General features: G+C 66.0%; 62 protein-coding genes and 2 tRNA genes (1 of these 64 running past the window's edge). 46 read left to right on the forward strand and 18 right to left on the reverse strand.

Translation table 11 applies throughout. The features are described 5' to 3' along the window. Window positions 1-218: 218 nt before the first annotated feature. Window positions 219-842 (reverse strand): helix-turn-helix domain-containing protein, encoded by a 624-nt coding sequence (locus tag EFAMC2_RS07335; RefSeq protein ID WP_154028179.1) that lies wholly within the window; start codon window positions 840-842, stop codon window positions 219-221. 130 nt (window positions 843-972) lie between these two features. Here EFAMC2_RS07335 and EFAMC2_RS07340 point away from each other — a divergent pair, with 130 nt between their 5' ends. Beyond that, a complete protein-coding gene (locus EFAMC2_RS07340; protein WP_154028180.1) occupies window positions 973-1,170 on the forward strand; it encodes a helix-turn-helix domain-containing protein in 198 nt (65 codons plus the stop codon). A gap of 276 nt (window positions 1,171-1,446) precedes the next feature. On the opposite strand, the gene EFAMC2_RS07345 is transcribed toward EFAMC2_RS07340, so the two are convergent. Next, window positions 1,447-1,686 (reverse strand): hypothetical protein, encoded by a 240-nt coding sequence (locus tag EFAMC2_RS07345; protein WP_154028181.1) that lies wholly within the window; start codon window positions 1,684-1,686, stop codon window positions 1,447-1,449. A gap of 68 nt (window positions 1,687-1,754) precedes the next feature. Between EFAMC2_RS07345 and EFAMC2_RS07350 the strand changes: the two genes are divergently transcribed. From EFAMC2_RS07350 to EFAMC2_RS07520, 35 genes are all read left to right on the forward strand, one after another. Further along, window positions 1,755-1,982, forward strand: a complete 228-nt coding sequence (locus tag EFAMC2_RS07350) for a hypothetical protein (protein ID WP_154028182.1) — start codon at window positions 1,755-1,757, stop codon at window positions 1,980-1,982. An 88-nt stretch (window positions 1,983-2,070) separates the two neighbouring features. Then, window positions 2,071-2,211 carry a hypothetical protein gene (locus EFAMC2_RS10375; protein WP_261980190.1) on the forward strand — a complete coding sequence of 47 codons (141 nt, stop codon included), beginning with the start codon at window positions 2,071-2,073 and terminating at the stop codon, window positions 2,209-2,211. Window positions 2,212-2,310: 99 nt separating this feature from the next. Continuing rightward, window positions 2,311-2,745, forward strand: coding sequence for a RusA family crossover junction endodeoxyribonuclease (locus tag EFAMC2_RS07360; protein WP_154028184.1), 435 nt, complete (start codon window positions 2,311-2,313; stop codon window positions 2,743-2,745). Next, complete coding sequence (locus tag EFAMC2_RS07365) at window positions 2,738-3,682, forward strand: hypothetical protein (RefSeq protein ID WP_154028185.1); 945 nt, start codon at window positions 2,738-2,740, stop codon at window positions 3,680-3,682. The genes EFAMC2_RS07360 and EFAMC2_RS07365 overlap by 8 nt, the downstream gene beginning before the upstream one ends. After that, window positions 3,679-4,437, forward strand: coding sequence for a phage recombination protein Bet (bet, locus tag EFAMC2_RS07370; protein ID WP_154028186.1), 759 nt, complete (start codon window positions 3,679-3,681; stop codon window positions 4,435-4,437). Before EFAMC2_RS07365 ends, bet begins: the two co-directional genes overlap by 4 nt. An 11-nt stretch (window positions 4,438-4,448) precedes the next feature. After that, window positions 4,449-4,793 (forward strand): integration host factor, actinobacterial type, encoded by a 345-nt coding sequence (mihF, locus tag EFAMC2_RS07375; protein ID WP_154028187.1) that lies wholly within the window; start codon window positions 4,449-4,451, stop codon window positions 4,791-4,793. After that, window positions 4,780-5,019 (forward strand): hypothetical protein, encoded by a 240-nt coding sequence (locus EFAMC2_RS07380; RefSeq protein WP_154028188.1) that lies wholly within the window; start codon window positions 4,780-4,782, stop codon window positions 5,017-5,019. The genes mihF and EFAMC2_RS07380 overlap by 14 nt, the downstream gene beginning before the upstream one ends. Then, entirely contained in the window at window positions 5,019-5,726 is a 708-nt protein-coding gene (locus EFAMC2_RS07385) for a hypothetical protein (RefSeq protein ID WP_154028189.1), read from the forward strand. Before EFAMC2_RS07380 ends, EFAMC2_RS07385 begins: the two co-directional genes overlap by 1 nt. After that, window positions 5,707-6,354, forward strand: a complete 648-nt coding sequence (locus tag EFAMC2_RS07390; RefSeq protein ID WP_154028190.1) for an ATP-binding protein — start codon at window positions 5,707-5,709, stop codon at window positions 6,352-6,354. Before EFAMC2_RS07385 ends, EFAMC2_RS07390 begins: the two co-directional genes overlap by 20 nt. Before the next feature lie 117 nt (window positions 6,355-6,471). Further along, window positions 6,472-6,912, forward strand: coding sequence for a single-stranded DNA-binding protein (locus EFAMC2_RS07395; protein ID WP_154028191.1), 441 nt, complete (start codon window positions 6,472-6,474; stop codon window positions 6,910-6,912). Window positions 6,913-6,925: 13 nt separating this feature from the next. Next, entirely contained in the window at window positions 6,926-7,144 is a 219-nt protein-coding gene (locus EFAMC2_RS07400) for a hypothetical protein (RefSeq protein WP_154028192.1), read from the forward strand. Beyond that, a complete protein-coding gene (locus EFAMC2_RS07405) occupies window positions 7,144-7,467 on the forward strand; it encodes a DUF4406 domain-containing protein (RefSeq protein ID WP_154028376.1) in 324 nt (107 codons plus the stop codon). The genes EFAMC2_RS07400 and EFAMC2_RS07405 overlap by 1 nt, the downstream gene beginning before the upstream one ends. Beyond that, the gene (locus tag EFAMC2_RS07410; protein ID WP_154028193.1) at window positions 7,457-7,816 is read left to right on the forward strand and encodes a hypothetical protein; all 360 of its coding nucleotides are present in this window, start codon (window positions 7,457-7,459) and stop codon (window positions 7,814-7,816) included. The genes EFAMC2_RS07405 and EFAMC2_RS07410 overlap by 11 nt, the downstream gene beginning before the upstream one ends. Next, window positions 7,809-7,955 carry a hypothetical protein gene (locus EFAMC2_RS07415; RefSeq protein ID WP_187325221.1) on the forward strand — a complete coding sequence of 49 codons (147 nt, stop codon included), beginning with the start codon at window positions 7,809-7,811 and terminating at the stop codon, window positions 7,953-7,955. The genes EFAMC2_RS07410 and EFAMC2_RS07415 overlap by 8 nt, the downstream gene beginning before the upstream one ends. 74 nt (window positions 7,956-8,029) lie before the next feature. Beyond that, window positions 8,030-8,254: a hypothetical protein gene (locus EFAMC2_RS07420; RefSeq protein ID WP_187325222.1), complete on the forward strand. Its 225-nt coding sequence runs from the start codon at window positions 8,030-8,032 to the stop codon at window positions 8,252-8,254. Continuing rightward, window positions 8,251-8,424, forward strand: coding sequence for a hypothetical protein (locus EFAMC2_RS07425; RefSeq protein WP_187325223.1), 174 nt, complete (start codon window positions 8,251-8,253; stop codon window positions 8,422-8,424). The genes EFAMC2_RS07420 and EFAMC2_RS07425 overlap by 4 nt, the downstream gene beginning before the upstream one ends. A gap of 177 nt (window positions 8,425-8,601) precedes the next feature. Then, complete coding sequence (locus EFAMC2_RS07430) at window positions 8,602-8,934, forward strand: hypothetical protein (protein ID WP_154028195.1); 333 nt, start codon at window positions 8,602-8,604, stop codon at window positions 8,932-8,934. 38 nt (window positions 8,935-8,972) lie between these two features. Further along, window positions 8,973-10,712 (forward strand): PBSX family phage terminase large subunit, encoded by a 1,740-nt coding sequence (locus EFAMC2_RS07435; protein ID WP_154028196.1) that lies wholly within the window; start codon window positions 8,973-8,975, stop codon window positions 10,710-10,712. A gap of 16 nt (window positions 10,713-10,728) precedes the next feature. Beyond that, entirely contained in the window at window positions 10,729-12,162 is a 1,434-nt protein-coding gene (locus tag EFAMC2_RS07440) for a hypothetical protein (protein WP_154028197.1), read from the forward strand. A 3-nt stretch (window positions 12,163-12,165) separates the two neighbouring features. Continuing rightward, complete coding sequence (locus tag EFAMC2_RS07445; RefSeq protein ID WP_154028198.1) at window positions 12,166-13,890, forward strand: phage minor capsid protein; 1,725 nt, start codon at window positions 12,166-12,168, stop codon at window positions 13,888-13,890. Then, on the forward strand, window positions 13,866-14,087 hold the full coding sequence (locus tag EFAMC2_RS07450) for a hypothetical protein (protein WP_154028199.1): 222 nt from the start codon (window positions 13,866-13,868) through the stop codon (window positions 14,085-14,087). Before EFAMC2_RS07445 ends, EFAMC2_RS07450 begins: the two co-directional genes overlap by 25 nt. 138 nt (window positions 14,088-14,225) lie before the next feature. Then, window positions 14,226-14,744 carry a hypothetical protein gene (locus EFAMC2_RS07455; RefSeq protein WP_154028200.1) on the forward strand — a complete coding sequence of 173 codons (519 nt, stop codon included), beginning with the start codon at window positions 14,226-14,228 and terminating at the stop codon, window positions 14,742-14,744. A gap of 18 nt (window positions 14,745-14,762) precedes the next feature. Next, entirely contained in the window at window positions 14,763-15,662 is a 900-nt protein-coding gene (locus EFAMC2_RS07460) for a major capsid protein (RefSeq protein WP_154028201.1), read from the forward strand. Between the two features lies 1 nt (window position 15,663). Next, window positions 15,664-15,996 (forward strand): hypothetical protein, encoded by a 333-nt coding sequence (locus EFAMC2_RS07465; RefSeq protein WP_154028202.1) that lies wholly within the window; start codon window positions 15,664-15,666, stop codon window positions 15,994-15,996. Next, a complete protein-coding gene (locus EFAMC2_RS07470; protein WP_154028203.1) occupies window positions 15,993-16,292 on the forward strand; it encodes a hypothetical protein in 300 nt (99 codons plus the stop codon). Before EFAMC2_RS07465 ends, EFAMC2_RS07470 begins: the two co-directional genes overlap by 4 nt. Next, the gene (locus EFAMC2_RS07475; RefSeq protein ID WP_154028205.1) at window positions 16,289-16,669 is read left to right on the forward strand and encodes a minor capsid protein; all 381 of its coding nucleotides are present in this window, start codon (window positions 16,289-16,291) and stop codon (window positions 16,667-16,669) included. Before EFAMC2_RS07470 ends, EFAMC2_RS07475 begins: the two co-directional genes overlap by 4 nt. Further along, window positions 16,666-17,067 carry a hypothetical protein gene (locus tag EFAMC2_RS07480; protein ID WP_154028207.1) on the forward strand — a complete coding sequence of 134 codons (402 nt, stop codon included), beginning with the start codon at window positions 16,666-16,668 and terminating at the stop codon, window positions 17,065-17,067. The genes EFAMC2_RS07475 and EFAMC2_RS07480 overlap by 4 nt, the downstream gene beginning before the upstream one ends. Window positions 17,068-17,085: 18 nt before the next feature. After that, complete coding sequence (locus EFAMC2_RS07485) at window positions 17,086-17,601, forward strand: hypothetical protein (RefSeq protein WP_154028209.1); 516 nt, start codon at window positions 17,086-17,088, stop codon at window positions 17,599-17,601. Between the two features lie 118 nt (window positions 17,602-17,719). Next, a complete protein-coding gene (locus tag EFAMC2_RS07490; protein ID WP_154028211.1) occupies window positions 17,720-18,100 on the forward strand; it encodes a hypothetical protein in 381 nt (126 codons plus the stop codon). Window positions 18,101-18,111: 11 nt separating this feature from the next. Further along, window positions 18,112-18,696 (forward strand): Gp15 family bacteriophage protein, encoded by a 585-nt coding sequence (locus EFAMC2_RS07495; protein WP_187325224.1) that lies wholly within the window; start codon window positions 18,112-18,114, stop codon window positions 18,694-18,696. A 10-nt stretch (window positions 18,697-18,706) separates the two neighbouring features. Then, window positions 18,707-21,505, forward strand: a complete 2,799-nt coding sequence (locus EFAMC2_RS07500) for a tape measure protein (RefSeq protein WP_154028215.1) — start codon at window positions 18,707-18,709, stop codon at window positions 21,503-21,505. Further along, on the forward strand, window positions 21,505-22,368 hold the full coding sequence (locus EFAMC2_RS07505) for a hypothetical protein (protein WP_154028217.1): 864 nt from the start codon (window positions 21,505-21,507) through the stop codon (window positions 22,366-22,368). The genes EFAMC2_RS07500 and EFAMC2_RS07505 overlap by 1 nt, the downstream gene beginning before the upstream one ends. 2 nt (window positions 22,369-22,370) lie before the next feature. Then, on the forward strand, window positions 22,371-24,323 hold the full coding sequence (locus EFAMC2_RS07510; RefSeq protein ID WP_154028218.1) for a hypothetical protein: 1,953 nt from the start codon (window positions 22,371-22,373) through the stop codon (window positions 24,321-24,323). Between the two features lies 1 nt (window position 24,324). Beyond that, on the forward strand, window positions 24,325-24,555 hold the full coding sequence (locus EFAMC2_RS07515) for a hypothetical protein (protein WP_154028220.1): 231 nt from the start codon (window positions 24,325-24,327) through the stop codon (window positions 24,553-24,555). 1 nt (window position 24,556) lies between these two features. After that, entirely contained in the window at window positions 24,557-25,375 is an 819-nt protein-coding gene (locus EFAMC2_RS07520) for a hypothetical protein (RefSeq protein WP_154028222.1), read from the forward strand. A gap of 185 nt (window positions 25,376-25,560) precedes the next feature. Here EFAMC2_RS07520 and EFAMC2_RS07525 read toward each other — a convergent pair whose 3' ends face one another. Together EFAMC2_RS07525 and EFAMC2_RS07530 are read right to left on the reverse strand one after the other, a co-directional pair. Continuing rightward, window positions 25,561-25,797, reverse strand: coding sequence for a hypothetical protein (locus tag EFAMC2_RS07525; RefSeq protein WP_154028224.1), 237 nt, complete (start codon window positions 25,795-25,797; stop codon window positions 25,561-25,563). Between the two features lie 74 nt (window positions 25,798-25,871). Beyond that, complete coding sequence (locus tag EFAMC2_RS07530) at window positions 25,872-26,741, reverse strand: tyrosine-type recombinase/integrase (protein WP_154028226.1); 870 nt, start codon at window positions 26,739-26,741, stop codon at window positions 25,872-25,874. A gap of 148 nt (window positions 26,742-26,889) precedes the next feature. Here EFAMC2_RS07530 and EFAMC2_RS07535 point away from each other — a divergent pair, with 148 nt between their 5' ends. The 4 genes from EFAMC2_RS07535 to EFAMC2_RS07550 are packed head-to-tail and all read left to right on the forward strand — an operon-like array spanning window position 26,890 to window position 28,388. Continuing rightward, window positions 26,890-27,198 (forward strand): hypothetical protein, encoded by a 309-nt coding sequence (locus EFAMC2_RS07535; RefSeq protein WP_154028228.1) that lies wholly within the window; start codon window positions 26,890-26,892, stop codon window positions 27,196-27,198. 1 nt (window position 27,199) lies between these two features. Beyond that, window positions 27,200-27,439: a holin gene (locus tag EFAMC2_RS07540; RefSeq protein WP_154028230.1), complete on the forward strand. Its 240-nt coding sequence runs from the start codon at window positions 27,200-27,202 to the stop codon at window positions 27,437-27,439. Beyond that, window positions 27,439-28,212 (forward strand): N-acetylmuramoyl-L-alanine amidase, encoded by a 774-nt coding sequence (locus EFAMC2_RS07545; protein ID WP_154028232.1) that lies wholly within the window; start codon window positions 27,439-27,441, stop codon window positions 28,210-28,212. Before EFAMC2_RS07540 ends, EFAMC2_RS07545 begins: the two co-directional genes overlap by 1 nt. Next, window positions 28,212-28,388 carry a hypothetical protein gene (locus tag EFAMC2_RS07550; protein ID WP_187325225.1) on the forward strand — a complete coding sequence of 59 codons (177 nt, stop codon included), beginning with the start codon at window positions 28,212-28,214 and terminating at the stop codon, window positions 28,386-28,388. Before EFAMC2_RS07545 ends, EFAMC2_RS07550 begins: the two co-directional genes overlap by 1 nt. 172 nt (window positions 28,389-28,560) lie before the next feature. On the opposite strand, the gene EFAMC2_RS07555 is transcribed toward EFAMC2_RS07550, so the two are convergent. The 3 genes from EFAMC2_RS07555 to EFAMC2_RS07565 all read right to left on the reverse strand — a co-directional run bounded on the left by EFAMC2_RS07555 (window position 28,561) and on the right by EFAMC2_RS07565 (window position 30,384). Next, window positions 28,561-28,636 (reverse strand) — tRNA-Lys (locus EFAMC2_RS07555). A gap of 105 nt (window positions 28,637-28,741) precedes the next feature. After that, window positions 28,742-30,022, reverse strand: coding sequence for an aminopeptidase (locus tag EFAMC2_RS07560; protein WP_154028234.1), 1,281 nt, complete (start codon window positions 30,020-30,022; stop codon window positions 28,742-28,744). Between the two features lie 287 nt (window positions 30,023-30,309). Next, a tRNA-Gly gene (locus tag EFAMC2_RS07565) sits at window positions 30,310-30,384 on the reverse strand. Window positions 30,385-30,938: 554 nt separating this feature from the next. On the opposite strand from EFAMC2_RS07565, the gene EFAMC2_RS07570 reads away from it, so the two are divergent. After that, entirely contained in the window at window positions 30,939-33,254 is a 2,316-nt protein-coding gene (locus tag EFAMC2_RS07570) for a VaFE repeat-containing surface-anchored protein (protein ID WP_154028236.1), read from the forward strand. Between the two features lie 151 nt (window positions 33,255-33,405). Here EFAMC2_RS07570 and EFAMC2_RS07575 read toward each other — a convergent pair whose 3' ends face one another. Next, window positions 33,406-37,326: a hypothetical protein gene (locus EFAMC2_RS07575; RefSeq protein WP_154028238.1), complete on the reverse strand. Its 3,921-nt coding sequence runs from the start codon at window positions 37,324-37,326 to the stop codon at window positions 33,406-33,408. A gap of 318 nt (window positions 37,327-37,644) precedes the next feature. Here EFAMC2_RS07575 and EFAMC2_RS07580 point away from each other — a divergent pair, with 318 nt between their 5' ends. Continuing rightward, entirely contained in the window at window positions 37,645-38,610 is a 966-nt protein-coding gene (locus EFAMC2_RS07580; RefSeq protein WP_187325226.1) for a helix-turn-helix transcriptional regulator, read from the forward strand. Further along, window positions 38,610-39,647, forward strand: coding sequence for a helix-turn-helix transcriptional regulator (locus EFAMC2_RS07585; RefSeq protein WP_154028242.1), 1,038 nt, complete (start codon window positions 38,610-38,612; stop codon window positions 39,645-39,647). Before EFAMC2_RS07580 ends, EFAMC2_RS07585 begins: the two co-directional genes overlap by 1 nt. A gap of 2 nt (window positions 39,648-39,649) precedes the next feature. Here the strand turns inward: EFAMC2_RS07585 and EFAMC2_RS07590 are convergent, their stop codons facing one another. After that, window positions 39,650-42,562, reverse strand: coding sequence for a helicase C-terminal domain-containing protein (locus tag EFAMC2_RS07590; RefSeq protein WP_154028244.1), 2,913 nt, complete (start codon window positions 42,560-42,562; stop codon window positions 39,650-39,652). Continuing rightward, window positions 42,556-43,590, reverse strand: a complete 1,035-nt coding sequence (locus tag EFAMC2_RS07595; protein ID WP_154028246.1) for a D-alanine--D-alanine ligase — start codon at window positions 43,588-43,590, stop codon at window positions 42,556-42,558. Before EFAMC2_RS07595 ends, EFAMC2_RS07590 begins: the two co-directional genes overlap by 7 nt. A 155-nt stretch (window positions 43,591-43,745) precedes the next feature. Between EFAMC2_RS07595 and rlmN the strand changes: the two genes are divergently transcribed. After that, complete coding sequence (rlmN, locus tag EFAMC2_RS07600) at window positions 43,746-44,771, forward strand: 23S rRNA (adenine(2503)-C(2))-methyltransferase RlmN (RefSeq protein WP_154028378.1); 1,026 nt, start codon at window positions 43,746-43,748, stop codon at window positions 44,769-44,771. Between the two features lie 429 nt (window positions 44,772-45,200). On the opposite strand, the gene EFAMC2_RS07605 is transcribed toward rlmN, so the two are convergent. From EFAMC2_RS07605 to rpmH, 8 genes are all read right to left on the reverse strand, one after another. Continuing rightward, on the reverse strand, window positions 45,201-46,073 hold the full coding sequence (locus tag EFAMC2_RS07605) for a ParB/RepB/Spo0J family partition protein (RefSeq protein ID WP_187325228.1): 873 nt from the start codon (window positions 46,071-46,073) through the stop codon (window positions 45,201-45,203). Next, window positions 46,066-46,866 carry a ParA family protein gene (locus EFAMC2_RS07610; protein WP_154028248.1) on the reverse strand — a complete coding sequence of 267 codons (801 nt, stop codon included), beginning with the start codon at window positions 46,864-46,866 and terminating at the stop codon, window positions 46,066-46,068. The genes EFAMC2_RS07605 and EFAMC2_RS07610 overlap by 8 nt, the downstream gene beginning before the upstream one ends. A 1,281-nt stretch (window positions 46,867-48,147) precedes the next feature. After that, window positions 48,148-48,975: a 16S rRNA (guanine(527)-N(7))-methyltransferase RsmG gene (rsmG, locus tag EFAMC2_RS07615; RefSeq protein ID WP_154028250.1), complete on the reverse strand. Its 828-nt coding sequence runs from the start codon at window positions 48,973-48,975 to the stop codon at window positions 48,148-48,150. 346 nt (window positions 48,976-49,321) lie between these two features. Further along, window positions 49,322-49,888 (reverse strand): protein jag, encoded by a 567-nt coding sequence (locus EFAMC2_RS07620; protein ID WP_154028252.1) that lies wholly within the window; start codon window positions 49,886-49,888, stop codon window positions 49,322-49,324. A 69-nt stretch (window positions 49,889-49,957) separates the two neighbouring features. Then, the gene (locus EFAMC2_RS07625) at window positions 49,958-50,719 is read right to left on the reverse strand and encodes a YidC/Oxa1 family membrane protein insertase (protein ID WP_154028254.1); all 762 of its coding nucleotides are present in this window, start codon (window positions 50,717-50,719) and stop codon (window positions 49,958-49,960) included. 23 nt (window positions 50,720-50,742) lie between these two features. Beyond that, on the reverse strand, window positions 50,743-50,955 hold the full coding sequence (gene yidD, locus EFAMC2_RS07630) for a membrane protein insertion efficiency factor YidD (RefSeq protein ID WP_154028383.1): 213 nt from the start codon (window positions 50,953-50,955) through the stop codon (window positions 50,743-50,745). Between the two features lie 26 nt (window positions 50,956-50,981). Beyond that, entirely contained in the window at window positions 50,982-51,305 is a 324-nt protein-coding gene (rnpA, locus tag EFAMC2_RS07635; protein ID WP_154028256.1) for a ribonuclease P protein component, read from the reverse strand. 8 nt (window positions 51,306-51,313) lie between these two features. Then, window positions 51,314-51,448 carry a 50S ribosomal protein L34 gene (gene rpmH, locus EFAMC2_RS07640; protein WP_154028258.1) on the reverse strand — a complete coding sequence of 45 codons (135 nt, stop codon included), beginning with the start codon at window positions 51,446-51,448 and terminating at the stop codon, window positions 51,314-51,316. A gap of 679 nt (window positions 51,449-52,127) precedes the next feature. On the opposite strand from rpmH, the gene EFAMC2_RS10380 reads away from it, so the two are divergent. Together EFAMC2_RS10380 and EFAMC2_RS07650 are read left to right on the forward strand one after the other, a co-directional pair. Then, on the forward strand, window positions 52,128-53,414 hold the full coding sequence (locus EFAMC2_RS10380) for an ATP-binding protein (RefSeq protein ID WP_261980194.1): 1,287 nt from the start codon (window positions 52,128-52,130) through the stop codon (window positions 53,412-53,414). A gap of 505 nt (window positions 53,415-53,919) precedes the next feature. After that, window positions 53,920-54,350, forward strand: the 5' portion of a protein-coding gene (locus EFAMC2_RS07650; RefSeq protein WP_154028260.1) for a DnaA ATPase domain-containing protein. Its footprint extends 1,135 nt past the window's final position; the window shows 431 of its 1,566 coding nt (coding positions 1-431); the start codon lies at window positions 53,920-53,922; its stop codon lies beyond the right edge, outside the window.

The raw sequence follows: 54,350 nt of genomic DNA on the forward strand, positions 1-54,350 counted from the left end.
ATGTGTTCGGTTGGGATCGGAAATCAACCAAGAACGCAAACGCGCCCACTGTTCCCTCCTTAAAGCAAAGGGCGGCCACCTCGATTGAGGCAGCCGCCCTGGCGGACGCGGGTCCCTTGGGATCACCGCGCCAATACCGCTGCCACTACTATAACCAAAATGCGCCCAGACCAGCTGAAAACGCGTAGAAATCTCAATCCGTCGCCATGGCGGCTCGCCTAGCCGCGCTCGTCGCGCTCGCCCATGTACCAGACGACGCGGCCCCGGCACGTGACCGGCGGGTCGTCCGGCCCGGCCACGATGTCGTCGTACTCGCCGGAATGGCTGTCGGCCGTGAGCATCACGGTCGAGGTGCCGCGCGTGTAGTTGCGCACGACGGCCCCGAAGTCCTCCGTCTCGGCGAGCACGGGCTGGCCGTTGGCCGGCTCCATGTCGGGGTCGACCAGCAGCAGCGCGTCGTGCGGGAACCGGTTGTCCATGCACCCTCCCTGCGCGTGGACCATGAAGCCGCGCGGGTGCGCGTCGGCGATTGAGGCGGGGACCTCGACCTCGTCGGCGAGGGTGCCCTCGTCGCACGGCTCGCCCATGTGCGCGTGGCCCAGGAGCGGGACCATCCTGGATGTGCCGCGCAGGGCCGCCGTGGCCCCGTCCTCGCCCATGAGGTCCGCGACCGTGGTGCCGAAGAGGTCGGCGAGTTGCTCAAGGTTCGCTTTTCTCGGCATCGACTTCTCGGATTCCCACTGGCCGATGGCAACTCGCGACACATCGAGTTTGTCGGCTATTTCCTGCTGGGTCAGTCCAGCTCTGCTTCTGAGCCGGCGAAGGTTTTTACCGATTTCCATGGGCCTCTCCTTGCCTATGTATAACTTTACTTATCATTCTAGAAAAGAAGACTTTGCATTCTAGAAAAGTTTTTGTTTACACGATGCAAAGAAAGGCTTACTATTAGTTCAGCAAGAGAGAGGAGGCCACTTGAATACCCTGCGAGATGTTCGCGAGAGCAAAGGGGTTAAGAAAGTCGCAGTTCAGCGGATGTTGGGAGTTAGCCGACCGACCTACGACCGCTACGAGCTTTATCCCGGAGAGATGCGAGCCAAGGACCTCGAAAGGGTCCTGACGTTCCTCGGCATCACTCGCGACGATATTTTTTTGGCAACAGAGGAAAGTTAAAGTTTGCATCTAACGAAACGGAGGAACCGATGAAGACCTGGAGGGTGCACTGGTGGGGCGAGCGCGGGGGCTCGTGCCTCAAGGGCGGCGAGGCGTGATGGGCGGCTGGACGGACTGGGCGGTGAACTTCACCGCGTGCCTGTGCCTCGGGATCCTATTCGAGGTGGTTCGAATTCGCGTAATGGTCGACGACATAGAACACGGTCGCCGCGACGGCACCCCAGGGCTGCGGGATGAGGAGGGCGAGCGTCGATGAGCGGCGAGTGGCAGTACTGGCTAGCGCTGTCGGTCGCGTTCGGGCTCTTCCTCAAGCTTGAGCTTGTCCAGCAGCGGGTCAAGAAGCTCGACGAGCGCGTAGCCCGCGAGGTTGAGCGGCGGGGCGAGCGCCGAGCAAAGCACGTCAAGCGCGGCCTTGATGGACGACCTGAGCAGGAGCAGGGCAAGGCCGAGTAGCAGGCGCCCAAGCGGGCGCTTGCGAAGGTGCTTGGGTCGATGTGTCGGTTTCCCCTTCTGCATGGGTCGCAGGTTAGGCCCGACGTAACGCGCCGCCGGAACGGCCGGCGGCAAGGGATTGGAGAGCTGTGATGGAGAGGTTCGTTGATGGCGCGCGCGAGGCGGCCAAGGCCGCGGCTATCGGCCTGACGCTGAGCGGGGCCGCCCCGTGCCTGGCGGTGTGGGCGCTGTGGTCGCTGTTCGGCGAGGCGCTGCTCGACGCCGTGCTCGTCGCCTTCGTCGCCGCCTGCGCGGCGGTGGCCGTGGCGTTGGCGAGGTCCCTGGCGCGGGAGGGAGGTGAGCGCGATGGCGAGTGGTGAGGCCGCGATGTCGGTCCCGGCGCGACGCGGCAAGGGCTGGCTGACCATCCGCGACGCGGCGTTCTACGCGAGCTGCGGGGTCGGGACCATGCGGAAGCTGGTCGCCGAGGGGTGCGTCGAGAGCGTGCCGAGCGTGGCGGCCCGCATGAGCGGCAGGCCGGACCGGATGCGCAGCGAGCGGGTCGTGAACGCCGACAGCATCGACCTGTACATGTTCACGGAGTACTAGAGACGGCCCCGCCAGCTGGGGCTGGCAGGGCCGCGACGGAGGGCGCGCGACGACTGGGAAGGTTGGGCGCGCGCCACTGACCAACGAGAGGATAACGCAATGGAGACGGGGAGTCTGGGCTTCTGGGTCTACGGGCCCGTGGTCGGGAAGGCGAGGCCGCGCGTCACGCGCAACGGCAGCTTCACGCCGAGGAGCACGAGGGAGGCGGAGGCGCGCGTGGCCGCCGCCGCGAGGGCCGCGCTGCCGGATGGCGCCGGGCAGCCGCTGTTCGGCAGGCGCCAGCCGGTCGCCGTGGGCGTCACGGTGTGGAGGCCGCTGCCCGGCAGCAGGCCCAAGCGCGTCGAGGCGGAGCCGGACACGTACACGCCGGACGTCGACAACGTCGCGAAGCTCGTCATGGACGCGATGCAGGGCGTCGTGCTCGAGGACGACGCGCAGGTGACGACGCTCTACGTGGCGAAGATGGACCGGGCGCGCGGCGTGGACGAGTGCATGTACGTGAGCGTCAGGCCGAACGGAGGTTCGAATGAGTGACGAGAAGAGGGGCGAGGCCGTCGAGGTCGAGGCCGAGGTCTTCGACGTTCCCGCCGAGCTGACTGCCGCGGACGAGTGGCTTGCGGAGGCGCGGGAAGAGGTGGGCGCGCTTCTCGGCAAGTACGGCACCCGCCCCATCGAGACGCGGGCGGACTACAGGGACATCAAGCAGTCGCGCACGCTCCTGCGGAAGGACATCGCGAGCATCGACCAGCGCCGCATGGACATGACGCGCGCCGTCGAGGACGCGGTGGCGAGGTTCCGCACGGGGGCCGACGAAGCGCTGGAGCCACTGCGCGAAGTCGAGCGCGGCTACAAGGCCCAGCTCGACGAGTGGGACGCGGGCGTCATCGACCGCAGGCGCGCCGCGATGCGCGAGGCCTACGCGGACATGGCCCCGGCGCTGGCGGACGGCCTGTGCCCGTTCGACCTGGTGTGGGACCTGCGCGGCCCCGGCCTCAAGTGGCAGAACCGCTCGACCGGCGAGGTCCGGTGCATGGACGACCTGGCGAAGGTCGTCGAGGGCATCGCCAGGGACGAGGGCACCATCCAGGCGCTCGACATGTCGCCGGAGGAGCGCGACGCGTGCCGCGCGGAGTACTTCCGCACGCTCGACCTGGGCGCGGCGGTGGGCCGCGTGAGGGACGAGCGCGAGAGGCTGGCGCGCATCGCAGAGCTGGACGCGCAGAGGGCCGCGCAGGCCGCGTCGCTCGAGGGGGCGCAGACGTCGATGGACGTCTCCCCCGCCCCGGAGCGGGCGCGGACGCCGCGGAGGCCCGAGAGGCCCGCGCCGAGGCCGGCGGCACCGGACGCCACGGCGGGGCCCGCGCCGCGCAGGCGCTACGTGTTCGAGTTCGAGTGCGACGACGCGCAGCTGGCCGCGCTCATGGCCTTCCTGCGCGCTAACGACATCCACGGGACCAGGAGGAACGCATGACGGACGAGAGGGGCCTGGTCAGGTACCAGGCGAGCGACGGCAGCGAGGTCAAGCTCACGCCGGGGATCGTGCAGCGCTACATCGTCACGGGCGGGCAGCGCGTCGACGACCGCGAGGTCTTCGCGTTCATGGCCAAGTGCCAGGCGCGCGGGCTGAACCCGCTGGCCGGCGACGCCTACATGACGGCGTTCATGAACAAGGCCACGGGCCGCGTCGAGGCGAGCGTGATCGTGAGCAAGGACTACTTCGTGCGGACGGCGACGCAGCAGCCCGGCTTCGACGGCCTGCGCGCGGGCGTCGTGGTGGTCGACCGCACGGGCGCGATCCAGTACCGCGAGGGCTGCATCGTGGGGCGCAGCACCGAGAAGCTGGTCGGCGGCTGGGCCGAGGTCTACGACAAGCGCCGCGGCCACCCGAGCCGCGCCGAGGTGAGCCTCGAGGAGTACGACCAGCACAGAAGCCTGTGGAGGACCAAGCCCGCGACGATGATTCGCAAGGTCGCGCTGGTGCAGGCGCTCCGCGAGGCGTACCCGGGGGCCTACGGCGGCGTCTACGACTCGGACGAGATGCCCGCGGCGAGGATGGCCGAGGTTCCGCCCGCACCGGCCGGGGACGTCCTCGAGGCGCCCGTGCCGGAGCCCGAGCCGGTGGAGGCGCCGGAGGCGGGGCCCGCGCCGGTCGAGGACGACGGGCCCGACGAGTACGTGGCCACGGACGGCAACTGCGACGAGGCCGCCGAGGCGGTCGACTTCTAGGAGGCACAGAGATGGACGAGAACGAGAACACGAACCGACACAAGCTCCCCGAGCTCGGCGAGGAGGAGCGCACGGCGGCCCTCGCGAGGGCCCTGGAGGCGAGGGCCGAGCGCAGGGCCGCGCTCGACGAGGTGCGCGCGGGGACGCTCGACGCCGAGGCGAGCCTCGACGACCCGCGTCTCAGGAGCTGCAAGGTCTTCGCCTGGCTGCGGGCGTTCCCCGGCATCGGCACGGCCAGGGCCGACGCGATCATGCGCGAGGCCCGGATCAATCCCTCGCGCCGCGTGAGGGGCCTGGGGGCCAGGCAGCGCGTCGCGGTGCTCGGGGCGCTCGAGGAGCGTCGTGCCGGGCGCTAGCGACATGCGCCGCACGGACGGCGACCGCGCCCGCGAGGTCGTGGTCGCCGCCATGAGGCGGGGCATGTCGGCGGAGGACGTGAGCAGGGCCTGCGGGGTCTCGCTCGCGACGGTGGTGCACCTGGTCCGCGGGGGCTACCCGTGGACCGAGAACTCGAGGCGGATTACGGCCTCGGCCGCGCTCCTGGGGGACGCGGCGAGGGCGAGGAAGGGAGGGCGAGGCTGATGTCGGTGAACGTGCAGGACGACTTCTGGGACGCGGCGCAGTGGATGCCGGAGGACCAGGCGCGGGAGTTCGTCTACGCCCTCGTGCGCTTCGGCATGACCGGCGAGGAGCCGGAGCCGGGCGAGCCGTGGTACCCGACCTTCGTCGCGTGCAAGGGCCGCGTCGAGCTGTCCGTGGCCAAGCAGCGCAAGGCTCGCGGCATGGCGGAGGCGCGCTGGCAGGGCCGCGACGGCAAGGACGAGGATGCCGCGCCCGACCAGGCATCATGCGCGGGCGACGGCAAGCATGATGCACGCGACGACGCAAGCACTGTGCACGGCGGCGACGCAAGCACGATGCACGACTGCGGCCAGGCATCATGCGCGGACGACGCCAAGCATCGTCCTGAGAGTGAGAGTGAGAGTGAGAGTGAGAAGGAGAGTGAGAAAGAGAAAGAGATGAAGGGCGCAAGGCGCGCCAGGGCGCGCTTCTCGCCACCGTCGGTCGACGACGTCTCCGCCTACGCCGCGGGACGCGGGCTCGACATCGACGCCGCGGCCTTCGTCGACTTCTACTCCGCCAAGGGCTGGAAGGTCGGCACGTCGCCGATGCGCGACTGGAGGGCCGCGGTGCGGAACTGGTGCCGCAGGGACGGCGGGCGGGGCCGCCCCGGCCCGTCCGGCCAGGCGCCGAGGGGGGCGGTGCGCGATGAGTACGCCGAGCTCTGAGGCCGAGCTCGTCGCCGCCGTCCGCAGGTCGAGGCTGCGCAAGGCGGGCCTCGGCGGGGCGTACCTCGACGCCGACAGCGAGCTGGGGCGCCGGGTCGACGAGCTGGTCCGGCGCGGTCGCGGGGCGTACCTGTGGGGCCGCCCTGGCCGCGGCAAGACCTACGCCGCCGCCTGCGCCGCGAGGCTCGCGATGGAGCGCGCCGGGTACGGCCTCGGGACCGTCGTGGGCGGCACCGGGCTTCCGAGGTTCCCCGCCCGGATCGTGACGACCGCCGAGCTGCTGGCCGCCGAGCGCGCCGCGTTCGACGGCGGCGAGCCGGGCGCGATGGCGCGGGCCGCGTCGGCCGGGCTGCTCGTGCTCGACGACATCGGGGCCGAGAGGGCCACCGACTGGGCCGTCGAGCAGCTGACGCGCCTCGTCGACCGCAGGGTCGCCGACGGCCTCCCGATCGTGTGCACGTCGAACCTGCCGCTGGGCCGGCTCGGCGAGGCGTGGGGCGGGATGCCGGGCGAGCGCCTGGTCTCGCGCCTGGCGGGGGCCTGCGAGCGCATCGAGGTGACGGGCGACGACTGGCGGCTCCGCGCGTGGCGCGGGGACGTGCCGGAGGTGGCCTGTGGGCGCGGCTGACGGGCGCTCCCGGTCCGGTTGGAGTGAGTGCCCGCGCATGGCGGCACCGGGCCTGAGACGGCCCCTGGGACGCCCGCGGGAATCGATGCCGCCGAGGGGCGGCGAACGGAGGAAGAGATGGCAGTGAACAGCGTGAGCATCACGGGCAACCTGACCAGGGACCCAGAGCTCAAGGCGACGGCGGGAGGCACGGGCGTCCTTTCGATGGGCGTCGCCGTGGACGAGCGCCGCAAGGACCCGGCGACCGGCGAGTGGGGCGACTACCCCAACTACGTCGACTGCGTCGTGTTCGGCAACCGCGCCGAGGCCCTGGCGCGAATCCTCGCCAAGGGCGCGAAGGTCGCCGTGCACGGCAGGCTGAGGCAGGACCGGTGGCAGGACCAGGACGGGCGCAACCGCTCCCGCATCGAGGTCGTCGCCGACGAGGTCGACCTGATGCAGAGGTCCGGCGAGGCGCGCGCCGCGTCGCCCTCCCCCGCCGCGGAGCGGGCGACGCCCGCCGAGGCGACCCCGGCGGCCCCGGCGGACGACCTGTACGCCAGCGACATCCCGTTCTAGGGGGGTGGCGGAGATGTGCGACAGGATCTGCGGCAACTGCGTGAACTTCACGGTGCTGGACGACCGTCCGCGCGACCCGTGCAGGTGGTTCGGCGTCTGCTGGCTAGAGCTCGAGCGAGACCTCGACTACGGGTGCGAGACCGGCGAGACGCTCGATTGGGTCTACGACCACGGCCGACACGGCGACGACGACTGCGAGAGCCCTGACGAGTGGTTCAAGGAGGACGAATGATGACGAAGGCGATGATAAGCCAGCCGATGGCCGGCAAGACAGGCGAGCAGATCGCGGCGACTCGCGAGAAGGCGACGGCAAGCCTCGAAGCTATGGGATACGAGGTCGTGAACACGCTGTTCACCGACGAGTGGTACAGCGACGAGGCCATGGAGGAGCGCGGTGTGGTGCAGGTCCCGCTGTGCTACCTCGCGAAGTCGCTCGAAAACATGAGCCTGTGCAACGTGGCCTATTTCTGCAATGGCTGGGAGATGGCGCGCGGGTGCAAGATCGAGCACGATGCGGCGCTGGCTTACGGGCTGGAGGTCATCTATGGCGATTAGCGATGACGAGCGCCGCGAGGTAGCCGAGCGCTTGCGCGTCGAGGCTGACCATTGGCGCGATTATCGCAAAGACGACGACGTTTTCTGCATGTCAGACCATGACTTCGCCGAGAGCATTCTCACGGCTCTCGGCTTCGACGATATGGAGGTATGCGTCCACGAGGTGCTCTACAAGACGGCAGTCCTTATCGACTGCCCGACGTGCCGGAACCTCGCGGCGAAGCCCGCAGACGAGTTCTGGTGCAGCAAGTGCGGCGAGCACGTCGACATAGCGTACGTGGACAGCTGCGACGATTACCACGCGAGGTACTGCCCCAACTGCGGAGCTAAGGTGACGCGCAATGGGTAGGCCGACGAGAGAAGATGCCGAGTGGGCGGTCGCGATAGTCCTCATCCTGCCGCTCATCGTCGTGTGCCTGCCGCTGCTGCTGTGGGACATGGCCGCCGAGCGGCTTACTGGGAGGTGGCGCGATGACGGGCGCGGTTAACCGTGAGCCGACCAGCGGGTGGAACCTCCCGCCCGGGTGCTTCGACGGCGACCCGGCGGCGCCTCGAGCCCTACGTGCGCGGGAGAGGCATCACGCCGCACGAGCCGCGCGGCGAGGTCGACCTCACGTGCCCGTGGCTCACGGACTCCGGCGAGTGCGCCGTGTACCCGGCGAGGCCCGAGGTGTGCCGCGAGTACCGGTGCGACCGGCACGTGCGCGGGGAGCTGCGGGGCTTCTTCGGCTCGTCTTCCGCCGAGGTCGTCGACATGAGGGAGCTCGCCGAGGGGTGGTGCGAATGACGGCGCACGAGGGGCTGGACCGGCTGCGCGCCGAGGCCCTGGGCTACGAGCTGATGGGTGAGGAGTTCGCCAGCATCTCGTGCTCGCAGCTCCTCGCGTGGGTGTTCGACGCGCTCGCCGAGCGCGAGGAGCTTCGGGACGAGCTCGCGTACCTGAGGCGCGGGGAATGAACGGCGTTCGAGCAAGAGGGAAAGTAATAGAGGCCGCGTCTCGTGCTCCACGCGAGACGCGAGGCGTGGCCGAACGGGAGACTCACGAGTGAGGTTGGTGCCTTGACGTTGCCGAGAACCGACGACTGCGGGCGGCATGGGGAAAACTCCCCAAACGCCCCAAGAATTCGCAGGAACGTGCCGTGGGAGTACTCCGAGCTCTCCGTGGTCTGGGCAAACCCGTCCATGACCGCCGAGGAGCTCTCCCGCCTGCTCCCGGGCCGCACGCCCAAGGCGGTGAGCCGCGCGCGCGAGCGCTACGGGCGGTGGCGCACCGAGGGCTTCATGCCCCCGTGCCAGAGGTGCGGCGAGCACCCGGTCTGGGAGGCGGCCGCCGACGGCAGGCGCTGGGGCCTGTGCAAGGCCTGCACCATCGAAGAGCGCGAGTACCGCGAGAGGAGCGGGCCCGCCCTCACCGCCCGCGACAACGCGTACCGCCAGCGCAAGTTCAAGCGCAGGCACGGGCGCTGACCTCGCCGGCGGCGTGACCGCGGGCTGAGGATGCGGGCATGGCGAGGAAGAGGAACAAGGGCGGAAACCACGGCGGCCAGCCTTCGGGCGGGGCCGCCAAGCCCGTTCGCGGGGGGATCGCGAACCTCGTGCCCAACTCCGAGAGAACGCCGGAGGAGAGGCGCGAGAACGCCCGCAAGGCCGGCAAGGCGTCCGGGGTGGCCAGGCGCCGCAAGAGGGACATGGCCGCCATAGCGACGGCGCTGCTGTCGAGCAAGGCCACCGGCGAGACCCGCGAGGCCCTGCGCGAGGTCGCGCCCGGCTTGGATGACGAGGACGCGACGCTCGCGGCCACGGTCGTCGCCGGCCAGATCTCCTCCGCCCAGGGCGGCAACGCGAACGCCGCGCGGTTCCTCGTCGAGCTGGACGAGCGCGGGAGGCTCGCCGAGCAGGTCGAGGACGCCCCGTTCGAGCGCGACTTCGGCCTGCTGCTCGCGCCGCCGTACCTCGCGCTGCACCGCGACGTGGAGCGCGACGAGGGAATCGAGCGGTGGCTTCGCGGCGGGCGCTTCTCCGGCAAGTCCTCCGTCATCTCGCTGGAGGTCGCCTACGGGCTCATGCGCCACCCCGGCCGCTCCGCCTTCGTGATGCCCAAGATCGGGCAGGACATCGAGGGCGGCGTCTTCGAGCAGATGCTGTGGGCGTTCCGCCGCCTGGGCTGCGAGGACGAGTGGGTCGCGACGAAGCGACCGTGCAAGCTCGCGCGCCCGTCGACCGGGCAGGTCGTGACGTTCAAGGGCGGCGACCGCTCCGACAAGACCAAGGCCATCAAGGCCCCGTCCGGGACGTACTACGCGTACCAGTGGATATCCGAGGTCGACCAGTTCGGCGGGATGCCCGACGTGCGCACCGTCCTTCAGTCCGTGACGCGAGACGCGCCGGAGGGCGCCGTCTACTTCCGCTTCTTCGACTACAACCCGCCGCGCTCCCGCGACGCATGGGTCAACGAGCACGTCGCGGGCGTGGCCGCGAGCTCCCCCGGCTCGGTCATCTCCACGACCTACCTCGACATGCCGCGCGAGTGGGTGCCCGAACAGGTCTACCGAGACGCCGAGGCCCTGCGCGAGCTCGACGAGGACGCGTGGCGCCACGAGTGGGGCGGGGAGTCCACGGGCTACGGCGCCGAGGTCTTCCCCCGCGCCGAGGTGCGCGAGGTCTCCGCCGACGAGCGCCGGCGCCTGCAGTACCGCCTCTACGGCGTCGACTGGGGCTTCTCCGTCGACCCGTGGGTCTGGCTGGAGGTCGCCTACGACGCCCGCGCGCGCACGCTCTACGTCCTGGGCGAGATGAGCGGCGTCGGGCTGTCGAACGCCGAGACCGCCGCCATGGCCGTCGAGCGCATGTCGCGCCCCACCTACGAGGCGGGCTACGAGCCGACCGGCGACGCCGCCGCGGACGCCGCCCGCGTGGTGGCCGACGCCGAGCCCTACGCCGAGGTCATGTGCGACTCCGCCGAGCCGAAGAGCGTGGCCGACTGGAGGGCCGAGGGCGTCAACGCCGTCCCCGTGCCGAAGCAGGGGGCGCACAACGTGCGCAACTCCGTCCGCTGGCTGCAGGACCGCGCGTCAATCGTGGTCGACCCCTCCTGCGAGGTGGCCGCCCGCGAGCTGACCTGCTACCAGTACGTGCTCACGCGCGACGGCAAGCCCACCGGCATGCTGCCTGACGCCGACAACCACGCCATAGACGCCCTGCGTTACGCCGTCGCGAGACTCATAGACGATCCTTCGATGGTCTAACGTGCGGGAGGCATGCGTGAAGAGAGTCGACGGCGCGCCCGAGTGGGCCGTGCGCTTCTTGAAGAGGCAGGGCTACCAGCCCAGGAACGTCATGGACCGGCACATCCGCGCGTGGTGGAGTTGGTACCAGGTGACGAACGGCTTCTACGCCGGCGACCGCGCCGACACCGGGCGAGGCCCCGACCCGTCCGGAAGGCTCTCAATCCGCCCGGCCCGCGCGGTGTGCGACGAGTGGGCCAGCCTCGTCATGGACGAGAAGACCTCCATTGGCTCGCAGGACCGGGCATTGTCCGAGTGGCTCTCCGACCGCGCGGCCGCCTTCGTCTCCGAGCAGGCCGACAACCTCGCGCTCGCCTTCGCCCTCGGCTCCGGCTGCTGGGCCGTCGGCGTCGACGGCGTCGGCGATGACGGCCGCGGGGCCGACGCCGTCGTGTCCGTCGACTTCTACGACGCCGGCAAGGTCGTGCCGCTCACGAGCGACGGCTGCGACTCCGTCTCGGTGGCGCTCGTCTCACGCTGCCTCGTCGGCGGCCGGGCGCTCGACCGCGTGCAGGTGCACGAGCCGGTCGAGGAGACCGGCGGCACCTACCACATCCGCACGTGGCTGTTCGACCCGGCGCTGCAGGGCAAGCCCGTCGGCAGCGGCCTCGTCGTGGCCGACCTCGACACGCGCTCGACGCTGCCCACCTACGCCATCGTGCGACCCGCCCTCTCCAACACCTACGAGGAGTTCACGCCGCTGGGGGTCTCCGTGTTCGACGACGCCGTCGACACCATCAAGCTCGTCGACGCCACGTTCGATGCGATGTACTGGCGCACGAGGCTCGGGCTGCCGCGCGTGATCTGCGAGGAGTCCGGCATCAAGGTCGACCCGAAGACCGGCGCCGCCGACCTCGGCTCCACCATCGACCAGAAGCTGTTCAAGGCGCTGCCCGGCAAGGTCGGCCAGTCCAGCCCGCTCACCGTCTACGACCCCGGCACCCGCGCCGACGAGTCGGAGACGGCCATGAACGCCGCGCTGTCGATGCTGTCGGTCAAGTGCGGCTTCGGCCCGAACTACTTCAGCTTCACCCGGCAGGGCGGCCTGAAGACCTCGCGCGAGGTGGTCTCCGACAACTCCGTGCTCTACCGCAACCTGCGCAAGCACGAGGGCAAGGTAGGCGAGGCCCTGCGCCGCCTGTTCGCCGGGGCCTACGCCGCCGAGTGCGGCGTGCGCACCGGCTCCGCGCCCACGGGCGTCTCCGTCGACGTGACGTGGGACGACTCGGTGGTCGAGGACGCCGACGCGGAGCGCGAGACCATGAAGGACGACGTCGCGCGCGGACTGTGCCCGAGGTGGCGCTACGTGGCCAAGTACTACGGCATGAGCGAGGACGAGGCCCGCGAGTTCACCGGCGAGGCCAAGGGCGAGCCGTCCGCCGCCGCGCCTTACGGCGACCTCGGGCTGTAGGCCATGGCAGACCTGTACGACCGGCTCGCCGCCGACGTCGTCAACGGCGCGCAGGAGTCGTGGGTGTCCGCGCTGACCCGGCTCGCCGCCGAGTCCCTGGCCAGGGCCTGCGAGAACCCGGACGAGTTCCGCCTGCTCAGCCGGGTGTCCCCGCTTGGGGCCATGAGGCTGTGGGCCGAGTGGGAGGGCCGCGTGACCTCCGGCGTCGAGTCCGCGTGGCGCGAGGCCATGGCCGAGGAGGACGACGAGGTCGTCTCGACCCTCACGCGCCGGCTCGGCGGAAGGAGCTACGAGACCGGCTACGCGGCGAACGTCGCGGCCAGCGCGGCCCGCGGCATGGCCGAGGTCATGCGCCGGGAGAACGTCGCCCTCGCGGCGTCCGCGGAGCGCGAGTGGTACGCGGCGACGGCCGAGGCGGTCCTGCGCGTCGAGGGCGGCGACTCGCCCAGGCGCGCCATAGGGGACGCGGTGTCCAGGCTCTCCAGGCTCGGGATGACGACAATCGACTACAAGAGCGGCGTGTCGACCCCCGTCGACGCCGCGCTGCGCCGCCACCTCGTGACGCAGGCCAACCAGGCGCGCAACGACGTGCTCTGGCGCCGCATGGACGAGTGGGGGTGCGACCTCGTCTACACGACGGCGCACTACGGCGCCCGCCCGACGCACGCCGTCTGGCAGGGCAGGGTGTTCTCACGCTCCGGCAGGTCGGCCAAGTACCCGGCGCTGGTCGAGGCTACGGGCTACGGCACCGCCGCCGGCCTGTGCGGCGTGAACTGCCGCCACCGCATGGTCCCCTACGTCGAGGGCGCCTCGAAGCTGCCGGACACCGACTACTCCGAGCAGGAGCGGCTCACCGGCATGACGAGCGACGAGTACTACGCCGCCACCCAGGTCCAGCGCCGCATGGAGGCCCGCGTCCGTGAGGCCAAGCGCGAGGTCGCCATCGGGCAGGCTGCGGGCGCCGACGTGACGGCCGCCCGGGTGCGCCTTGGCGAGCTGCAGGGCAGGCTGCGCGACCACTGCCGGGCGAACCACCTCCGGCGCGACTACGAGCGCGAGCGCGCCTACGGGCTGCCGGGCGGCATGTCCCAGCCGAGGGCTCTCCGGTCGCTGCCGCTCGAGCAGCGGGAGCGCCTCATCCCGCGCGAGCAGGAGGCCAGGGGCACGGCGTACGACGTGTCGAGGAGGGCCGTCAACGGCAGGGCCTACCGCGGGAAGTTCGACGCGGCCGGGCTGCCCAAGAGGGCCGCGGCGTCCTGCTACGTCGAGGCGCGCCGCATCCTGCGCGACCGCGACGGCACCGACGGCGAGCGCATGAGCGTCGTCTCGTGGAGGACGGGCGAGAGGGCGTGCGACACGTTCGGGCTGGGCACGCAGGCGGAACGTGTCGGCCTGACGCTCGGGCAGTACCGCCGGGCCGCCTCGACCGATGGCGGCGTGGTCGTCCTGCACAACCACCCGGCCAGCACGAGGCCGTCGTGGGCAGACCTCAAGAGCGTGGCGGCCCACGACTTCGTGAGGGCGTCGCTCGTCCTGTGCCACGACGGCACCGTCTACGTCATCTCCGGCACATCTTCCCAGCTCATCAAGGCGTATCACGGTATACTGAGCGAATGCAGGGCCAAATACGCGGGCTCGTTCCCCGAGGAATCAATCGAAATGAAGGCCCTCGATGAGCTATACGGGAGAAATGAGGTGGAGAGATGGCTGAGGATAAGAAGACTCTGACGCTCTGGGACTTTTACGATACAGACAGGCAGTTCGAGGGAGGCCTCGTCATCGACGACCGTCCCGGTGCGGGAATCTACGACCACCTCAAATATCTCGACGAGGAGGGTCGCGAGAGGTTCGTCAGGACTCTGCCCGAGGACTTCGTCGCCGGGTTCGACCTCTCGCTCCTCCCACCCGCCGGAACAGCCGCGTAAGCTCGGCACGACACACGCCCAAGACTCTACGGCCCCGCCCTGAGCGGGGCTTTTTCATGCCCGTGCCCCCGTTAGCGCGGCGCGACCATCTTCCCCGAAGAGGGGAGACGCCCCTCGCGTCCCAGGGAGGGAGCCTACATGGGCAACGAAGCAGACGCCGCCGCGGTCGAGGGCACAGAGCCCCAAGACACCGAGGTAGACGACCAGCCCCAGAACACCGGAGAGGGAGAGGGCGCAGAGCCCCAAGACCCCGAGCCGGCCGAGGGCAAGAACACCCCCAACGTCCACAAGCTGGAGCGCGACGTCGCGAACCGCGACAAGCGCATCGCCGAGCTGGAGGCGCAGCTGAAGGCCAGGGCCGACGAGGGCGCCGGCTACGAGTCGCGACTCGCCGAGCTGGAGAAGTCCTTCGCCGCGTCCAAGGAGGAGGCGGCCAAGGCCAAGGCCGACGCCGCGCTCACCAAGGCAGGCTGCGTCGACTGCGAGCTCGGCAGGACCGCGCTCGCCGCCTTCGACGGCGACGTGGAGAAGCTCGCGGAGGCGAAGCCCTTCCTCTTCAAGGCGCAGGGCCAGATGGGCACGGGCGGCAGGCAGGCGGGCGCCGCCGACGCCGAAGCGAAGTCCATCAAGGAGGCCCTGCGGCAGACGAACCGCTAACCCCAGAAAGGAGCCAACATGGCTATCACCCTCGCCGACCTCGCGGCCAACTCCACCGACAAGATGGTGCAGGGCTTCGTCAACGAGACGATCACGGACAGCTACCTGCTCTCCGCGCTGACCTTCGACGACTGCATGACCGCGAACGGCACCTCCGACCTCGTCTACAACTACAAGCGCGTGAAGACCCCGGCCGCAGCCGCGTTCCGCGCCCTCGGCGCCGAGCCCGCCGAGACCGCGCCCGTGGTCGAGAAGAAGTCCACCGCGGTCGGCATCCTGTCCGACAAGTGGACCATGGACCGCGTTGCCAAGGACGCCGCCGGCGACCTCTACGAGCTGTACCTGGAGGAGTCCAAGAACGCGATCATCCGCAAGTTCAACTCCACCTTCATCTCCGGCGACACCGTCAAGGAGACCAACGGCTTCGACGGCCTCGCCAAGGCGCTGAAGGGCTCCTCCACCGAGTCCACCTCCAAGACCGACCTGACCACCGTCACCCAGGCGGCCGCGCTCGCCTACATGGAGGAGCTGGACACCATGCTCTCCGGTCTCATGCGCACCCCCGACGTGCTGCTCATGAGCCCCGCGCAGCGCGTCAAGCTCAACGCCTGCCTGCGCGTGGTCGGCCTCGGCACCCAGACCATGGAGACCGCCGGCCGCGTGGTCCCCTCCTACGGCGGCATCGCCATCCAGGAGATGCGCGACGGCGCCCTCTCCACCGGCGACGTCTACGCCTGCTGCCTCGGCATGGACGGCGTCCACGGCGTCACCCTCGCCGGCGGCAACGCCGTGTCCGTGACCCTGCCGGACTGGTCCGCCCCCGGCGCGGTCAAGACCGGCGACTGCGAGCTCGTCTGCGGCCTCGCCGTGAAGGCGACCAGGGCCGCCGGCGTCCTGCACCCGAAGGCCGCCGCGTAGCATGGCGCCCGAGCTGACCTTCGCCGACTACGCCGGCGACCTCTACCGCGGCTCGCTGGGCGAGGACGCCTTCATGGCGGCCCTGCCCAGGGCGCGCGCCCGCCTTACGGAGCTCACGGGGGCCGACGTCCCCGCCGGGCACGCGCGGGCGTGGATGGGCGCCCTGTGCGCCATGGTCGACCGCGTCGGCGGCGTCGACGGCCAGGGCGTCAAGTCCGAGACCGTCGGCTCGACCAGCGTCACCTACGACGAGTCGCGCTCGGGGTCCACCGACCTCGACGCCGTCTCGCCGTGGCTGGCCGGGACCGGCCTGCTCTACAGGGGGCTGGCATGATGGGCTGGGAGAACGTCACCGTGTGGCGGCGCGGCTCCGGCCGCTGGGTCCGCTTCCTCTACTCCGGCGTGCGCGTCGAGCAGGAGGAGGGCGAGGCCCCGTCCGCCGTGGGGCCGACGACCGCCGGCGCCACCCGCGTCTTCTTCCCGGTCGACCCCGACGTCAGGCCGGGCGACGCCCTGCAGGTCGGCGCGAGCCGAGAGGCCGAGCCTCCCGCCGAGGCGCTCACGGTCGCCACCGTGAGGCCCTGGTACATGAGGGGCGGGCACCACCACACGGAGGTGACGGCGAGATGAGGCTGAGGCTGAGGCTGAGGTCGGTCGACGTCTCCGGCGCGGCCGAGAAGGTCGACGCCGCGAGGCGCGCCGCCCTCGGCATCACGGCGGAGAACGTCCTGGATGGCTGCACCGAGTACGTGCCCTACGACACGGGCGCCCTGCAGGCCTCCGGCGCCACCCGCCAGTCCGGCGACAAGGCCTACGTCGAGTGGGGCGGGGACGGCGAGACCTCGCGCTACGCGAGGACTCAGTACTACAACGCGTTGAACCACGACACGGCCCAGAACGCCCTCAGGGCGCCGAGGGCCACGGACCACTGGTACGACCACGCGCACGCGGACCACGGCGACGAGTGGAACCGCGTGTTCGGGGCCGCCATGAAGGAGAGGCTATGAGCGCGACGGACATCTCCAGGCTCGTGACCGACTGGGTATCCGGCGTGCTCGGCCCAGACATCGACGTCGCCTACGGCTGCTTCACGCGCCGAGCGGACGCCTGCATGGTCAAGGCGTCCCCCGGCGAGCCGTGGGTGCGCCGCTACCTCTCCGGCGGGGGCGTGCGCCGCTTCGGCTACGAGGTCTACCTCCGGGTGATGCCGCGCGGCGACGAGGGGCCGCGCATCGACGCGCTCGCGCGCCTCCGGCTGCTGCAGAGGGCGGTCGAGTCCGGGGAGTGCCCAGACGGGGTCTCCGTGCGCAGCCACGAGGTCACGAGCCTGCCGGCGCAGTACGCGACCGAGCAGGACGGGGCCGTGGCGTACCAGATGCAAGCGACGATCACCTACATGGCGTAGGCGAGGAAGGAGCAAGAAATGCCCGGAAGCGACACCGCGGGCACCGCCCGCAAGCCCGTATCCATCTACGAGATCCAGCACTGGGTCAAGTTCCCCGGCGAGACCGCCTACGTGCAGGTCACCGAGGACACCAAGGCCGACTCCAGCCGCGACACCAACACCTACGAGCCGACCTACCTCGACCGCAAGGTGCAGCCCAAGTTCGTGCTCGGCCGCACCGACACCGTCGAGTTCGAGATCGACGCGATGGGCCCCGGCGGCATCCAGCAGAAGCTGGCCAAGTACGAGGACGAGACCGACGTGGCCGTCGAGTACGTCCGCACCATCGGCTACGACTTCGGGAAGGGGACCGCGGTCGCGCAGACCGCCCTCGTGGCCAAGCACGCGCAGGCCACGCTCAACATGAACCCCTTCTCCGGCGACGACATCGCGCCCATCGTGATGAACCCGACCCTGACCATCACGACCGAGTACGACACCGGCACCTTCGACGCGACAAAGGCGACCTTCACGCCCGCGACCGCGTCCGCGTAGCCGCGAGGAAGCCCTCCCAAGGGAGCCGCCCGGAGCCGAGAGCGCCGGGCGGCTTTTTGCGTTACCCGTGGCCGACGATGCCGCCACGTAAACGGCCTACGACCCTTGGGAGGAAACCATGGCCAAGAGCTACACGCTGCGCAAGAACCCGACGGAGCAGATCGCCATCGACGGCGAGGAGTACGAGGTCGAGCTCGGCAACCCCAGCTTCATCTTCGCCGCCGACGAGTGGCGCCGCGCGCTCACCGGAATCTCAGAGAAGCTCGGCGAGGACGACCAGATGAAGGCGCTGTGCGAGGCCGCGAGGAGCGGCCGCGAGATCGTCGCGTCCGCCATGGGCGAGCAGGCGGCAGACCGCCTCGTCGGCGGCCCGAACGCGCTCAACGTCTACCGCATCATCGACGTCATCCGCATCCTCGTCGACGTGGTCGGCTCCGACAAGTCGATTGAGGCGATGCGCGCCGCCGCCGGCTCCACCGACACGCTCGACGAGGACTAGCCTTGCTCGAGGTGATCCTTCACGGGGCGCCGTCGACCGTCGAGGTCGGCGGCGCCCCCGTCCATGTGCGCAGCGGGTTCCGCGCGGGGCTGCTCGCCGAGACGCTCGACAGGGGCACGGCGGAGGGCCGCACGGACCTCCTGAGGTGCCTCTACGCCAAGGGCGGGGAGTTGCCGCGCGAGGTATCGCGCAGGCCGGCAGAGGCGCTGTCCGCGGGCCTTGCGTGGCATGACGCCGCGTGGGGCCTCGTCGGCTACGGCGAGATGCCCGGCGGCGCGAACCGCCCCGGGCGCCCTGCGCCGCGCCGGGTGTTCGACTGGTCGGAGGACGCCGGGATAGTCGCCGCCGACTTCTCGCGGTTCTACGGCATCGACCTCGCCGACCCCGCCACCCAACTCCACTGGTACCGCTTCATGGCCCTGTTCCTCTCGCTGCTCCGCACGCCCGACTCCCTCGTCGCGGCCGCCGTTTCGGCCCGCTCGCCCCTGCACGGCGGCTCGAAGGAGGCCCGCGCCGAGCACTCGCGCCGGGCCCGCGCCTGGGCGTTATCGCCAACGGATGATGAACTGCGCAAGTCCGCGGAGGCGAGGTTCTAGGGGGTAGCTGGTGGCTGACGGCAAGGTTGTAATCGAGATTCTCGGAGACCCGGCGAAGTTCAACGAGGCGGTGTCCGGCCTCTCTGCGTCGACGTCCTCCGCGCTCTCTCGCGTCTCCTCGTCCATGGTCGGGTGGGGAGCGGGGCTCTCCGCCGCGGTGACGGCCCCATTGACCGCCGCCGGCGTGAAGGCCGCCCAATGGGCGCTCGCCACGGCCAGCGCCGCCGAGCAGGCCGACATCGCGCTCTCGACGATGCTCGGCCCCGAGCGCGCCAAGCAGATGATCGCCGACCTCACCGACTTCGCCAAGAAGACGCCGTTCGAGATGAGCGGCCTCACCGACGCCACCCAGAAGCTGCTGGCATACGGCTTCGCGGCCGAGGACGTCATCCCGACGCTCACCGCCGTCGGCGACGCCACGGCGGCGCTCGGCTCAGGCCAGGAGGGCATCGACGCCTGCACCCGAGCCATCGGGCAGATGCAGGCCAAGGGCAAGGTCATGTCCGAGGAGATGCTGCAGCTCACCGAGCAGGGCATCCCGGCCTGGAAGTACCTCGCGGAGGCCCTCGGCACCGACGTCGCGGGTGCGCAGGAGATGGTCACGAAGGGCAGCGTCGACGCCGCGACGGGCATCGCCGCGCTGAAGGCCGGCATGGAGGGCGACTTCGGCGGCCTCATGGCCGAGCAGTCGAAGACCCTCTCCGGGGCGCTCTCCAACCTCGGGGACGCCGCCGAGGGCGCCGTGAAGGAGGCCTACAAGACAGACGCCTACAAGGAGCTCGCGTCCACCCTCGCCGACCTCGCCGACCCGCTCGGCGAGCTGGTCGAGAACCTCATGCCAACGCTGGAGGGGGCCATGTCCTCGGCGGCGGGCGCCGTCTCGGGCCTGTCCTCCGCCGTCTCCGAGCTGTCCCCCGAGCAGGTGTCGGCCGTCGCGCAGGCGCTCGGCCTCGCGGCCGCCGCGGGCCCCGCGCTGATGGTCGCCGGCAAGGCGCTCGGCTCCGCCGCCGCCCCGGCCGCCGCGCTGGAGAAGGCGATGGGCCTTCTCGCCCCGGCCAGCACCGCCGCCGCGAAGGCCGCCGGAACGGCGCTGCCCGCCGCGGCCAGGGGTGCGTCGGGGGCGTTCGGGGCCGTGAGGGGGGCCGTCGGCGAGTGCATCGCCTATGTGCAGCTCTTCCGCGAGGACGCCGAGGGGATGGCCGGTCTCACGTGGGACGCGCTGTCCGGCGGGGCCAAGCGCGCGACCGACGTCGTCGTCAACGGCCTGACCGAGGCCGACGTGGCGCTGGCCGCGTTCAAGCAGGACCCACTCGACCGCATCACGGGGTCCTTCAGCAGGCTCGCCTCGACCGCCGGGCCAGCGCTCTCCCGCATCGGGCCCGCCGCCGTTAACGCCGCGGCCGGCGTGGCATCTGCCTTCGGCGGCTCCGTCGTGGTCGTGGGCGCCCTCGCCGCCGCGTTGGGAGGGGCCGCCCTCGCCGGCCAGATGCTGGGCGTCGACATGGGCTCCGCGCTCCAGGGCGTGGCGTCCTCCGTCTCCGGCCTCTCCGGCCTCGTCGGGCCCGTGTTCGACGCGATCGCGCAGGCTGCCCCGGCCGCCGCGTCCGCGCTCGCCGCGAACGGCCCGGCCATCGCCTCGGCCGTCGCGGGCCTCGCCCAGACCATCGTGTCCGGCGTCGAGGGCTGCGTCCCGCAGCTCGTCGAGCTCACCGGCGCGGCGGCCCAGGTCATCTGCGAGACGCTCGTGGCGGCGGCCCCGGCGCTGCTGGAGGGCGCCATGCAGCTCTTCGCGGGCATCCTGCAGGCCCTGTCCGAGGTGGCCGCGCAGACGGCGCCCTACGTGCCGCAGCTCGTCTCCGGCCTTGCCGAGACGTTCGCCGCGAACGCCCCCGCGCTGCTCGCCGCGGCGGGCCAGCTGTTCCTCGCGATAGCGCAGGCGCTGCCGCAGGTGCTGCCCGCCGTCGTGGCCGCGCTGCCGGTCGTCATAAACGGCGTCGTGGCCGCGCTGCCGGCCTTCCTCGGCCTCGTGCTCTCCGCCGCCGTGAACCTGTTCCTCGGCATCGCCCGCGCCCTCCCGCAGGTGCTGCCGTCCGTGGTCTCCGCGGTGGGGTCGCTCATCGGCACCGTCGTGTCGAACATCCCGACGTTCATCGGCCTCATCATCGGCTCCGCCGTGACGCTATTCCTCGGCATCGCGCAGGCCGTGCCGCAGACGGTGGGCAGCCTCGTCTCCGCCGTGGGCTCGCTCATCGAGCAGGCGAGGGAGGCGATGATGGGCTTCGACTTCGCGAGCGTCGGCAGCAACATGATCCAGGGCGTCATCAACGGCATCGGCGGGGCAATCGGCGGACTGGTGGACGCCGCGGCGAACGCGGCGAGGAACGCCCTCGACTCCGCCAAGAGGGCCCTCGGCATCGCCTCGCCGTCGCGCAAGTTCCGCGACGAGGTCGGCCGCTTCATCCCGCTCGGAGCCGCCGCCGGCGTCGAGATGGAGGCCGACGAGTGGCGCAGGTCGGTCGACGGGGTCTTCTCCTACGTGCCGGAGGCCAAGGCGCCGGCCGTCGACTGGGAGGCGCTGCCGCTCGCCGACTCCCCGGCGCAGCGCGTCATGGCCACGCTCGGCGCCCAGCTCTCCGGCGGCGCGCCAGACTCCGGCGCCCAGGACCGCGAGCGCTCCATCGCCGATGCGATCGGCGAGCGCATCGACGCCGTCGGCGACCGCATAGAGCGCGCGCTGGGCGAGCCGGTCGAGATGACGGTCAACAAGAGGGAGGCAGGCAAGATCGTGAGGGAATTGGTGAGCGCGTAATGCGAACCGACATGCGCTACGTGAACCGCAGGGGCGAGTCCATCGAGCTCGGTGGCTCCGTCGAGTCCCTGCACTACCTGAAGCACGAGCTTCGCAACTGGGAGTGGAGCTTCTCCACCGGCAAGGGGTCGGGGCGCGTGACGTCCTTCTCGCGGCGCCCGTCCAAGCCCACCAAGGTCAAGCTCCCGGTAGGCATCGCGGCCAAGACCGCCGCCGAGGGCATCGAGCTGCGAAACCTCGTGCTCTCCATCGGCGAGCCGGACGTCGCCGCGGGCGAGCCGGGCGAGCTGTGGGTCGGCGGCTGGTCGATGCGCTGCTGGATCGTGGCCGGCGAGCCGGGCAAGTACTGGCAGGACGACCGATACGCCGAGATGACCCTCACCCTGCTGGTCGAGGACCCGTCGTGGGCGAGGCCGAGCGAGAGGGCCTTCGTCCCCGAGACGGCGTCCGCCAGCGGCGGCCGCGACTTCCCTCGCGACTTCCCGCTCGACCTGCGCCGTGAGCGGGCGTCGGCCACGCTCAGCGTGGCGGGCGAGTTCCCGTCCCCGTTCCTGTGGCGGGCCTACGGCCCGGTGACCTCGCCGTATATCAGGGTGGCCGGCAACCTATACCGCGTGAACGTCGAGGTGCCCGAGGGCGCGAGGCTGGAGGTCGACTCGCGCGAGAGGACGGTCGCCCTCGTCCTGCGCGACGGCACGCACGTCAACGCCTACAGCAAGCGCGAGCGGGGCGCGTCCGGCTCGGGCTCCTACATCTTCGAGCCGATGCCCTGCGGCGACTCCGACCTCGCGTGGGGCAACGACTGCCGCATGGACCTCGTCACCTACGAGGTCAGGACCGCCGTGCCTTACGAGGAGGGCTAGGTATGCCGGACATCTGCTACACCGACGCGAGCCGCGTCGACGTGGGCGTGCTTCGCGGCGCGTCCCTGAACACCGTGTGGGGCGACTCCGGCAACGACTTCGAGCTCACGGTGGACATCGCGTCGCCAGAGCGCATCGAGGACGGGGCGCTCGTCTACGTCGAGGGCACCGAGTACGGCGGCGTGGTCGACGAGCGCGAGGCGAGCTCGTCCGACGGCACGATCAGGTACCGCGGCCGCTCCTGGCACGGCATGCTGCGCGACCGGGTCCTGTGCCCCGACGCCGGGGCCGACTACCTGACGGTATCGGGCGAGGCCAACGCCGTCCTGCTCTCGCTCGTCTCGCGCATGGGCCTCTCCGACGTCATGACGGTCTCCTCCGCCGCGTCCGGCATCGAGGTGAGGCACCAGTTCGAGCGGTTCTGCGACGCCTACTCCGGCATCCGCGCCATGCTCTCGGCGTCCGGCGCGAGGCTCGCGGTGGCCTACGACTCGGCAGCCTCCCGCGCAGTGCTCTCCGCCGTCCCCGTCGTGGACTGGTCCGACGGCCCGACCTCCGACCAGGCGGGCGTCGACGTGACGAGGGTGAGCCGTCCCTACAACCACCTCGTGTGCCTCGGCTCGGGCGAGCTGCGCGACCGCGTCGTGCAGCACTGGTACGCCGACGAGGCCGGCAAGGTCTCCGGCAGGCAGAGCCTCTTCGGCGTCGACGAGCGGGCCACGACCTACGACTACTCCAACGCCGGCGCCGACGAGCTGTCCGTCAAGGGGCCGAAGAAGCTCTCCGAGTACCAGCAGGCCGATTCCATGGACGCCACCCTGGACGTCGACGGCGCCTACGCCGTCGGGGACGTGGTCCCCGGCACCGACGTAGGCACCGGCACCGAGGTGAGCGTGGTGGTCGGCACCGTCGACGCCACGGTCGACGAGCTCGGCGCGACCGTCACGTACAGGGCCGGCGGCACGGCGCAGTCCGGCGCGTCCTCCGGCTCCTCCGAGTCCTCCGGCTCCGGCGGGGCGGCGTATGCCGCGGGCGAGGGAATCTCCATCGTCGGCCGCACCATCTCAGCCGAGGTGACGCAGGCGAAGCTCGACGCCTTGGCCGAGGTCGCCAGGGGCGCCTCCAACACGGCTGCCGGGGCGTCCACCGCAGTCGCGAGGGAGGCGGAGGCGCGCGAGTCCGCCGACTCCGCGCTTGGCAAGCGCATCGACGCCGAGGCCGAGGCCAGGCAGGGCGCCGTCTCCAAGGTCTCCGAGGCCGTCGCGGCTCGCGTGGCCTCCGTCACGGGTTCCGGCGCGGTCGCGGCTTCGACTGGCGCCGACATGGCCGTCACGGTCTCCCACGCGGCGTCCGGCGTGTCGGCGGGGGCCTACGGGCCGACCGCCGACTCGACCCCGGGCTTCGGCTCGAAGGTCACCGTCGGCGCGCGGCTCTCCATCGACGCCCGCGGCCACGTGACGTCGGCCCAGGGCCGCTCGGTCACCATCCCGTCAGCCGTTGCCACGCATACGTCTGACGGGCTCATGAGCGCCGCCGACAAGAGGGCCCTCGACGCGGCCCCATCGACCTATCAGCCGGCGGGGGACTACCAGCCGGCAGGAGACTACGCCGCGTCCTCCCACACCCACGCTGCCTCCGACGTCTCGTCCGGGGTGCTGCCCGTGGCCCGAGGAGGCACGGGCAACGCGACGGGCAACGCCGCCACGGCGACGAGGCTGAGGAACGCCCGCACCGTGACGCTCACGGGCGCCGTCACCGGCTCCGCCTCCTTCGACGGCTCGGAGGACGTCACGATCACCTGCGAGGGACGGGGCGCCGCCGCGGGCTTCCTCGCCGCCCACCCCGTGGGCAGCGTCTTCGAGAGCACATCGGCCGTTAGCCCGGCGGGAGCATACGGCGGTACATGGGAGAGGGTTCCGAGCCTCGGAGCCTTCAAGTGGGAAAGGAAGGCCTAGCATGGCAAAGACCAGCGGCTACTCGCAGCTCGTCTGCGACAGGTGCGCGAAGACCCTGTACGCCACGGACAACGCCCCGGAGGCCCAGAGCTGGCGCAGCGTGAAGCGCTACACCGCCGACGGCACGGAGGTCTCGCGCCTGCTGTGCCCCGGCTGCTACGACGGCTACCGCACGCTCGCGTCCTCGCAGGACGCCGCGTTCGGAGACTTCATGGCCAAGAGGGGTGAGTAGCATGGCGTTCGACGGCGTCTTCGCCTTCCAGGGCAAGGACCACATCACCGCCTCGCAGCTCGGTCGCATCGTCGAGGGAGTCGCCGGCAAGGGCCGCTACGTGCTGCCGACGCTGGACCAGATGACGGCCGAGATGCAGACCGCGAACAAGGTGCGCGTCTGCACCGGAGACCTTGTCATGGACGGCCGCGTGGTCACCAACGAGGCCGCGGTCGACCTCACGGTCGAGAGCGGCACGTCAGGCTACAAGCGCAACGACCTCGTTGTGTGCCGCTACACCAAGAACGCATCCACCGGCGTCGAGAATTTCGCCGCAGAGGTGGTCAAGGGCACGCCCACCACCGGCACGGCCGCGGACCCAAAGGTGACCGAGGGCGACATCTCCAGCGGCTCCGCAAGCGCCGTGATGCCGCTGTGGCGCATCCCGCTCAACGGCATCACGCCCGGCGCTCCCGTGAGGATCGCGCCGGTGGCGTCGACTCTGAAGACCCTCGGGGATTCCGTATCCCGGGTTTCCCCTGTCAAGCTTGCCGTCGGGACGACGGTCATTAAAGTCGGCGAAAACGTCTTCTGGGACCTGATGAGCTACAGCGAGGCCGCAAGCGAGCTGGGGTGCTCTGTCGCGGACTTCGCCAAGAGCGGCTTGCCCTCGGCGCGCCTCGCCTGCTTCGTCAGCAACGGAGACCCGTCCACGAAGACCGTCGGTGCCATGCACGCCGAGTTCGACGACTCGCGGAAGATGATCCGCGTTCAGTTCGGGCAGGTGGTATCGAGCTTTCTGCGCATCAACTGGATGCTCGCGCTGAACACGAAGGTCTAGAGCGCCCTGACGTTGTTCCCGTCGACGTAGAACCTAAGATTCTTACCGTCCCACGAGATGCCGATGGCGTGAACTCCCGGGCGCGTGTAATCGTCAAGCAGCTTCGCCATGTTCGTTGAGTTTGCCGCTTGATTCGCTTTCGCTTCTGCAGCGTCCGCCTTTGCGGAAACCCGGGATACGGAATGCTAGATCGTGTACGTCAGCGATATGTCGACGGTGCCCCACGTCAGCGTGTCCTTGCCGTAGCGGTGAATCAGCTTGACGACGCCGTCGACGTCGATGGACACGATGCCCCACGACGTGTCCTGCGTGCCGAAGATGGCCCGGGCAGGAACCTTTGGACGGTAGGCGGTTTTAACGGAGCCGACCTTTATGCCTTGGGTATTAGTGAGCGCATCGTTTCCCGCGATATGCACCGTCACGCTGCCGCCGCGCGCCGCTCCCTCGACGAGGAGGCCGTCGAAGGCATGAGTCTCTATCGGGGATACGGAATGCCCTACCCGTTGAGGAGCAACCGCTCGACCTCGCGCTGCGCGTCCTTGCATATGCGCGGACGGGGCACGATGTAATGCTCGTAGGCCGTGCCTATGTCGGTGTGGCCGAGCATCATGGCCACGGTCTCGATGCCCACGCCCGCCTCGACCGCGAGCGTCGCCCACGTGTGCCGGCACTCGGTCATCGAGGTCCAGGCCGCGCCCGCCCGTCGGCAGGCCGACCGGATGCGCCGCGCGACGGCGTCGGGCGACAGCTCGCAGAGCCAGCCCGTGCGGCCCCTGCGCAGCGCGCGCAGACGCCTCACGGCGAAGCGGGGGAGCCAGCAGGACCGCGCCGAGCGCTCCGTCTTCGGAGACTCCACGACCTCACGGCCATGGACCACCTGCCGCGAGCGCCTGACGCGCACCTCGCCCGTGCGCAGGTCGATGTCGGACCACCTGAGGCCGCACGCCTCGCCGCGACGGAGGCCGAGCGTCACCGAGCAGATGGCGACGGCCTCGCACTCGTGGCCCCACAGGGCGCGGAGGTAGGAGCGCACCTGTCCCGCCTCCATCGTTCGCGGGCGGCGCGCGGCCTTGCGCGGCAGCTCGACGCCGGAAGCCGTCGGGTCGTACATCCGCACGCCCAGGCGGCGAATCGCCCATCGGACGACCTGCCGCAGGGTCTTGTACGCCTTCTCGGCGGCGCCGGGGAGGTCGAACGAATCGACCCAGGCCTGGACGTCCTCGGGCGCGATGGACTCCAGCTCGACCCCTCCCCACCTCGGCAGCACGTGCAGCGCGAGCGCCGACTCGTAGCCCGCGATGGTGCAGGCGCGCAGGCGCCTCGCCTTGTCGTCCATGTACTCGCGCACGGCGGTTTCAAACAACATTTCGACCTCGATTCAATCGGAAATCCCACGCGCCCCGGCGGCGCGCGCCACCGGAAGCGTCGGGGATTCCGCCGCGTTACGGGAGGCTTACGGTCTGCCGGACAGTCGGACGGCGCCAACGGCGCGGCGAGAGGGGAGACAGGGATTGGTGGAACAACTGGCCAACGCGGCCGTCCAGTGGGCCGTGCCGGCGGCGCTCGCGGCCCTCGCGGGCGCGATCATGCGCCTGTACAAGGTCATGGACGCGATGCAGGAGGGCACCAGGACGATGCTGCGGAGCCGCCTCGTGGACCTCCACGAGCGCTACGTGGTCAGCGGCAAGGGTTGCCCGGACTGGGCCAAGCGCGAGGCGACGCAGGTCTACGACGCCTACCACGGCATGGGCGGCAACGGCACCGGCACGCACTACTACCAGGAGATCATAGAGGCCCCCGTCAGGGGGGACAAGGAGGACTAGCATGGAGAAGTACGAGGAATGGGCCGTCGCGGCCCTCACCCGCGCCGTCAAGACGGCGGCCCAGACGGCGGTGGCGCTCATCGGCACCGGGAGCGTCGGATTCACCGACCTCGACTGGCTGCAGATCGCGAGCGTGGCGGGCGTCGCCGCCGTCGTGTCGCTGCTGACCAGCGTCGCGACCGACCTACCAGAGGTGGACGGCGCGCAGCCGGGACCGTCTCACGAGGGCGGCGAGGAGTAATGGGCTACCCCATCGAGACCTACCACGGCGGCTACAACCTCTCGCCGCGCCGTGAGGCCGTGCGCTACATCGTCGTGCACTACGTGGGCGACGGCACGAGCGCCGCAGGCAGCGCTAAGCGCAACTGCATGTACTTCGCGGGCGGCGACCGACAGGCGAGCGCGCACTACTTCATCGACGACGGCTCCATCTACGAGTACGCGGACCCCTCCGCCCACGCCGCGTGGCACGTGGGCGACGGCCACGGCCGCTACGGCATCACCAATGCTAACAGCGTCGGCATCGAGGTCTGCAACAACGGCGGGCCTTACACCGAGGCCGAAATCGACCGCCTTACGTGGCTCGTCCAGCGCCTCATGACGCGGTTCGGCGTGCCAGCCGAGCGCGTCGTGCGTCACTACGACGCGAGCCGCAAGATGTGCCCGCTCTACTACGTCCAGCACCACGACGCATGGGTGGCCCTCCACGCCCGCATCACGGGCGGCACCGTCACCGGCGGCGCGCCCGAGTCCGGCTCAACGGGCTTTGCGGGCGGCACCTACCGCTGCACGGTCGGCACGCTCAACGTCAGGGACGAGCCGGGGCTGTCCGGCTCCGTCGTGGCCAGTTACCACAAGAACCAGACCGTCGTGCTCGACAGCTGGTACAAGGTCGCCGACGGCTACGTCTGGGGCCGCTACACCGGGGCCACGAGCGGCAAGGAGCGCTACGTCGCCGTCGGCAGGGCCACGGGCAAGCCCGAGGCGGACGACTACCTCGTGAGGGTGGGCTAGTGCGCCGCGCGATCGGGGAGCTGCTCGCCTTCCTGGCGCTCGAACTCGCTCTGTGGGCCGTCATGCTCGCGGAGACCATGTCCGCGGGAGCGGCCGGCCCCGACTCAGACCTCAGGCCCGTCGTGACCGACCCGCCCGCCGAGACTCACATCGTCATTTACGGCGCCTTGCCCTAGGCGCGACACAGGTGCGACATAGGTGCGACACCCCTCCTCGCCTTCGGGCGGGGAGGAGCTTTTTGTATCCGCTATTTTGTCGAAAACCGACTTTAGCCCCATTTCGTCCCAAGGGTTTGTCGAAAACAAAGCAGGCCGGAGAGCATTCACGCCCTCCGGCCTGCGTCTTCTCTGGTGCGCCGTCAGGGTCTCGAACCCTGGACCTTGGGATTAAAAGTCCCCTGCTCTACCAACTAAGCTAACGGCGCGGCAGCCGCTTGCGGCTTGAGCCGTGCGGTGCGGATTTAGATTCTAGCCGATGTCGTCTTTTGCGGCGGGCGCGGAACTGGGGGCGGCCGAACAACCCGGCAACCCTATTCCCACACCCACTGACCGTGGACGAAAATCGGCTCCTCGCGGCCATCAGCGGTAATACCGGTCACATTCAGGTCGTCTGCCCCAATCATGAAGTCCACATGCTGCGCACTGTCGTTGATGCCGGCCGCAAGCAGTTGCTCCTTCGTCATGTCCGTGCCGCCCTCATAGCAGTCCGCGAATCCCCTGCCCAGGGCAAGGTGACAGCTGGCGTTCTCGTCATAGAGCGTGTTGTAAAAGAGCAGGCCGCTTTGGCGAATTGGCGTGTTCTTTGAGATGAGCGCGCACTCACCAAGGTAGCGGGCGCCTTCGTCGGTCCCCAGGATGTTCTCGAGCACCGCCTTGCCTTGCTCGGCGCCAAACTCCACGACGCGGCCTGCCTCAAAGCGCAGCCAGAAGTCGCGAACCACGGAGCCGTTATGCACAAGCGGCAGCACCGAGTGCACAATCCCCTCCGTCTGACTGCGATCGGGGGAGGTAAACACCTCCTCCGTGGGCATATTGGGAAAGAAGAACACCCCGCCTCTCGTGCACGCGGCGCCACCTTCCCAAATGTGGCGGTTCGGCAGGCCAAGCGTCAGGTCGGTTCCGTTCTCTGAGGTGTAGTGAAGCTTCACGAAACGGCGCTCGTTGAGCATGCGCTTGCTCTTCGCAAGCGCCGCGTTATGTGTTTCCCAAGCGTCCTCGGGGTCGCCATCCGCCACGCGGGCAACGTCAAGGACTGCCTCCCAGAGCTTGCACACCGCCTCGTGGGGAGACGCGTCCGGAAAGACCTTCCTCGCCCACGCAACAACCGGCACGCCGGCGATGCACCAGGCGTTCTCGCCAAAGTCCAGGCCACGGCGGTAATCCGGGCACTGCCTGTGCGAGGCCAACACGCGCGCGGCGGGCTTGGCGGGGTCTATACCGAGCATGGCGTCGGGATCTGCCCCGTCAAGCCACAGGAACGCGGCACCGGAGCGGGCAAGCGAGTTCATCTGCTCCACCTTCCAGGAGGGGAGCTCACGGAACCGCTCGATAGGGCAGTGCTCGTACTCGAGGCGCGACAGATCGTCGTCAGACCAGATGAGCGTGACATGGCCAGCACCCGCCTCGTAGGCCGCGGCAACCACCATGCGCACGAACGGCGCCGCCTCGACGGGCGCCGTAACCACAAGCTCCTGACCGCGCTGAATGGCCACGCCCCTTCGCACGACAAGCTCGGCGTACTGCTCGAGCCTTGGCTCAAGCTGTCTCATCGCAAGGGCGCACTCGGACTCGCTCATGGGTATCTCGGTCATCGTTCCTCCAGATTCGTCCAATCGACCATGATGCTGCTACCCGAGCCCGGGCACCCATAATCTGCGAGCCGCAAGCGCACACAACGTCTCGATGACGTGCAGGGAGGCACAGGGGGCTAGAGGACGGGCGGCTAGATGCGCGAGGGGAGCCGAAACTCGCCGTTCGGGAGCTCATAGAGGCGAAGCAGCCTGAGCAGCTCCTCTGCCAGGCCGAGATTTGCGAAAGGCACGCCATCCTCCCCAGAAAGAGAAAGGGCAGGCCGGCCGGCCTGCCCTTGCACGTGCTCTGGAGCGGGCAACGGGATTCGAACCCGCGGATGACGGCTTGGGAAGCCGTTGCCTTACCACTTGGCGATGCCCGCATCTGCGCCATGAAGCTGGCGTGAGATTGAGTGTACCCCGGATGGGCGAGAACAGGCAAGCGCAATCCCACTTCTGTGCGGCACGAACGATCTCGGCTCTACGCAGCTCGAACATATTCACCTCTCCGCATTCCTCGAAGAAAGTGACGGGACGTTTCCCGGCCGGGCCTGGGACTTCCCACATCTTGGCGCTCCATAAAGGAGGAGTGTGAAGAGGCTGTGGTCAGTTCCGGGAACATAGGCCGCAACACGCCAGCTAGATGGCCCGAGCGATTGGCCCAGATTGCAAGCTTCTTCCTTTTCAATCTTTTTTGCCCTCTTTACCTGCAGCGTTAGACCTCTGTTTGCGCCAGCATGGGTTTTTGTTTGACCACCCTCATATGCTCGGCCTCCAGGTCACTACGACAGGAGGTCACATGGACGCGACAAGAACCGGCAAATCACGGCAAGGAGGGGTCGCAGGTGACAGCACCGCACGCTCACTCGCGCCAGAGACAGGGGCATTCGCACGTCTCCTGAGGGCAGCCATGCTGGCGATAGGCCTCATAATCGGAATGCTCGCTACCCTCCCCACACAGGCGCAGGCGCTTCCCGGCAGCATCACGGTTCAACGTTCCGGCATGGTCGTGCTCAAGGAGAACGGACAGTGGGCAGCAGACATGTCCGTCTTCCGCGTGACGGGAGGCGAGTTCGACGGGCAGCGCGTCTACTGCCACGAGCAGGGCGCCGCATTCAACGGAGCCCTCGAGGGCGACGCATCCAACGTGACGTTCACCCAGGTGCGGCCGGGCGGGCACATCCTGAGCTACATCCTCCTCAACGGAGCGAACACCTACAGGGACACGGTTGCGGCCGGCGGGGCCACGGTCAGCGGCAACGACGCCCTCGTCGCCACCGGGCTTGCCGTCCACATGGAGGAGGGCGCCATAGACGAGAACGGCATCGTCATCACGAAGAAAAACGAGTATTGCGCCACGTACTTTGGCCAAGAGCTTCTGCTTTGGAAGCATGCATCCCAGAATGTGAAGACCGTGGCCAAGTCTCTCTATCTAGACGGCAAGGCCCATGCCAACGACCCGAATACGCCTGAGGATGCCGCGCTTATCGTCACCGACGGTGAGGGAGGCGTGCAGGATTGTGCCGTGTTCGCCGGGCTCGGCAAGGCGTCTCTTCGCAAGTCCAGCACGAACAGCTCCTTTACCGCAGACAATCCCTGCTACGACCTCGCCGGTGCACAATATGGCGTCTATGCCAGCGAGGGGGATGCCCTCGCGGACCTGAACCGCAAGGCAACGCTCACCACCCGCTCGGACGGCAGCACGGATGCCGTGGAGCTCGTACCCGGCACCTACTACGTCCGAGAGGTCTTGCCCGGCAGGGGCTACGCCATTGCCGAGACAACCTATCCCATAACCGTTCACCCCGCGCAGACCGCATCCATCGAGGTCGCGGACGATCCGCAGCACGACCCAACCCTCGCCGTCCTCGCGAAGCTCGACGCCGAGACGGGCAGTGCACACGCGCTTGGCGCCGGCACCCTCGAGGGCGCCGAATTCACCGTGAGTTGGTATCCGGGCCACTACGACTCAGAAGGCCAGCTTCCGCAGAAGCCAAACCGCACCTGGGTCCTTCGGACCGACGCTAACGGCATGGCGAGCTTCGATGCCGAGCACCTGGTGAGCGGTGACGACTTCTTTATCACCACCGAAGGTGAACCCACCCTGCCGCTTGGCACCGTGGCCATTCGCGAGACGAAGGCGCCGCGCGGATATCTGCCCGTCAGCGATGCCGTGAGTATCCAGAAAATCACGGGGTCCGGCTCGAAGGAGATCATCGAGAGCTACGTCGTGGCGGAGGCGCGCGAGCAGGTCATCCGCGGCGACGTGCGCCTGGTGAAGGTCGACGGGCAGACCATGGAGCGCCTCGCGGGCGTCCCCTTCCTCGTGACGGCGGAGGCCACGGGAGAGCGGCATGTAGTCGTGACCGACGAGAACGGCCATATAAACACCAGCAGCGGCTGGAACCCCCACACTTCGGACACCAATGCCAACGACGCGTGTCTTGGAGCGGATGGATCGGTCGATGAGGAGAGACTCAACCCCAGGGCCGGAGTCTGGTTCAGCGGAACTGCCGACGAAGCCACGGAGCCAAATGACGCGCTGGGCGCCCTTCCCTACGACACCTATCGGTTCGCCGAGCTTCGCTGCTCTTCAAATGTGGGCAAGCAGCTCGCAGCCTTCGAGGTCATCGTCTCGCGCAATGCCGTGACCCTGAACCTGGGCACTGTTGATGACAACGATGAGGAGCAGCCCGCCATTGGCACCACGCTGACAGACTCTGCCTCCGGAAAGCACGAGGTGACCGAGGGGGAGACGGTGACCCTGGTGGACGAGGTCTCCTACAGCGGGCTTACCCCGGGTCTCGACTACCAGCTCACTGGCACGCTGATGCTGAAGGAAACGGGGGAGCCACTGACGGATGGAGACGGCAATGCGGTCACGTCGACGGTGGAGCTGGCCCCAGAAAGCCCAACCGGCAGCATCCAAGTCAAGTTCGAGGTGGACACCACGGGCATGGCGGGAACGACGTTTGTGGCCTTTGAGAGACTCGAGACAGACGGCAAGCTCGTAGCCAGCCATGAGAACCTTGATGATGCGGACCAGAGCGTGAATGTCATCAAGCGCGAGACTCCCCCGGAGACCCCTGAAGAGCCTGAGAAGCCCAAGGAGCCTCAAGGGGAGCCCGAAAAACCCACCCAGGCACTCCCGAAGACAGGCGAAAGCCGGGGAGTGGCTCTCATCGCCGGGGTCATCGGTACGGCCAGCCTCTTGGTAGGAATCCTCATCATGAGGTCGCGCCGCTCGATCTAGGGCGATACGGAACCGCAAGCCTCCCTGCTTACCGCACGAAATACATGGTGTCCCAGGTGAGGTAGAGCCGCGCGTACCCCACTGCCCAACTCGCACGAAAAAAGGCGCCGCCCCACACGGGACGGCGCCTAAGAGCATTCTTGATTCAAGACTACGCGCGACGAATCATCTCGGTGATGAGGGCAGCAACATCCTCGACCTGGGCCTCGTCGACGTTCTCGGGGACGTCGTAATCCGTGCGAGAGAAGGCCGGAAGGTCGCCCTCGCCAATTCCCATGATCGTGACGGCGCGCAGCGACTTGCGCATGAGGGGCGTGGCCTCGGTGTCTGCCCACGCGCGGTCCTCCTTGGAGAGAGGAATGTGCAGGTCGTTCGCAACCGCAGACAGCAGGGCAGAGCAACGGCGGTCGGCTCGACGAATGACGCCAAGGCCCTCACGGGTCAGTACCGTCAGAGAACCGGCGCCAACGCACTCGAGGTTCACGATGAACGAGCCGCGAAGGTCACGCCGATGCGACTCGACGAACTCCTTGATGCCGGCGTGGTCGAGGGCAGAGGCGCCCGTGGCCACAAACCAGATGTCGTGCGCCCTCAGGACATCATCGTCCATGGCAAGCACGGCGTCGCGAAGCTCGACGTCCACGTCGTCGTCGCGGCCATTGGCCCCACCACGGAGCTCGACGGAACGGGCAGCACCGCCCTTCCAGCGTCGGCCATCGCGCTCGTCGCTGTCGAAGTTGTCCCACGAGCCGATGTGCTCGCCATCGGTCTTGGCGTTGAAGTCCTCGTCGACGCCAAGCCACTCGGACATGGACTCCTGCTGCTCGCGCTTGTGACCGAACAACCCGGAGAGGCGATGCTTCTTGTGGCCGCCATCCTGGCCTGCTTGCCCCGCATCAGACTTGAGAACCTTGATCTGTCCCTCAGGGCAAGCGGGAACGTACGAGGAAAGCGAATTGCCGGCAGAGCGGGAGGGGGTCCGTCCGGTCTGAGGCGCCTGGGCCTCCGTACCCTCGATCCTCACAGGATTAGGCACGGACACAGAGCGGCTCGCCTCAGCAAGACGCTCCGCCATGGGCGCAGATGCCCCCTCGGAGGGCTGATCGACGGCGGGGACGCGAACGCGCGGGCGGGAAGCCATCGGAGCCGTCGAGTCCGCCGAAGCCTCGTCATCTGCAATGGCAGGAATGCTCGGCACGCGACGCTTCATCGGCGCGGTGGCGTCGGAGTCCCCGGTGGAAAGGGAGGCCGTCGACGAGAGGGGGTCGGCAACCGCAAACGGGTCGGGCAAGTCGAACAGTGCGGAGCGCCGGCCAATAGGCTGGGCGGGCTGCATCGGCTTCGTGGGCTGAGCCGGTCGCGTTGGCGTGAAGGTGCTCTTGCCCCAGTTGGGGTCATCAATCGCAGCAGGACGGGTGCGCTCGGGACGGTCGGCTTCGGCGGCGGAGTTCGCATCCTCCTCCACCATGGTGTTGAGGCCGGTCTGGTCGGTCTCCCCGGTTGGGCCTTCGTCCGTTCGCTGCCCGTTCTCAAGCTTGTCCAGACTGTTGGAGAAGAAGCGGTCGAACACCGAGGACTTGGGGAGAGACGTTGTGGCATCCCCCTCATCTTCAGACTGGGCGCCCATCACGACGGTGGCGTCGGCGTCTGCAGAAGTCTCATCCTCGGGCTCCGCAGCAGGCTCCTGGCGCTGGGCCTCAGGTGCGGACATCTGTGCCTCGGACTCCGCCGTTGCGGAAGCGTGAACGCTGGTCTCGGGGTACGCCTCGTCCTCATCGGCGTGCTCGTCATCGGAAGGTGCCTCGTCCCCCGGGAACTCCGCCGGCTGCTCCTCGGCCCAACCCTCGGCCTCAGGCGCAGCGACGGAAGACGGCTCGGGCTCGTCCCAGGCGCCGTCCGGGGCAGGCACGTCCTCTACCGGCTCGCTCTCGACCGGCGCGTCGTCCGGAAGCTCCTCAAAGGAGGCATCCATCAAGGAGACCTTGTCGGCCGCGATGGACTTGCCGAAGGCCTTCACCACGCTGACGATGCCGGCAAAGACCTCCTTGGGGCTCGGGGCCTCCTTGCCCTCGCCGGCGCCAGGCTGCACGCCGGCCCTGATGCGGTCGGCAACGCCCAGCGGCCTCATCGGAGCCGTTCCATTGCTGGGCTCAAAGCCCTGCTCGGTATTCTCGATGCCACCTTTGTAGTCAAATTCCTCGCCAGAGCGCTCGACGTAGGGGTTGTTCGAGTAATCAATCTGCTCGCCAGAGACCGTCGTCACGACGTCCTCGCCCAACTCACTGTTGGCGGCAGTCGCGACAGGCTCGGCAGCCGCCTCTTCCTGCTCCCTGAGAACCACGGAGGCCGGGCGGGCAACGGGCATGGAAGACGTCGAGCCGGGCTCGATTACAGCTGGCTGCGCGGAAGGCGCGACAACCCGGGCGGCCGTGGCCGCGCTCTCGGCCGGCGCGGCCTTGACGGAATTGGAGGTCGACGCGGCGGCGGACTCGGCCGCATCAGGGGACGAGGGCGAAGCGGCGTTCGGAGCGGCCGGCGCGGGCTCAGGCACAAAGGCAGGCTCGGCAGCGTGCTCCACACGCTGGGACCTCGGCGTCGGAGTCGAGACGGACTCAGGCGCCACAGAGGGAACCGCGGCGGGCGTCGATACCGCCGCGGGCTCGGGAACTGCGACCTGAGGCACGGCGGGTACGGGAACCTCGGCAGGCACGGGAACGGAGGCCGGAATGTGGGTCGTCACGCCTGCGGCCGGCATCTGAATCGTCTCGGCAGCGCGCGGTACCACCGCAGTCTGATCGGCGCAGGAAGCCACGCTCGTGGCCTGGCTCGCAACGTCTGTCACTGCCGGCTGAGACGGAGCGGCGGGGACCTGCTGCGACTGGGGAGCCTGGGCGACGCCCGCCTCGGCATAAGCCTGCTGCGGCTGGGAGGCCTCGCCCTCACTCGTATCGGCGTAGTGTCCCTGCTGCGACTGAGCAGCCTGGGCGGCGGGCGCCTCAACGAAACCCTGCTGCGGCTGGCATGCCTGAGCGACCTGCGGTGTGGGCTCCTCCATGGGCTCGACAACCGGCACCACGCGAACCTCGGGCGCTATATAGGTGATCTCGCACGTCTCGGGAAGGATGCCGAGGGCGCGAAGAACGCTCTCGCCGTGTCGGGTGCCGACGACCTTCTCAACCTCTCGGCGAACGGCAGGTTCGCGGCGAGGCTCAGCAGGACGCACGGCAGACTCTCGCACGGGCGCGGCGGCCGCCACCTGAACGGAAGGGGCGGGCTCAGGGGAGACGTCATCCTCGCGCATCTGCTCCTGCTCGCGGGCACGACGCTCCTCCTCGCGGTGGGCAAGGGGCTCCGTTCCATTGGTGACGTAGTCAAGAACGCCCAGCATCGCCGCAACGGAGGACTTGTTGTCGATGGCCCCGTTGGAGTACGGCATGAACTTGGAGGCGATGAGGGAGACGCCCCAGAGCACCATGGGCAGCGAAGCCACGATGCCGATCACCCAAAGCGTGCGGCGGAGCGGAGCGGGCAGGAACACGAGCAGCTGCGCCAGCGTGCAGACCGCCACGGCAATCGTCGCATACGGCGACACCCGCACGAGGGTGCGCTTGATGGATGCGAGGCCAGGACGAGAGAAGAGGTCGTTACGCTGCGTGTCGTAGTGGGCGATGATGACGATGGGCCGCTCGCGGGACTTCTCGTCCCCATCCGCCTTGCGCAGGGCCACCACATTCTGGCTGTGAGATCGCGGGCCAAACTTCGCAAAGACGTCCTTGCCGGCGTTGCGCATGGCAAGCACGCATACGCCAATCAGCACCAGCACTATGCCCACAAACGACACCACGCCGCCAATGCCCGCAAGGATGATGCCCACAAAGAGGAATACCATGGCAACGCCATAGGGCAAAAGCCCCAGCGCCGGAGCAGAGAACTCCTGGATCTGGGGGTTCAGGCCGTGCGAGGAAAACTCGTTGGCAAGCGACTGTGCGCAGTCAAGCTCCTCCTGGCTGCTCGCCGGCGAGATGCCCATCTCGTTGTTGAGGTAGTCCAGGTAGTCCTTCGTCTTGCCCATTCGTTCACCTTCCGAATAGCGGCAGGGCCGCTACCTGTAGTCGTTGACTAGAGAGTATACGTCTAGCAGTCCGAACCGCGAATCCTGCCGTCAGGCATCCACCCAACCGCAGAGCAGCCGAGACGGTCCCCTCGGGCCCGCCCAATCGCCCATGCGGCCGGCCAACTCGCATGCTCGGCCATACGCAAAGCTCTCGTTTCCCCCGCGGCCATCGAAGCCGCATAATCGAGGTATGACGGCATAGTTCCGCCATGAATATTGTCCATGGTACCAGCTAGCCGACGCCGCCCGCGGTTTCGGCATGTTCGAGGAGGACAGATGGCAGGTCGTTCCGGCACCAAGCGCCTCGGCCACCGCGACGCCCAGCGCATGCAGCTTGTCCTCGACCTCGCTCGGGGGAAACGCATCTCCACCCAAGACATCCTCGGGCGTTACTACCAAGATGTGTCCCCCTCTTCCTTCCATAAGACCTTCAAGCGAGACCGCGATTCCCTCGAGGCGGAGGGCGTCTACCTTGCCGAGGAAACCCATGGGACCTCCAAGACCTGGACGCTGGACCGCAAGCGCACAATCGCCGACCTAAGCGAGCTTGACGACGATAGCGCCCGCATGCTCGCTCGCATCATGCAGCCGCTCGTCACCGACCCAGCAACCGCAGACCCCTCGGCGCTCGGGGCAGCCGTCGCACGCATCGGCCGAGACATCAGCCCTGCCATCAAGAGGGAGGCCCACGTCTGCGACCGCGCCGTCATGGATGCCGTCCACGAGGCATTTCAACGCAGGCTCCCCTGCGAGCTCAGCTACCAGGCGCTTTCCGACAGCCGGTCCACCTCCAGGCTCATCCGCGTCTTTGGCATCTTCGAGCTCGCGTCCTCCATCTATGTTGTGGGGCTGCGCAGCCGCGAGGGCCAGTCCGATGCCATGAGGACGCTCAACCTCGCCCGTGCTAAGAGGGCCACGGTTCGCGAGGACTTCGCCCCCTACGAGATTCCCACAGACTTTGACGTCACCGACTACCAGCTGCTCCCCTTCGAGATCGGCGAGGGGCCGGCCGTACCCATCAAGGCCTATGTCCCGCGCACGGCCGGCCCCACCTTCAAGGCCGCGGCGCGAAAGCGGGGATTCGCCGAGGCCCATCGCGGAGGCGCCATCGTGTGGACCATCGCCGCCCGGGACATGCCCGGCGCGGCTTCGTGGCTCATCGAGGTTGGCGCCCTGCCCCTCGGGCCCGACAGCCTCGTAGAGGCGTGGCTCAGCCTTACGCAAGCAGGAGGTGAGCTGTGATGGCTCGAGATCGGGGCCGCGGAAGGCCTTGCGACACCAGGCTCGGCGAGGACCTCGCGGTCCTGTGCGCGCTCGCCCGAGAGGGCGCCGGCGCCAGCCCCCGCGACATCTCCGAGCTCCTTGGCGTGACCGAGGCACGTGCCTCGGAGATTCTCCATTGCCTCTCGAGCGACTCGGGCTGCGGTAGCGTCGACGACGAAAGCTCCGGTCCCATGCTCGCCCTCTATGCCTCCGGGTCAGATGGCTCGATGGCACGCGTGGCAACGCTCACCTCGGCGCCAGTACCTCCCCTGCGCCTTACGATTCCCCAGGCAACGGCCGCCGCAGGCGCCCTCGACCGGCTCGGCCTCAAGCCAAGCGACCCCCTACGGGGCGCAATCGAGCGCGCGTTCTTTCCACTTGACGCGACCGGGTCGCCCCACCCCATCGCGCCAGAGGCACACGAAGCCGAAGCCGTGGGGGAGGGCGACGCCTGTCCCCTGGATACCCTCATGACTTGCGCAAAGTCAATAATCGCCGCCCGCGTGAGCCCAGAGGAACCCGCCCTCGTGAGCCAGCCTATCGTCGCCTTCTCCTATCGCGGAGAGAACGACCAGATGGCGCGCTCGAGAAGGGTCATTCCCCGCGAGATCAGCTTGAAGGAGGGGCTGTGGCTTGTGGGGGCCCATGACCTTGACGCCCGCGCGTCGAGAACGTTCCTGGCATCCAAGATGCGCAACCTGTGCGTTCTCGACGAGCTTGGCTCGGCGCCGCGCCACACCTCAGAGCAACCCGGCGGCGGAACGGTGCGGCTCACCTGCTCGCCAAAGGCCGCCGCGCGCGTGCGGCTCTGGAGTGGCGCGCGCGAGGTGGCCCAGCTCGGCGACGGACGTGTCGAGATTGACATCCCCTACTTCCGCGGCGATTGGCTCCCCCGTCACGTCCTCGCCCTTGGCAAGGACGTGACCCACAACAACGAGCAGTTGCGCCAGGAGATGCGGGCCATCGCGCGCAATGACATCAGGCAGGCGCGGCGCACCTGGCGCAGGGAGCCTTAGGCCTAGCGGTCCCTCCGCCAGGCCTCTATATAGCGCCCCACCACGTCGACGCCGAGCGTCGACACGTTCTTGCTGGGCAGCGAGCGCAGGAACACCTTGCCGTACCCCTTGGATGTCACGCGGCCGTCGGCCAGCACCAAGACGCCCGTGTCCGTAGAGGTGCGGATGAGCCTGCCGGCCGCCTGCTTCACCGAGAGCACCGCCTCCGGGAGGCTCCACCTGCGCCACGCCTGTTGGTCGCGCGCGCCACGCTCCTGCACCAGAGGATCCTTTGGGCTCGAGAAGGGGAGCTTGGGAATCACCACACATTTGAGCGTCTCGCCGGCGGCGTCAAAACCCTCCCAGAACGACTTGAGCGCCATGAGCGAGAGCGCCTCCTCCTCGACGAAGCGATTCCGCAGGCGCCTCGCGCTGGATCCGCGCTCCTGCATGGCAAGATCGAGCCCGGCGGCTGCGAGCCTGGGTTGCAGGCCCGCGTACACCTGCTCCATCTCGCGCCTGTTGGTGAACAGCGTGAGCACAGACCCGCCCATGGCAACGTGCACGTCGTAGAGGAGCTGCTCGAGCACCTCGAGGTACTTCGGGCTATAGGGGTCCGGCATGTCCCGGGCAACAACGACGGACATGTGGCTGTCGAAGTCATAGCAACTCTCGAGCGCCACCTCGCGATGGCGAGCGGGGGAGAGCCTGTCGTATCCCACGGCATGCGTGAAGTGCGAGAAGTCGCCGCCCACCGTCATTGTGGCCGACGTATAGGTAACGCTCCTCATCTCCGGATACCACCGGTCTGCCAGCTCAACGCCAATGTCCAGCTTCTCCGCAACGAGCTTCTCGGTGCCGATGCGGCGCTTGGCTCGGGATACCTCGGCCGAATAGACGAAAGAGTCGTCCGTGCCCTCGATGATCGTCCGTGCCCCGTCGCGGGTCTCCGCAAGCGTGCGGCAGACATCCTCGAGGTCGCCGGGCAGGTTCTCGATAGCCTCCGCGCACACGCGCTGGGCATCTGTCAGGTCGTGGGCGCAGGCGTCGAGACGGTCGACGAACGACTCCCCCGCCTCAACCACCAGCTTCCAGGCGTCGCTCTGCCGCGCCTCCCCGCCAAGCCAGAGGGTCACGGAGTCATATCCGCCACCGCCCTTGGCGATACGCGCCAGGCCGCGGACAGCGTCGAAGAAGTCCGCCGAGGCGACGGAAAGGCTCGCAGCGCTGGAAGCCGCCTTGGCAAGCAGACCCAGAGCCGGCATGGCCGCCTCGTTGCTCGAGGCAAGCGTCGAGAACGCGTGTATGACACCTGTCTTCGTGCCGCCAAGCTGCTCGAGGGCGGCCCTCATGCGTTCCGCGGACACCTCAAGGGCCCACTGCCTGCGCGCCTCTGCCTCAAAGGAATGGGCCTCGTCAACGACCCAGTTGCGAACCGGCGGCAGGATACGGCCCTCGGCCTCGACGTTTCTCAGCAAGAGGGAATGATTCGTCACCACGATGTCCGACGATGACGCCCTGCGGCGGGCGCCGTGCAGCAGGCAGAGGCTGGGATAGAAGGGGCAGCGGGAGCGCTGGCACTCCCCGGGGCTCACCGTGAGCAGATGGCGAGGCACGCTACCCCAGCGAATCCCGAGAGCATCAAGGTCTCCCTCGACGGACTCGCTCACGTAGGCATACGTCGTCGCGATGGCCGTGAGCATGTCGGAGGCAATAGTGTTCTCCGACCTTCCATGGGCGTTGACCTCTCCGATGGGCAGTTCCGCCTCGGCGGCGCGCGTCAGGCGGCGAAGGCACGGGTAGTGGTCATAACCCTTGAGGCTATGGAAGCTCAGGCCGTTCGGCAGCGCCGCTGCCAGCGCGGGCAGCTCGTGCGAGACAAGCTGGTCCGTGAGCGCATTCGTCTTTGTGGCGACGCCGCAGGTGATGCCGTTTCGCTTGGCATAGAGCGCCAGGGGAAGCAGGTACGCCACGGACTTGCCCACACCCGTGCCCGCCTCGATGGCGCGCATCGAGGCGCCCTCAAGCGCCGAGCGAACCTCCTCCGCCATCTGAACCTGCTGCGGGCGAGCCTCAAAGCCCTCGTACATGCGAGAGACGGCGCCACCCGCATCAAACGCCGCGGAGACCTCGCTCGGTAACGGCGCCACGGGCTCGGCATCCATGTCATCGACGTCGGGGCGGGCGTGGGCCTTCTCTTGCGCCACGAGGTCCCTACGCACGCCGATGAGCGAGAACGGCACGCCGGGGTTTGCCAAGGCCAGGTGGGAGATGATGGGGCGATACGCCCACTCAACCTCGGGATGCATGTTGGCGAGATGCTCCAGGAGGCCCGGGGGCAGCTCTGTGAGGCCACAGAGAATCACGCGCCACATGCCAGCCAGGGCCTCAACGTCGTCCATCGCGCGATGGGAGACGCTTGCGCACCCAAAGGCGTCCGCCATGTCCTGGAGGCGATGCGTAGAGAGCCGCGGCAGCGCGATGCGCGAGAGCGCGAGGGTGTCGACCCACAGCTCACTCACCTCGCGACCCCCGGGCACGCGCTCGATGAAGGTACGGTCGAAGGTGGCGTTGTGGGCGAGCACCGGCGCACCGCCCACAAACTCGGCAAGTTGCGACACGGCCTCCTCGGAAGAAGGCGCGCCAGCAACATCCGCGTCGGTGATGTGCGTCAGGGCCACGATGTTCGCGGGGATGGGCATCCCGGGATTCACAAACGTGCGGAATCTGTCGACAATCTCGCGGCCACGCAGGCGGGCGGCTGCGATCTCGGTGAGCTGGCACGTGGCGAACGAGAGGCCCGTCGTCTCCGTGTCGAGAACGATCACGTCGTCCTCGAGCAGGCCAAAGTCCTCAGTCTGGGCACGCCTCGCCAGGCCTCGATAGGCCTCCACGGTGCGCTCGGGCGTTCCCGGCAGCAGTATGTCCTCTAGCACGTGGCCTCCTCGGCATTCGAACCACAGCCACAACCGACGCCGGATGCGATCGCCGTGCCACAGGGAGCCGTATGCTGTCCTCGGGCCCCACGCTCAAGGGCGAGCTCGACAAGCTTCTTGCAGAGGTCGGCAAAGCCCGTGCCTGCGCGGCGCGCGGCGTCCGGCATCAGCGAGTTTGCCGTCATGCCGGGCACCACATTGGTCTCGAGCATGTAGGGCGTGCCGTCATCGTCCACGATAAAGTCGCTGCGAGAGGCACCGGAGCATCCAAGCGCCACGTGGGCGCGGCACGCGAGCTCCTGCGCGCGCGTCACGGTTGCCTGAGGCAGCTCAGGCGGAATGACATGGTGCCTCGACGGGTCCTCGTACTTGGCCTTGAGGTCGTAGAAGCCCGAGGACACGCGAATCTCAACCGCCGGCAGGGCGCTGGGGTGTTCGTTGCCCAGCACGGGAATCGTGATTTCCGTACCCGTCACGGCGCTTTCCACCAGCACGCGTACGTCGTACTTGAACGCCTCCGCCACCGCGGCGGCAAGGTCCTCGGCTCTGCTGACCTTCGTGATGCCGTAGCTCGATCCGTTCGAAACGGGCTTCACAAACACGGGGAGTCCCAAGGCCTCCACAACAACATCCCGCTCAAGGGGGTCACCCTCAAACAGAACTATGTCCTTAGGCGTGGGGATACCGTTCTCGCGGTAGACGTCCTTGGCCATGGCCTTGTCCGACGCAACGGCACTCGCCAGGACGCCAGAGAAGGTATAGGGGATGCCAAGCAGCTCGAGAAAGCCCTGCACGCAACCATCCTCTCCATACCTGCCGTGGAGGGCAACAAAGGCCACGTCATACTCGCCATCTGCAATCGTATGGACGAAGGCGGGGTCCGCCACGTCAAGCATGTCCACGTCCGAAAAGCCAGCCTGACGAAGGGCCTCTGCACATTCGTGAGCGCTGGCAAGCGAGACCTCCCGCTCGTCAGACCAGCCTCCACAGAGCAGCGCGACGCGCTTGGCAGTTACGTCATCGACCATGGATACCTCCTCAGAACGAGCCGTATGCAGGACGTTTTCACACCCCTGCGATACACTCGATACCTGAAACTCGGCCGACGGCCGATCGTCCTATCCCTTCGCCACGCCAGAAAGGCCGCGACATGCCCTCTCATGATACCGACTCAACAACGCCCATGCTTGACCTGCGCTCCCTCTCGCACGAGGAGCTCGTGGCCCTCATGGCCGAACTAGGCATGCCTGCCTTTCGCGCAAAGCAGGTGGAGGAGTGGGTTTGGAAAAAGCACGTGAGCTCCTTTGACGAGATGACAAACCTCTCGAAGGCACTTCGCACAGAGTTGGCCGCCCGCTGCACGCTTGGTGGCGTCACCGAGACCGCCCGACAGGTCTCCACCGACGGCAGCCGCAAGTACCTCCTGCAGTTTGCCGACGGCGTCCAAGCTGAGTGCGTTGGCATGCCCACGCGCAACCGCCTCTCCGTCTGCATCTCCACGCAGGCGGGCTGCCGCATGGGCTGCGTCTTCTGCGCCACGGGCCAGGGCGGCTTTACCCGCTCGCTTACGGCAAATGAGATGTATGACCAGGTGTCACACGTTGCCGATGACTTCCAGACGCGCGCTTCGAGCGTCGTCTTCATGGGACAGGGCGAGCCGTTTGCCAACTACGATGAGACGCTCGCCGCCCTTCGTCTCCTCAACTCGCCGGATGGCGCCGGCATCGGTGCGCGCCACCTCACGGTTTCCACCTGCGGCATCGTCCCTATGATTCGACGCTTCTCCAAGGAGCCAGAGCAGTTCACCCTCGCCGTGTCGCTGCACTCCGCCGTTCAGGCCACCCGCAACGTTCTTATGCCTGGCGTGCGCAAGTACTCGCTCGGTAGGTTGCACGAGGTCATGGGGGAGTACGTCGAGCGCACGGGACGCCGCCCAACGTACGAGTACGCGCTTATCGGCGGTGTCAACGACAACGCCGTCGAGCTCGAGGCCCTTTGCGACTTCACGCGCGGCACGCTCGCGCATGTCAACCTCATTCAGCTGAATGACCTCGAGGGCTCCAAGCTCAAGCCCTCAACCGCTGAGAAGGCCGACATGTTCGTAAGGGCACTTGCCCGCGTTGGCGTTGAGGCTACCGTCAGGAATTCCCGCGGCAACGACATCGATGCCGCCTGCGGTCAGCTCTCCCAGAAACACTCTTCCAAGTAGCTCAGGCGCCTCTTTCTTCCTGATGGAGGCAGGGGCTCCGGTCGTTGAGACTGTTTGTGCCACGTTGGGCATGCAGACTTGTTTCATGTGAAGTATGGGGAGGGGAATGAGAACACATGTTCTCATTCCCCTCCTCTTTGCGTTTCTTTAGGCAGAATTGCTGCAGTTATTTCAATATCAATAGTTTGGGATTAATATCCGGCCTTCTTCCACTGATACTCAATCCACTCACGGTTTGCCTGGGCGGATACCTCATCACTTGATTCTCCGTCGGGATTCATATATCCGTCGATAAGCTTATTAGCTAGACGGCCTGAGCTTGCTGTCACCTCCCGCAAACTAGCCTTGGCCTCTTGATTCAAGAGCCCAAACCAGAGAAAGGCCAACCCTCCGGCAATGAAAGCGCCGCTCGCTATATATCTACGCAGCTTAAGCATCGTCAACGTCCCCAAGTTGACCAGGCTGAATCTGACTCATAATACGCATGAGTTCATCATCATCCTTAAACTCAATCTCAATCTTGTTCTTGCCGCGAACCTGCTTGACCTTGACATTGGTGTCTAGCATCTGGCGTAGCTGACGCGCAGCCCGCTTGAAGGACTGTGGAGCTGGCGTTCGAGGCTTGCTCTCGGCAGCTTCGCCAGAAAACAGCGGAGCAAGAGCTTCTGTCTGCCTAACCGTCAGATTTTCCTTCACGACCTTCTCAGCAAGTTTTATTCTCCCCTCTTCTGAGGAGACCGCAAGGATTGCCCTAGCATGACCTGCTGTCAGAAGCCCCTGCTCCATCATCTCCTGGACTTCAACCGGAAGGTCCATGAGACGCAAGGTGTTGGCTATTGCTGAGCGTGACTTCGAGAGAATCTTTGCGAGAGCTTCCTGCGTCAGCCCCTGAGAATCCAAGAGCTGGCGATAGCCCTTGGCCTCCTCGAGCGGCGTAAGATCCGCTCGTTGCAGATTCTCAATGAGTGCCAGCTGGATTACCTCGGCATCATCAATCTCTTTGATGACGACAGGAATCTCCTTTAGGCCAGCCAGCTTACTTGCCTGATATCGACGTTCGCCTGCGACTATTTCATAGCCTGAGCCCTTCTTACGAACAAGAATGGGCTGAAGCACACCATTTTGCCTGATCGAATCAGAAAGCTCTTCAAGCGCTGTCTGATCAAAAGTTTTCCGTGGCTGATCGGGATTCCTATGAATCTTCTCGATCGATAGCGTTGTCTCTGGCGTATTGCCGCTTTCGACATTTGCCTCACTGATCAGCGCCCCCAAGCCCCTTCCAAGCCCTGCCTTCTTAGCCACGACGAATCACCTCCCGAGCAAGATTCCTATAGGCAATTGCCCCCTTGTTCATGTTTGAATACATCGAGATAGGAAGGCCATGGCTCGGCGCCTCAGACACCTTGACACTTCTCGGAATCATTGCCTTAAAGACTGTCTTGCCGAAATACTTTCGAACCTCGTCTACAACCTGATTTGAGAGTGTCGTACGTTTGTCATACATCGTCATGAGAACGCCGAACACATCGAGATCCTTATTCAGGCTGCCTTTTACGAGCTTCACTGACTCAAGGAGCTTTGTGACACCTTCGAGTGCGTAGTACTCACATTGAATAGGAATCAGAAGGCTGTCCGCAGCAGAAAGAGCATTGATCGTAAGCAACCCAAGCGACGGGGGGCAATCAATATAGACATAGTCGAAATCGTCCTTAATGCCATCCACAATATTCTTCAAAATGCTCTCACGAGCAATCTTAGATACGAGCTCGATTTCAGCACCCGCAAGTTGGATTGTCGCAGGAATCACGAACACCTTCTTACAGGGAGTATCGACGATTAGCTCATCGACCGGATATCCATCCATTAATGCATCGTAGACATCATGCTCAAGTTCATCCTTATCGATGCCATAGCCACTTGTTGTGTTTCCTTGAGGGTCAAAGTCGATAACAAGACTCTTTTTCCCCTCATCAGAAAGGGCAGCAGACAGGTTAATCGCTGTCGTGGACTTACCTACTCCGCCTTTCTGGTTGATAATCGCAATAACCTTAGGTGGCTTACTTGGATTACCGCGTTTGACTTCCTGATAGCCCATCTTCCGCCAATCTATTGTTCCACGTGAAACCACTGAGCCTATTTCAGCCCTTTATTTGTAGGTACTACTCTAACTCAAGGCCGGCTGTATTCTGTGTATTTACTTCGTGAGCAGGCTATTTACTTAGTAAGCTCTCTTTGTTGACTTTTCAACGTTTAGTTTCTTTTGATTACTTGCTATTTCATCAAGATGGTTCTCAATACTCGCGAATTGATACTTCTAGCTGTTTTGATACTAACTAAACCCAACAAACTTGAGCAATTTGTCTCTATGGGTACTATCAACTTGATTAATGGTGTTCCACGTGAAACTTCTATCACATGTAAATACCTGTCATGTTTCATGTTAAACAATAGGATTCGGTTCAATCCAATTCAAATGGACTATTCTCTAATGTTCTTTGCGTTAATTTAGCTTGTATGCGCTTTACGGGTCAGAATGTCGGTAACTTGGCAGAGTTTCACGTGGAACAAGCTCTCAGCTGACCATAACATCAAAAATGCAGGTGTAAGTCGATCTGCAAACTGAAAAACGACAAGAAGAAGATAGCGATAGAGATTTAGATTCCATAAGTTTCAATAACTTGAGAAACGCCAGCCTTTTTCATACTCACGGGAGAAGAAACGATCAAATCGTCTCAACCCTACTGCTCCACGCAACGATACAACAAATAGTGTGCGTAGAAGCGGCCTGCAAACAGTTATACCTAGAAGCTGAATCTTCCATAGTCTACTAAATACTAGATGGAACCACATAACTTGATATATGTGCAGACTGATACCAATAGTGTCACACCAACTTTAAAGATTCAAACATAAGAGTACATGAGAAAAAGTAAAAACTAGTACTGAATGCTAAGCATCACGCAACAGTGCTCTTGCGCTTGTAAACTGCCAAAAGCGAGCGCTTACATTGACGCTAGACACAGAACACAGAACACAGAACACAGAACACAGGCTAAGTCGAACAATCACTCGACTGCCATCGAAATACATAAAAGGCATCATGAATACAAATGCGGACAGGTGATAGCAGAGCATACATAGTACTTGAAGAAAAATATAGAGTGGAATCCTCGAACATTAAACAGTAAACGCATGCATTAATCTTAAAAGCACAAGACGAAAACCCAAACTCAACCTTCGAGACATCGAGACATCGAGACATCGAGACATCGAGACATGCTCTCAAAGCCAAACGAACAGTGCGCAGAAAAAAGAATTCGGGCACCACCTCTTTAAAGATGACACCCGAATGCAAAATAACGCAGAGAGCTTTTGTCTATCGGAGGTAGAGGGGATTCTTACGGGCCTCACCGGTCTTTCTCGGCAACTTTACTCTCGAGGGAGCAAACTTCTTGTAGACAAAGAACTCTCTATGACCAAAGTCATCAGGTAGCTCGGCCTGCTCATGAAAAACACGCTTAAGGCCACATATCTGAGAAGCCTTGTTGGCGTGATCGAACTCTTCCTCAGAAGGGAAGCCCTTTGAAAGAACAAGACATCCACCCTTTGCAAGCAGAGGCGTGGCATATTCGATAAGCACATCGAGAGAAGCAACGGCACGAGCAACGATCACGTCGTATCGATTCCTATTGCGCGTATCACGAGCATAATCCTCAAGACGATCGTGTACGCAGATAACCTGGTTCGAGAGCTCCAGAGCATCGACGAATTCCTGACAGGCCTTCACTTTCTTACCAACCGAGTCCAGCAAGGTGACCCTGGCATCAAGGCAGCAGGCAAGTGGAATCCCTGGGAAACCACCACCTGTTCCCATGTCGAGAATCTCTAAATCAGGGGAGATATCAGTAATCTCCTCGATGATTGGAAGGAACAAAAGCGAGTCCAAGCTATGCAAGACCAGCGCATCATGGGGCTCGGTAATGCTAGTCAAATTGACAACCTTATTTTTCTCGAGCATCAATTGGAGCTGTCTAACGACGCCTGCAGCCCGATTGGTATCTAATTCGATACCAAATACCTGCGAGCTGGAAACTAGGTCTGAAATCGCCTTAAAACAGCTCAGAGAAGAATCGTCCGAAACATGGCTTTCAAGCCATTCGTCAGTAGGTGAAAATGCCACAGTTGCTCCAAGAATCGTTGCCAAGAATTCCCGATACGGGAAGTTCTGTCAGAAGCTGAGTATCGAGAGAACAACAAATGAGGTCGCAGAGCAAGATACCCAGTAATGAGAGTAGCAGAGAGAAAGAAGGGGACCGAGCCGACAAGACGAGAGAGTCCAGATTACGGCCAAAGGATGGTTCATTGGCAAAGAGACGATTAGGAACCTGTGCGCCAGCTAAGAAAGAAGCAGGACAATCTCGCTGAACGAAAGCGCCATAATCAAGCGGTGCAAACACATAAAACCCGAGTTACGTGAATAGTCAAAACAAGTACAAAAAAGCTCCCCGCACGAGGCGAGGAGCCACAATAAGCAATACAAAGCCCGAATATTACTCGGCATTAACCGCCGTAATAACCACGCAACGCGTGGGGTCGGCACCCTCAGAGTGAGTGGTGACCGTCTCATCACCACGGAGCGCGAGGTGTACAAGCCTGCGCTCGTACGCATTCATGGGAGCAAGTCGAACCGCTCGTCCGGTCTTCTTAGCACGGGAGGCCGCGTTGCGGGCGATGGACTGCACCTTGTCACGACGGCGAGACTTATAGCCCTCGACATCCACAACAACGGGGTAGTGGAAGCCGAGACGCTTACCGAGCAGCGCTGTAAACACCGTCTGAAGCGCATCGAGCGTCACACCATGACGGCCAATGAGAATCGCGAGGTTGCCACCGTTGATATCGAGGATAAGCTCCCCCTCGTCACCATCGTACTCGTCAATGGAACATTTGTTCTCACCAAAGCAGTTCAGAATCGAGCGAAGAATAGACACCGCCACATCGGCAACAAGGTCGAGCTGGTCATCGCCGAGCTCACCCTTCTCCTCGTAGCTAACACGCGCCGCCTCAAGGGCATCTTGCCCCGTGACCAGCGGCTCGTTCTGAGACTCTTCACTCATGGGAACCTCCAAATAGCGAAACGTCGCGCAGGCCTCTCAACCTACGCGACGAAGGACAAACGAATCTGGCTAACCCTGCTTGCGCGGACGCTGCTTGCGCTCCTTGCGAACCACGTCAACTTGAACCGGGGCGTTCTTGAGGCGCTCAGCCTCCTCGGCCTTGGCCTTATCCATGACCTTGCGGGTAATGAAGACCTGCTGCACAACACCCCAGGCGGAGGAGGTAACGTAGTACAGCACGACGCCGATGGGCACGCTCCAGCCGAACCAGATCATCATCAGGGCCATGACGGCACTCATGACCTTCATCTGACCCTGCTGGGACTCGTTACCGCTCTGCTGATTAAAGAGCATGGGGACGAGCGTCAGGATGCCAAACGCGAGAAGGAAGAGCAGATAGACCCACGCACCACCCCAGCCAAACGAGGCCACGGCGCCCTGCGGGGACATGGAGAGCTGGTCAAAGATGCCGTAGAAGTGAGCCTCCTCCGGAAGGCGGTCGCGAAGGACCGTGAACAGGGAGAAGAAGACGGGCATCTGAATGACGACAGGCAGGCAGCCTCCGAGCGGGTTGAACTTGTTCTCGGAGTAGAACTTCTGAATCTCCTCATTCATGCGCTGAGGATCGTCGGAATAACGCTCCTGAATCTCCAGGAGCTTTGGCTGCAGCACCTGCATCTTGGCCGTGGAGCGAATCGACTTTGCCTGAAGCGGCGTCAACGCGAGACGAATCAGGAACGTGAGCACGATGATGGAAAGTCCCCAGTCGCCCACGAGCATCTGAATCCACGTCAGAATCTGGGCGATGATGTTAATAATCCAATCCCACATGGTACCTCCGTACCGCCCGCGCCCTAGGGAACGGGGTCGTAGCCGCCACAATGCAGCGGATTGCATCGGACAATCCGCCTAAGGGCGAGCCAACCGCCTCTGAGGACGCCGTACTTTTGCAACGCTTGTATGGCGTAATCAGAGCAGGTTGGGGTGTAGATGCACGAAGGGGGGAGGAGGGGAGAAATGTAACGCTGGTACGCCCTCACTGCTGTGATGAGCGGACGAGCGAACATCCCTCTCCCACCTTCCCCCGGAGCGCTCATGCGCCGAGCTTCTTGGCGAGCTTGCCAAGAGCCCATGCCACCTCGGCAGACGAGGCGTCATGCGTTGCATTCGTCGAGAAGAGAATCACGTCGTACCCTGCTGGCGGAAACCCAGCCTCGTATGCCGCAGCCCGCAGCACCCGCTTGCACCGGTTGCGGTGAACGGCGTTGCCAAGACGCTTGGCGGCCACGATCGCAATCCTAGACTCAGCATTATCCGAGATGCGAAGCGCAGTAGCCCGCACCAGACGATGGTTGAGTCTCTTTCCACCCCTGAAGACCTTCTCGAAATCCTCTCTGGATTTGATGGTCTTCTTCATGTGGTCTCCTAGACGGTGAGGCGCTTGCGACCCTTGGCACGACGGCGGGCGAGAACCTTGCGGCCGCCCTTGGTGGCCATACGGGCGCGGAAGCCGTGGCACTTAGCGCGCTTGCGCTTATTAGGCTGGTACGTACGCTTCATTGTGAATCCTCCTGAGTGGAACCGAAGAGCTGCGTTCTAGCAGCAAAGCCCTCCGATTGTAGGGGTGCGGCTCGCGCCCCGTCAACAAGAACATGCTGTTTTCATCCAATTATGTAGGGCAAAAGCAGGGAGAAGGGGAACGCACGCGATGAAAACCGGCGCGACAAAGAGCAGGGCATGCGAGTTTTCACAAGCTTTCGGCAGTTTCGCAAGGTGGCAGCAGGTTGCCGGCAGCTTTCATTTCTCCCAAGAACTTTCACCAGAATGCCCAATTACCCCGAAAACCCGTGAAAGGTTTGCCTGTGCTCCTGTATCTTTTCACAGCGCGTGCCACAATGGATTCGCAGGTTATCAACAAGTTCTTGTCACATGGTGAAAACTCAAATCGACATGGCAGAAATGTTCCGCAAGTTTTCACCACGTGTCGGAATGTTGTTGAAAACCGTGATAGTTTCGACGAACGAGGATGGTCATGGCGGACGCCTTCTACCCCTTTGTAGGCGAGGGACCCACGAACATAGCTGGTGGCAGTATTCCCGCAAATACGCAGGTACTTCCATCAGCCACACAACCGGCACAGGCACAGCCCCCGGCGCTCCCCCACCTCGGAGGCATTGTCGAAAGCCCGGCGCGCATCGCGGTTTTCGACGACAAGTCGGCCGCACCGCGCGTCGTGGTGGTGCAGCCCAAAGACGTCCGCTCGTTCCTCGAGGAAATCACCGCCACGGTCACCAAGCTCGCCAACGAGCAGGGCGGTCGCATCTCGTTCTCCGTCATCCGCGAGGTTGTCGAAAACCTCGTACACGCCTACTTCAAGGAACCGACCATCTCCATCCTGGACGGCGGCAACACCATCCGCTTCTCAGACCAGGGACCAGGCATCCGGGAGAAGGCCAAGGCGCTCGAGTACGGCACTACCTCGGCCACCGAGGAGATGAAGCGCTACATCAGAGGCGTCGGCAGTGGCCTGCCCTACGCGCAGCAGTACATGCGAGACCACGGCGGAGACCTCACCATCGAGGACAACATCTCGGGCGGCGCGATCGTCACCATCTCGATGCCGGGGGAGCGCACGACGGTTGCCCAAGCGGGCCTGCAGACCGGCTTGCAGCCGGGGCAGGCAAACCTGCAAGAAGGGCCCATGTTGGCTGTGCCGCAGCCAGGGAAGCCGGGAGACGACCTGAGTTCGGAGCTGGCGGGCGCACAGAGTGTCCCGCAGCCGGGTCTGCAACCAGTCCAGAATGAGATGGCAGGCCAGGCTTTTAACCAGCAGCACGCGCTGATGACACAGATGGGAATGCAGCCTGGCCAGCCAGGGGCCCCGCAGCATTCCCCGCTCGCGGGGGAGGCAGGCGCGGGACAGCACGCGCCCCAGGGACCAGACTATCCGCAGCCCCAGCAGCCTGGATTCCCACAGGGTCAGCAGCACGCGTATCCGCAGCCCCAGCAAGCCGTCTATCCGCAGCAACCCTCGTACCAGCAGGGTTACGGACAGCCAGGATACCCGCAGCAGCCCGCATACCCGCAGCAGGGCTATCCGCAGCAGGCCTGGCCCCAGCAGGGCGGCTATCCGGGCTGGCCCCAGCAACCGTACCCGCGGCAGCCCTATGCCACCTATGGGATGCCGTATCCCCAGCAGCCTGCCTACCAGACGGCGCCGGGATATCCACAGCCCATGACGGGAGCGCCGGCGGGGATGCCGTTACCAGCAGAGAGTCCGCAAACAGGCGGCGCAGGCCAGCCGTGGAGCCCGGACGTCTCGCTCACCGAACGCGGACGAGAGGCCGTGACATACCTCCTCTCCCACGAGTCCGTGGGCCCAACCGAGCTCACCCAGCTCTACGGCAGCTCGATGTCCACCTGGACCCGTGAGCTCAAGCGTCTCGAGGACCAGGGCCTCGTCCGTCGCAACGGCCAGAAGCGCTTCCTCACCGAGATTGGCAGGCAAGTGGGCCAGTCGCTGTAACGCAGCCCCGGGCAGGTCGTCCCCGGCGACCGCGCGGCAGATGACGACGCGTAGGTACCGTTAGCGCCGGCGAGCAACGACGCCAAAGAGCCGCCTATTCGGGTAAACAACATCACCCCCCCACGGTGTGAGCCTCACCCCTCGTTAATTGGGGCGAGGCTCACACTGCGTTGCGGCAGATAAGCCCAAGACGTAAAGGCCGCGGCGGGCGACAGGAGGACGCAGGGCAGCAAGCAACCCGCAACCTACCGGCAAGCGTTCGGCAGGCACCAAGCGCCCAGCGGCCGGAAGCCACTTGTCGACATCGGCGCATAGTTTTCAACATTGCCGAGGGTAAACGTCCAATCTCATATATACTGAGTTTTCATCATTTCGACGGCCGGTCCGATTGGGAGGGAAGATGCCGCCAGCCAAGCTGGCGAACAAGCTGACGAACACGCCAGCAATCCAACCCAGACAGGCAGGTCACGCAGCTTAAACGTAGGAACGTCGAGAAAGTACGCCGATGGAAGACGCCAGCACGCAAACAGAGTCGGACGCCCAGATACTCTGGGAAGACGTCATCACCATGCTCGAGGACGAGGGCATGGCTCCCGCCACCCTCGCAATGTTCAAAAGTTGCACCGCGCTCGACATAGACGAAAGCACCTTCGTGCTGGGCGCAGGCTCGGGCTTCGTGAAGCGCAATGTCGAGAAGAACGCTGCCACCATCGAGGCGGTACTCGAGCAAGCTGCCTTCCAGCCCATGCAGCTGCGCGTGGAGCTCACGCGCGCCCGCGAGGGCGCCCAGGCAACGACGGCCGCCGCACCCTCCCCGGCACCCATCCAGACCACCATCTCGGCAAGCGAGTTCGAGCGCCTGCGCGAGCAGGAGCAGCGTGCCCAGCAGACGGCCGCCCCGGCGCCCGTCACCCGAATGGCAACGGCGACGACAAG

The organism is Olsenella uli, assembly GCF_901212655.1.
Classification (GTDB): domain Bacteria; phylum Actinomycetota; class Coriobacteriia; order Coriobacteriales; family Atopobiaceae; genus Parolsenella; species Parolsenella uli_A.

Excerpts from the sequence above, each read along its gene's own strand:
- EFAMC2_RS07335 (WP_154028179.1), bottom strand. The coding sequence starts at position 842 with ATGGAAATCGGTAAAAACCTTCGCCGGCTCAGAAGCAGAGCTGGACTG.
- EFAMC2_RS07345 (WP_154028181.1), bottom strand. The coding sequence starts at position 1,686 with ATGCAGAAGGGGAAACCGACACATCGACCCAAGCACCTTCGCAAGCGC.
- EFAMC2_RS07350 (WP_154028182.1), top strand. The coding sequence starts at position 1,755 with ATGGAGAGGTTCGTTGATGGCGCGCGCGAGGCGGCCAAGGCCGCGGCT.
- EFAMC2_RS10375 (WP_261980190.1), top strand. The coding sequence starts at position 2,071 with ATGCGGAAGCTGGTCGCCGAGGGGTGCGTCGAGAGCGTGCCGAGCGTG.
- EFAMC2_RS07360 (WP_154028184.1), top strand. The coding sequence starts at position 2,311 with ATGGAGACGGGGAGTCTGGGCTTCTGGGTCTACGGGCCCGTGGTCGGG.
- EFAMC2_RS07365 (WP_154028185.1), top strand. The coding sequence starts at position 2,738 with ATGAGTGACGAGAAGAGGGGCGAGGCCGTCGAGGTCGAGGCCGAGGTC.
- bet (WP_154028186.1), top strand. The coding sequence starts at position 3,679 with ATGACGGACGAGAGGGGCCTGGTCAGGTACCAGGCGAGCGACGGCAGC.
- mihF (WP_154028187.1), top strand. The coding sequence starts at position 4,449 with ATGGACGAGAACGAGAACACGAACCGACACAAGCTCCCCGAGCTCGGC.
- EFAMC2_RS07385 (WP_154028189.1), top strand. The coding sequence starts at position 5,019 with ATGTCGGTGAACGTGCAGGACGACTTCTGGGACGCGGCGCAGTGGATG.
- EFAMC2_RS07390 (WP_154028190.1), top strand. The coding sequence starts at position 5,707 with ATGAGTACGCCGAGCTCTGAGGCCGAGCTCGTCGCCGCCGTCCGCAGG.
- EFAMC2_RS07395 (WP_154028191.1), top strand. The coding sequence starts at position 6,472 with ATGGCAGTGAACAGCGTGAGCATCACGGGCAACCTGACCAGGGACCCA.
- EFAMC2_RS07400 (WP_154028192.1), top strand. The coding sequence starts at position 6,926 with ATGTGCGACAGGATCTGCGGCAACTGCGTGAACTTCACGGTGCTGGAC.
- EFAMC2_RS07405 (WP_154028376.1), top strand. The coding sequence starts at position 7,144 with ATGACGAAGGCGATGATAAGCCAGCCGATGGCCGGCAAGACAGGCGAG.
- EFAMC2_RS07410 (WP_154028193.1), top strand. The coding sequence starts at position 7,457 with ATGGCGATTAGCGATGACGAGCGCCGCGAGGTAGCCGAGCGCTTGCGC.
- EFAMC2_RS07415 (WP_187325221.1), top strand. The coding sequence starts at position 7,809 with ATGGGTAGGCCGACGAGAGAAGATGCCGAGTGGGCGGTCGCGATAGTC.
- EFAMC2_RS07425 (WP_187325223.1), top strand. The coding sequence starts at position 8,251 with ATGACGGCGCACGAGGGGCTGGACCGGCTGCGCGCCGAGGCCCTGGGC.
- EFAMC2_RS07435 (WP_154028196.1), top strand. The coding sequence starts at position 8,973 with ATGGCGAGGAAGAGGAACAAGGGCGGAAACCACGGCGGCCAGCCTTCG.
- EFAMC2_RS07445 (WP_154028198.1), top strand. The coding sequence starts at position 12,166 with ATGGCAGACCTGTACGACCGGCTCGCCGCCGACGTCGTCAACGGCGCG.
- EFAMC2_RS07450 (WP_154028199.1), top strand. The coding sequence starts at position 13,866 with ATGGCTGAGGATAAGAAGACTCTGACGCTCTGGGACTTTTACGATACA.
- EFAMC2_RS07455 (WP_154028200.1), top strand. The coding sequence starts at position 14,226 with ATGGGCAACGAAGCAGACGCCGCCGCGGTCGAGGGCACAGAGCCCCAA.
- EFAMC2_RS07460 (WP_154028201.1), top strand. The coding sequence starts at position 14,763 with ATGGCTATCACCCTCGCCGACCTCGCGGCCAACTCCACCGACAAGATG.
- EFAMC2_RS07465 (WP_154028202.1), top strand. The coding sequence starts at position 15,664 with ATGGCGCCCGAGCTGACCTTCGCCGACTACGCCGGCGACCTCTACCGC.
- EFAMC2_RS07470 (WP_154028203.1), top strand. The coding sequence starts at position 15,993 with ATGATGGGCTGGGAGAACGTCACCGTGTGGCGGCGCGGCTCCGGCCGC.
- EFAMC2_RS07475 (WP_154028205.1), top strand. The coding sequence starts at position 16,289 with ATGAGGCTGAGGCTGAGGCTGAGGTCGGTCGACGTCTCCGGCGCGGCC.
- EFAMC2_RS07480 (WP_154028207.1), top strand. The coding sequence starts at position 16,666 with ATGAGCGCGACGGACATCTCCAGGCTCGTGACCGACTGGGTATCCGGC.
- EFAMC2_RS07485 (WP_154028209.1), top strand. The coding sequence starts at position 17,086 with ATGCCCGGAAGCGACACCGCGGGCACCGCCCGCAAGCCCGTATCCATC.
- EFAMC2_RS07490 (WP_154028211.1), top strand. The coding sequence starts at position 17,720 with ATGGCCAAGAGCTACACGCTGCGCAAGAACCCGACGGAGCAGATCGCC.
- EFAMC2_RS07505 (WP_154028217.1), top strand. The coding sequence starts at position 21,505 with ATGCGAACCGACATGCGCTACGTGAACCGCAGGGGCGAGTCCATCGAG.
- EFAMC2_RS07510 (WP_154028218.1), top strand. The coding sequence starts at position 22,371 with ATGCCGGACATCTGCTACACCGACGCGAGCCGCGTCGACGTGGGCGTG.
- EFAMC2_RS07515 (WP_154028220.1), top strand. The coding sequence starts at position 24,325 with ATGGCAAAGACCAGCGGCTACTCGCAGCTCGTCTGCGACAGGTGCGCG.
- EFAMC2_RS07520 (WP_154028222.1), top strand. The coding sequence starts at position 24,557 with ATGGCGTTCGACGGCGTCTTCGCCTTCCAGGGCAAGGACCACATCACC.
- EFAMC2_RS07530 (WP_154028226.1), bottom strand. The coding sequence starts at position 26,741 with ATGTTGTTTGAAACCGCCGTGCGCGAGTACATGGACGACAAGGCGAGG.
- EFAMC2_RS07540 (WP_154028230.1), top strand. The coding sequence starts at position 27,200 with ATGGAGAAGTACGAGGAATGGGCCGTCGCGGCCCTCACCCGCGCCGTC.
- EFAMC2_RS07545 (WP_154028232.1), top strand. The coding sequence starts at position 27,439 with ATGGGCTACCCCATCGAGACCTACCACGGCGGCTACAACCTCTCGCCG.
- EFAMC2_RS07560 (WP_154028234.1), bottom strand. The coding sequence starts at position 30,022 with ATGACCGAGATACCCATGAGCGAGTCCGAGTGCGCCCTTGCGATGAGA.
- EFAMC2_RS07570 (WP_154028236.1), top strand. The coding sequence starts at position 30,939 with ATGCTCGCTACCCTCCCCACACAGGCGCAGGCGCTTCCCGGCAGCATC.
- EFAMC2_RS07575 (WP_154028238.1), bottom strand. The coding sequence starts at position 37,326 with ATGGGCAAGACGAAGGACTACCTGGACTACCTCAACAACGAGATGGGC.
- EFAMC2_RS07580 (WP_187325226.1), top strand. The coding sequence starts at position 37,645 with ATGGCAGGTCGTTCCGGCACCAAGCGCCTCGGCCACCGCGACGCCCAG.
- EFAMC2_RS07585 (WP_154028242.1), top strand. The coding sequence starts at position 38,610 with ATGGCTCGAGATCGGGGCCGCGGAAGGCCTTGCGACACCAGGCTCGGC.
- EFAMC2_RS07595 (WP_154028246.1), bottom strand. The coding sequence starts at position 43,590 with ATGGTCGATGACGTAACTGCCAAGCGCGTCGCGCTGCTCTGTGGAGGC.
- rlmN (WP_154028378.1), top strand. The coding sequence starts at position 43,746 with ATGCTTGACCTGCGCTCCCTCTCGCACGAGGAGCTCGTGGCCCTCATG.
- EFAMC2_RS07610 (WP_154028248.1), bottom strand. The coding sequence starts at position 46,866 with ATGGGCTATCAGGAAGTCAAACGCGGTAATCCAAGTAAGCCACCTAAG.
- EFAMC2_RS07620 (WP_154028252.1), bottom strand. The coding sequence starts at position 49,888 with ATGAGTGAAGAGTCTCAGAACGAGCCGCTGGTCACGGGGCAAGATGCC.
- EFAMC2_RS07625 (WP_154028254.1), bottom strand. The coding sequence starts at position 50,719 with ATGTGGGATTGGATTATTAACATCATCGCCCAGATTCTGACGTGGATT.
- yidD (WP_154028383.1), bottom strand. The coding sequence starts at position 50,955 with ATGTTCGCTCGTCCGCTCATCACAGCAGTGAGGGCGTACCAGCGTTAC.
- rnpA (WP_154028256.1), bottom strand. The coding sequence starts at position 51,305 with ATGAAGAAGACCATCAAATCCAGAGAGGATTTCGAGAAGGTCTTCAGG.
- rpmH (WP_154028258.1), bottom strand. The coding sequence starts at position 51,448 with ATGAAGCGTACGTACCAGCCTAATAAGCGCAAGCGCGCTAAGTGCCAC.